Consider the following 57,671-nt stretch of genomic DNA (forward strand, 5'->3'; position numbering starts at 1 on the left):
TTGAATCGATGTATTTCATCCGCAGATTATGCACGAATGCCAAGAAATCCGGAGTGCAAATATTAACCAAAAAGAAGATCGTTTTTTGATTTATGAAAGAGATCTATTAGATAATTCTTTAAATTGAATACCGATCCAATTTTTGATAGTTCTATCACCACCACATTTTACAATTTCCTAATCATGAGCAGAAAAGAGATATTACTCAATAACTTTATTTCAAACGATATCGTTTTGGTGCAAATCTGTTCACTCTTGGCGCATAAACATTTGACCAATATTTTTAAGCACTTTTTATTTTAATAAATAACTGTTTTAGATAATTTTATTTATAAAAAATAAGTTGGCACGCTTTCTGCTTTTATTTAGATACAACATAAATAGAGGAGAGCAATACACTTGATCACTCAATCACAAACATCGGTTAACCATGCATGTATAAAAACAATAGCAAGGACATGAGCAAGAAAAATGGAATAAACCGGTGAAATAATCAACTAACTCTGCTTTCAAACAAGCCCCATCTCAATGTTATGGGGCTTTTTTTTGCCATTGAATTCAAGTTTATTCGCCAAGTCGCAATAGCTAAAAATTGGCACGCATTCTGCATTTGTTTAAGTAATACAAAACATAATTTTCGTAATACTTAAGGAGATGCACATGAATACGGTTCAAGCTAAAAAAAACCTGCATCCGTTTAAAAAATTCCTGATCGAATTATTCAGCGTACGCGCTGGCTTATACATCAAACAAGACCTGACTTTTAAAGGATAAAACCGTGCCTAAACAAAAATTGGCACGGATCAGCGTGACTGTGCCAGAAACCACGCTGCATGCGATGGATCAAAAAATTGTCGAGCAGCACTATGAAAGCCGTTCGCAGGCCATTGTCGACATGATTAACCGTCACCTGATTGATGATCTGGTGATTCGCGATGAAGTCATGGTTGGCACACTCACCTTGCTCTATGACGTCAGTCTGAAACCGCTGCGCAGTCAGCTGGTCGATCTGCAACAGCAGTATCTGGCACAAGTGATCAATTCGCTTCATATCCAGCTGGATGATGAAAAAATCCTGCAAGTCATGCTGATGCAGGGCGCGAGCAGTGATCTGAAAGAAATTAGCGAACAATTTATTGCACTGAAAGGCGTGATTAAAGGGCATCTCGAACTGATGGATGCTGTCATGCCGCCCATTCCACAAAATACCGAACACACTTAAGGAGAACAGCTGTGCACAACTTATGGACTGTACAGGACTGGCAACACGCCTACCAGAATAACAATATCCAGCTTAGTGACCTGATTGAGTATGTTGCCGAGTTTAAGAATGACGATCATGCCTGGATTTCAATTGCGACAGCAGCACAATTACAGGCACAAATTGATGCATTGACTGGTGCAGATATTGAAAGCTTGCCACTTTATGGGGTGCCATTTGCAGTCAAGGACAATATTGATGTTGCAGGGTTCTATACCACAGCCGCATGTAAAGAGGCAGCTTATCTGGCGACTTCCGATGCTACAGCAGTAGCCAAATTAAAAGCTGCCGGCGCGATTGTCGTGGGTAAAACCAATCTGGACCAGTTTGCGACGGGTCTGGTCGGTGTGCGCTCCCCATACGGCGCGGTGAAAAACAGCTTTAATCCTGAATATATCAGTGGCGGTTCAAGCTCAGGTTCCAGCGTGGTGGTAGCCAATGGATTAGTACCATTTTCACTGGGTACAGATACTGCAGGTTCAGGACGTGTACCGGCAGGGCACAATAACATTATCGGACTCAAACCGACCAAAGGCTGGTTCTCGACTACAGGCCTGATTCCGGCTTGCCGCACCATCGATGTGATTTCGATTTTTGCCTTAACGGTGGATGATACCTGGCAGGTGGCGCAAGTCATGCAGGGCTATGATGCCAGCGATGAGTATTCCAGAATGCATCCTCAAAATGTACCGAGCCAATTTTCAAAAGGAAAAATTGCCATTCCGGATACACTGGAATTTTATGGTGATGCTGAAACTGAAAAAGCATTCCAGCTGGCGATCACACGTGTAAAAAGCTTGGGTTATAGAGTTGAGCCGATTGATTTTGCTCCATTTCAACAACTGGCAGCGGCCCTGTATAACCGCTCTTGGGTAGCTGAACGTACCAGTGCCGTGGAAAAAATGGTGCAACGCGAGCAGACCCATCCGGTAATTGGCCAGATTATTGCGCAGGCAGACCGGTTCAGTGCGGTCGATGCCATGCAGGATGAATATGAACGCGCCCGCCTGAGCCGTGTTATTCAAAATACACTGGCAGATTATGATGCCTTGATGGTGCCTACTGCACCCACCATTTACCGCATTGCAGATGTAGAAGCGGATCCCCTGGTCAAAAACAGCCATATGGGCGCTTATACCAATTTTGTCAATTTTGCCGATCTGTCGGCTTTGGCGTTACCAAATGCGATTCGTGCCGATGGTTTGCCAACGGGTGTGACCTTTATTGCACCAGCCTGGATGGATGAGGCACTGGCCAAATTCGGGCAAAAATGGCAGCAGGCGAGCCCGTTAAAGTTAGGCACCTCTGAACTTAGCTATGAAAAAACAACTGAAATCTCATCGGGTCACAGCGTCAAACTGGCTGTAGTTGGAGCACATCTGACCGGAATGCCACTGAATTTTCAGCTGACCACACGTAGTGGCACCCTGATCAAGCAGACCCGGACTGCTTCGCATTACAAACTGTATGCTTTAAAAAATACCACACCGCCAAAACCTGGCCTGCAATACAGTGCGAAAGGTTGTTCAATTGAAGTCGAAGTCTGGGACATTCCACGTGCATTGTTTGGCGACATTGTCGCTGAAGTACCGGCACCACTCGGGATTGGCAATGTACAGCTCAGCGATGGCACATGGGTCAAAGGTTTTATTTGTGAAGGCTATGCCTTAGAGGATGCAACAGATATTAGCCATTTTGGTGGTTGGCGCGCCTATATCGAATCTAAAAAAGTCAGCAATACCAAGTTTAAATGCGCATGCATAGGGGAAATCGCACGATGATTAAAAAAGCCTTGTTGTCAGCATCTGTACTGACCACGATTTTATTAGCAGGCTGTGACAATACAGCCAAAGTACCGGAACCAAAAGCCAAAGCTGAAGGCAGCGTGAATACCAAGCCCATTACGATCGGTTACAGTGATTGGCCGGGGTGGGTGGCATGGCAAGTCGCGATTGAAAAAGGCTTCTTTCAAGAGGCAGGGGTCAATGTTGAGTTTAAGTGGTTCGATTATTCAGCATCGATGAGTGCTTTTTCGGCCAATCAACTTGATGCCGTTTCGGTATCCAATGGCGATAACTTGGTGATTGCATCCGGTGGTACCAAGGGCATCATGATCATGGCGACCGATTATTCAGCCGGGAATGACGTCATTATTGCTAAAAATGGCATAAATTCGATTCAAGAACTAAAGGGCAAGCAAATTGCGGTCGAAAAAGGCTTAGTTGATCATCACTTGTTAAATACGGCTTTAAGCGATGCGGGTATTGCACATACTGATGTGAACTTGGTCAACGCGGTCACCAATGAACTACCACAAGTCTTTTCAAGTCCTGATGTGGCTGCGATTGCGGTATGGCAGCCGGTGGCCAATCAAGCCTTGAAAGCCGTTGCAGGTTCCAAGATTATTTATTCCTCTCAAGATAAACCTGGTCTGATTTATGACACTTTAACGGTCAATATGACGCATTTGTCTGCACACAAAGAAGAATGGAAAAAAATCATTCAAGTGTGGGATAAAACGGTGAAATATATTAATGATCCAGCCACACGTCCTGATGCCTTAGCCATTATGGCAAAACGCGTTGGTCTTGAAGCCGATCAGTATGCACAGTTTATTGAAGGGACGCATTTATTGGATTTGGCAGCCAATAAAAAGGTATTTGAAAAATCGAACAACTTTGATTCACTCTATGGTTCAAGCTATCACGTCAATGAATTTAACTTTAAAAATGGTGTATATACCCAAAAAGTCGATGTAGATGGGGTCATTTATCCCGAACTTGTACAATCTTTACCATAATCCTTTTTATACAGGCTTTTCGTATCGAAAGGCCTTTTTTCGTTAAGGGGGCTGTATGTTAAAAAAATTATCTCTTTCTGTGTTGGTTGCTTCAAGCTTAATTCTCGTAGGCTGTAGCAAATCATCAGATACCACAACTGAAGCAAAAGCAGTCAATTCAAGTACTGCTCCGATCCGTATCGCCTATAGTGAATGGCCGGGTTCACTCGCTTGGGAAGTGGCAAAGGCAAAAGGATGGTTTGAGGAGGCAGGCTTAAATGTACAACTTGAATGGTTCTCCGACTATAACGCATCAATTCAAGCCTTTTTGGCAGGCAAAATTGATGGGGCGAGTGTCGCCAATGGCGATAACTTTATGCTGTCTTCACAAGGTGTGAACGGGAGCATTATTTTGGTCAATAGTATGTCGACCGGAAATGATATCATTATTGCGAAACCGGGCATTGAGTCTGTTAAAGAGCTTGCAGGGAAAACCGTTGCATTCGAGAAAGGCTTGGTCAGTGAATTGTTCTTTACCACCGCGATGGAGAATGAAGGTCAAGATCCGAGCAAAGTCAAAGTCGTTAATGCGGTGACCCAAGAACTATCACAAGTCTTTAATACACCAGGGATTGATGCGATCACGCTTTGGCATCCATTTGGTTTACAGGCCCTTAAAGCTGTACCGGGTTCTAAAGTCATTTATGATTCAAGCAAAACACCGGGATTAATTTACGATGTTCTTTCGGTGAACTTGCCAAACATTGAAAAACGTAAAGATGAGTGGACCAAATTGATCGTGGTGTGGGACAAGATTGTGAAATATCTTGAAGACCCTGCGACACGTGCAGATGGTATTAAAATCATGGCAGATCGTGCCGAGATTAAACCTGAACAGCTTGAAAACCTGATGGCGGGTACGACCTTGCTCGATTTAGAAGATAATAAAAAAGTCTTTGTTAAAGGTGATGGCTTGGACTCACTGTATGGTTCTTCTTATAACGTCAACAAGTTCAATATGCGTGTCGGAATTTATTCAGAAAGCCCTGTTGTCGAAAATACCATCTATCCACATTTGGTCAATGCTGCACAAGCTGAATAATCCATCTAAGCTTGATAAAAAAGGGCTTTTTAGCCCTTTTTTATGACTCACGATTTAAGCGAAGTTCATGCTTCAATCAGCCAAACTTTCTCAATATCATGTGCAGTGACCCATAACACATCACCACACTGCATTACCGCACCACTTCCAGCATTCTCTTGTGCAGTGATCTGCCTTAAAATCTTGCCAGAAATCAAATCAATTTCGATTAACAATAGATTTGTCGTTCTGACCCAAAGTCTGTTTTTAGATGCAAAAATATCCCCACCATCGCCACGTGCATGTTCAGGGAGTTGAATGGTTTGAACACACTCACAGGAGAGAGCATCAATTTTTGAAACCGTGCCATGCTTTTGATTAAGGCTAAACACATATTGATCATTGGCCGAGATAAACCAAGGGGTTTCATCAACATCAATCACATGTGTTACACGGTTTAAGAAAGGATCAATCCGTTGTACGGAGGCGTGTTGAGTGTTGGTGAGCCAAATTGCACCCGCACCATAGCAAACATTATAAGAGCTCGGTAAGACTTCAATATGTTGTTCAATTTGACCGCGACACGGTGCAATTTTGGTGAGTAATCCTTCTGCGGAGACCACCCAAATGGCATCATCGGATGCCGCCAAACTAAATTCACCCGTTAAATCCGCAAGACCCGTCGGAATGATGGCTAAAACTTCATTACTAATCTGATCTATTTTATAAATGGATTGATTTTCTAGACTCGCCACCCATACTGCTGAAAATGCACACACCGGAATTCCTGCAGCCTTAGGCACTTGAATTTCAGCCACCACCTGATTGTCTTGAGCCGAAAACTTTTGTAAGACATCCTGATTGGTGGCCCAAATATAGCGGCCATTACTCGCCATAAAGTCGACAAAACCGGAAACATGCCGAGTTTGTAGCGCAAGATGTTCAATGGGTACTTCATTTGATTCAAGCAAAACAGCATGATTCATCTATGTAACTCCTGCATATTGATGACAGCACGGTAGCGCAGTTTCCCCTGACGTAACTTCTCAATCGCATCATTGACTTTCGAGATGGGAAATTCCTCCACCCAGGGCTGTATATGGTGACGTGAGCAGAAATCGAGGAGCTGATGCATGGCAATCGGTGTACCTGTGGGTGAACCTGTTAGACTAATTTGTTGATCAATTAGCTGAAAGCTTGAGATTTTAAGAGGAGCTTCGACCAAACCGACCACATGAAACTTTCCTTCAGGAGCCAATAAGCGAATGTATGCATCCCAATCGAGTGCTTGATTGACCGTATCCACAATCAGATCAAAATTTTGTGGGGGAATATCATCAAGCTGAGTCGAGGAAAGGACTTGGTCTGCACCTAATTGTTTTAGTTCATCATATTTTGCAGGGTTTGAACTAAACGCAGTGACTTTGCAGCCCCAAGCTTTGTAAAGTTGCACTGCAATATGTCCTAAGCCACCAATACCAATCACGCCCACATGATGAATCGCTTGAATACCATGTTGCAGTAAAGGGGTAAATACCGTTAAACCACCACAGAGTAATGGTCCAACACTTTGGAGATCCATATTTTCAGGAATAGGAATCACCCAAGAGGCTTGCGCACGGACATGACTCGCAAAGCCACCATGACGTCCTACAATCGTGGATTCAGATTGTTTGCACAGATTAGGTTTGGCCGACAAACAAGGATGACACGTTTGACAATGACCCGATTGCCAACCTAAACCGACCACTTGATTGGGGACTAGATGTTTTACCGTGCTACCAAGCTTTGAAATACGTCCAATGACTTCATGACCCGGAACGAAAGGATATTGTGTTTGTTGCCAATCATTATCAAGCATAGAGAGGTCAGAGTGGCATAAGCCACAGTACATGACCTCAATTTCAACCTCATCGGGGTTTAAGTCGTTAAACTCAAACTGATAAGGTTGAAGTGCTTGCTTAGGCGCATGTGCGGCATAAGCAAATACAGGCATCACTTATGCTCCTAAGTCATCATAATTGTGTTTACCAAAATGGACATTTGGACCAGTCAGTTGAATTTCGCCACGTTTGACCATCTCACGCATATAACGAAAGCCTTGCGCACTGACTTCAAATAGATGTTGACCTGCAATCACAGGCGGATATTTCTCTAAAGCTTCTGGCGTTGCAAATTGAGGCAACGGTTTAATCTCGACATCATAGTCACAAGCAAAGAATAGCGGGAATGAATAACGTTCATCACGGACTTTACGAACACGATGAGAGGTTGCAGTAAAGCGACCGCCACTTAAGGCTTCAATCATGTCGCCAATATTGACCACAAATGCATCTTCAATGGGAGGTGCATCAATCCATTCACCTTTAGAGTTCACCACTTCGAGTCCTGCTGCAGTAGGTAACAAGATGGTGAACAGCTCCATATCGGTATGTGCACCAAAACCAAAGATATCTTCTGCTTCTAGATCATGTGGATAGTGCATTAAACGTAGTTGAGAGGTGGGTCGTGTGACTAAACGGTTAAGCGCATCGGGTTCAAGTTGAAGGGCCAATTCAAAACCGCGCAGCAGCACACGTCCTAAGGCAATCACATCTTCATAATAAGCGCTAACATCTTGCTTAAAATTCGGGAGATCGGCCCATACATTCGAGCCATGCATCGGTTTTTGAGCAATCACGTCAGGATCATCATCAGGTAAATCCCAACTCAAATCGAAAGCTTCTTTATTGTCTGTTTTGTTGGGTAATTCTGCCAAATCAGGACGATCAATCGCTTCAACACGTTCTTCACCCGGTGGCACATATCCACGATGCTTAATGCCAAATTTGCCGGCATAATACTGCATTTTTTCTTCAAAGGGTAAGGCGAAAAATGCTTTAGCTTGGGCTTGTAATGCTTCTATATGTGCTCTCGGAATGCGATGACCCTTAATATATAAAAAACCGACATGCTCAGCCGCTTTGCCGAGTTCTATCGCAACCTGTTGTTGATCTGCAGGATCTGCACTGTACAACCCTGAAATATCAATGACAGGAATTTCACTGAAATCTTTTTCAATCGTTTGAATGCTCATGTTACCCCCTAAAATGAGGCACGTATGGTGTGGAACAATGCGTGCCTTGTGAATTTACTAATGTCTGCTTAAATTTCAGTACTGTTTGAAAAGACGTTAATAATGACGATGCCAAGCACCATAAAGGACAGCCCAATCAGCGCTGCCGTGTCCAAATGCTGTTTATAGAAAATCCAACCAATGCATGAAATCAAAATAATGCCTGCACCCGACCACAGGGCATATGTAATACCCACGGGGATGGTTTTCATGGTGAGCGCTAGAAAGTAAATTGCGATCAGATAGCCAATGACAGTGATCGTGGATGGAATCCATTGGCTAAGACCATTCGATGCTTTTAAAGCAGAGGTCGCAATCACTTCTGCCACAATTGCAATCATTAAATAGAGGTAAGCCATATTGATCTCACTTACTTGCTAGTACTGACTTTGGTCATACGAGGAATCACCGGTAAATCTGCCAAAGCAGGATCAAGTTCATCTTCTTCGGCATGCACCAATTGATCGACACGTTGACGTAAGCTTTTAAACTCAGGTGTCAGCATGAGGTCAGGATGACGTGGGCGTGGCAAGTCGACTTCAATAATTTCTTTAATCTCACCTGGGTTGGCTTTCAGTGCCACGATACGGTCGGCAAGTAGAATGGCTTCGTCCATATCATGGGTAACAAAAATGATGGTAATGTCGATGTTTTTCCAAAGATCCATTAAGTGACGTTGCATTTTTTGGCGCGTATGTGGGTCAAGTGCACCAAAAGGTTCATCCATGAGCAGAATTTTCGGTTCATTGACTAAGGCGCGGGCAATGGCGACACGCTGTTTCATCCCACCTGACAGTTGGTGTGGATATTGATTTTCGTATTTTTCTAAGCCAATGATGTTAATCCACTCGCGTGCTTGGGCTTCGGCTGCTGAATGACTTTGGCCCTTCATTTTTGGACCAAACATTACATTTTCTTTGACGGTTTTCCACGGAAAGAGGGTATAGCCTTGGAACACCATGCCACGCTCAGGACTTGGGCCTGTAATCGGTGTGCCATCCACTAAAATCTCACCACTACTATATGGGTCTAAACCTGCAACCACACGGCTAAAGGTCGATTTACCACACCCAGAGGGTCCAATCACACAAATAAATTCACGTTTATGGATTTTGAGATCTAATGCATTTAAGACCGTGCGTTCTGTTTTGCCATGTTTAAACTTTTGTGTGAGTTGTTTTGCTTCTAAGATCACGGGACGTTGGTAAATCTTGTCAAAATAGTGACGTGAATCAAATGCATCAGTATGTTCAAGCTGTGTCATTAGTGTGCTCCCGCTTTCCATTTAAATAAACGTTGACCGATTTTCATCAGGACGACATCGCAGATCAGACCGATCATCCCAATAATTAAAATTGCAGCGAAGACATTGTCGAAATGTTGGTAGCGTGCTTGCTGGGTGATAAACCAAGTAATGCCAGAGGTGCTGCCAATCAGTTCAGCCACAATTAAGTAAGTCCATGCCCAACCGAGCAGTACACGCAAATTACGGTAAATTTCAGGTAATGCTGCAGGGATCACGACATGGAATAGGCTTTTGAGTTTATTCGTTCCTAAGGTAAAGCCTGCTTCAATCAAGCTACGGTCAACCAAGCGTGTGGTATTGGCAATAATCAGAATTTGTTGGAACAAAGTGCCAATCACAATAATGGCAATTTTTGGTGCATCGTTGATCCCTAAAATTGCAACGGCTAGGGCACCAAATGCAGGTGCAGGCAAATAACGGAAAAATTCAACAAAAGGCTCGGTCAGTTGGGATAGCTTGTTTGAAAAACCGCATAAAATTCCGAGTGGGACACCGGCTAAGGAAGAAATAAAGAATGCAGTAAATACCAATTTAATACTGTGCCAAAGGCTTTCGTGAAACCATGGCGCATTGGCTTGGGCAGGCGGGGTGGTAAACGCTGTTACCAAGGCTTTAGCAACCTCATGCGGTGCAGGTAGGTATATAGGATTAACTAAAATCCCTTGCGGTGGTGTTAGGCCTTGATCCACTGCATTCTGTGCCTCTGCATAAAACACATCTTTGTGCACACGACTATCGACTTGTAAAAAGCTGACACTACCCGATTGGGTAATCTGTACTTGCGGATGCCATATAAATGGTAAGTAACTTACCGCACACCAAATGAGAATTGGTATTAAAAATGACCCCAAGCCAAACAACAGTTTGTTCCTTTGACTGAGTTCGCTTGCAACGTAACTCATCTTGCTGCCCCCAATATTACGTTTTTTATAAAATGTAATACTGACTAAGCAAAATGGATGCCATGATGGGCTGAAATCATCAGGATGATGAAAGAATCTGATTTACAAAGAAGAATTGAAAAGATGGAATAGGCTACTTACCTAACTTAACATTCTGATTACGTATAAAAACATAAAACCTAGCATTTTAGCCTTTATTGATTATTTTTTAACCCAAACTATTTCATATTTTTACATCAGTTTAATTCGGCTTTGTTTTTCCTTAAGGTATTGTCCACTTCTTAACTCATTGAATTATAAAAGGGGAGCAATGCTAGAATTTAAAAATCAAATCGTACACGGCGCAATTTTCGATATGGATGGAACCATGTTTGATACCGAACGCTTGCGCTTTCAAACCTTGCAACAAGCTTCACGTGAGCTGATTGGCATTGAATTTTCTGAAAGTTATTTAATGCAGTGTTTGGGCCTTAATGCTCGTAGTGCAGAGCAATTGGCTAAAGAGCGTTATGGAGAAGATGTACCTTATGCCGAGATTCGTCAACGCGCCGATGTACTGGAACTAGAACATGTGCGTCATTACGGTGTTCCCGTTAAAAAAGGTTTATTGCAGGTCTTGGAACGCCTACGCAAAGCTGGCCTGAAAATGGCGGTAGCGACATCCAGCCGACGTGCGATCGCAGAAGAATATCTGATCAATGCCAATGTCTATAAGTTTTTTGATGTACTGGTCTGTGGCGATGAGATTAAACAGGGGAAACCTCATCCAGAAATTTTTATCAGTGCAGCCGAAAAAATCAATTTAAGTCCGGCACAATGTCTGATGTTTGAAGATTCTGAAAATGGTCTGCGCTCTGCCTATGATGCAGGCGGGATGACGGTGCTTTTCAAAGACATCAAAACACCGAACGAGTCGATGCTGGCACAAGCCCAGTATTATTATGAAACAGTCGAAGATTTCTTGACGGAACTGAACCAGTTTGTGCCTGTTCTGGACATGCCAGAACTACAGACTGCTTTTCCGCAAACGCTGAATCAGTTGACGGTCGGGATACACGGTTTTGGTGCAATTGGCGGCGGTTATCTGGCTCAGGTGTTATCGCATTGGGATGGATACACACGTCCACGCAAAATAATTGCTTCGACACGCAATCCACTGTATCAATCCAGCGTCAATGCTTTTGGTACTTACTGTATTCGCTATGGCCAGAATTCTTTTGATCAGCGTATTGAAAATATGAGCGTGATTGATGCGCATGATCTGCAACAAATGCAGAACATGTATATTGAATCCAGTCTGGTCGCCATTTGCGTACCAGAGGAAGCACTGGTTTCTGAAGCGGAGGTCATTGCACAAGGTTTATACGCACGTTATCTGGCTTATGAGCAGCAGGATCAGCCACTGACAGTGCTCATTATCCTGAATAAAATTGGTGCTAAACAACAGGTGATGCAGCAGATTCTGAATCGTCTGCGACGGATTACCGATGAACAGACCGCACAGAACATTATGGATCAGCATTACTTCTGTGACACTGTGGTCAACCGTATGGTGTCCAAGCTGTCAGACCAGAAACTGTATCGTCAGTTGCGCATTAAATACAACATGTTCAAGCAGTACCAGCTGGATGAAGATTTATCCACCGTTGATCTGGATGATTCAACCGCATTGAATAGCGAGCAGGAACATCAGGCAGGTCTATATATAGAAGACCTGCGCCGTAACTTCCAGCCGAGTCATATCCTGCAGTCTATGGATTTGATTCTGTTTAATGCTGAAACAGATATGCCAATTTATGTGGAAAATAACAGTCCCTTACTGGCGAAAATGCGACAGATGATTCTGGTGGATGATATTGCCAATATCCAGCTGATTAAAAACCGCTTATGGAATGGCATACATGCGATGATGGCCTGGTATGCCAGCCTGCGTGGACATCCGACTATTGGGATTGCCATGTCAGATCAGGCAGTCAGAAAATTTATGCACCAGTCCTTAGCTCAGGTGAAGCATAGTCTATGTTACCAGATTCCAAAACATGCCTCAGATCTGGAACGTCTGGCTCAAAGCTTTAGTGAATCTTGTGCCCATGCTTATCAGGACCCATGCGCACGTGTAGGTCGTGAACCCCTCAGAAAACTTGAGCACAATGAGCGGGTGATAGGCTCGTTGGCGACCTTGCTCAAATATAGCTTGCCTTTTGATGTGGTTTTAAAAGGAGCAGTGCTCGGTTATGTCTATGCGCTGGAGCAGGGCGAATGCGAACAGCAGGAACTGTTAATGCATTTGCAGATCCAGTTAAGACATATGGCATTAGAACCGCAGCTCTATGAGATGTTGTATGACGAAATGTCACAATTCATCAATCAGATCATTGCTGGAAAACTGTCCTTGCAGAAATTCATGCAACTGAATTTACAACAGGCATTCAGCTGAATAAAACGTTAAATCTAAAAGACCCAGAATTTTCTGGGTCTTTTTTTATGGAAATAGGCAATGTTTTAAACAGTAGTCGCTTCTTGCTGATAAATACAGGATTGCGCAATCTGTTTTTTCTCGGTTGCGGTCATTTCAATATCTTCCCATTTTTCCATTTGCTGCAAGAGCCAGCTAAAATCTTCCAGTTTGGGTTGGGCACTTTCACCATGCATATTACGGATAATTGTCTGAATCTTATGGAAGTCATAAACATGCTGATGATCAGAACATTCAAACTGGATAATCTTATAATCGACCAGCATCTCCCAGACTTCAGACAGGTCAGTTCTCTGTTGCAAATCGGCCTGGGCTTTCTGAATCGCAGTCACTAAAGCTTTTAAGGTCAGTGGATGTTGTTCTGCCCACTCCTGACAGACTGCTAATACTTTGTCTGCCACTGCAGGAATAATATTTGGGCTGGAAGCCACAATAAAACTATGACCTTCAATCTGTGCCTGAATATTCCACGGCTCGCCTACACAAAAGCCATCAAAGACATGTTGGGCAATACCTTTCACCATCGAGGGCGGTGGCGAGGTTAGCATATGAAAGTTTTTAGCCAAATCTGGATCGGTCAGTGCCAGCCATTCACGTAAACAGAAATGATGGATTGAATATTTATATACATGCGCCAGATTCACGCGTTTATTTTCTTTCAGTGCTTGCACGACTTTTTGCGAACTGGTTTTTTCATCGAAATCCGGATGTAAATCCAGCGCATAGCAAATATCCTGGCGCAGACTGATAAAGGCCTGATTAATGCTGAGTACCAAAGGCGTTTGCAGATTGGCTTTCAGTTGATCCTGACCAAGTGCTGCAGCTGGCAACATTGCAGACAGGCAGTGCGCGACATCAAGGAAGCCATAAGCCAGACGGTCACGCAGACTGGCCCATGAAGCTTCCCGGATCAAGTTCACCTTTAAACCTTGTTCCTGAAAATAACCCTGTTTTTCCGCCCATAAGATCGCGACACAATCGAGCAAAGGAATAAAGCCGATATTAATTTCATGCTGTTCCAGTTCAGACATTTTCTTCTCCTTATTCGCCCGATAACAGTTTTTGTGCATCCAGCAGACGTCTTGCCATTTCGCCCAAAGTTATGCGGTGACTCATGGCATTTTTGCGCAGCAGGGCAAAAGCCTGTTCTTCGCTCATGGAATGCAGTTGAATCAGCAAGGATTTAGCTTTGTCGATATCACGGCGGTCTGCCAGCTTATCTTGGGTTTCCTTGAGATCATTCAGCAGTTTTTTATGCTTACGGAACTGCTCAATGGAAATCTCCATGATGCTATTCAGCTTGCTCGGATCAATACCATCAACAATATACGCCGTCACACCGGCATCAATCGCGCTTTTGATGGTGTCCTTGTTGGAGTTCTGGGTAAAAAGAACCGTAGGTAATTCATACTGGCTCACGCAGCTTTCGATAATGTCTCGATGCGGGTGATCCATATTCAATAGAATGACATCTGCTTGCAGATTCTTGACATGCGTCATACTTAGATCATGGATGATCAGGCAGGCAACGACGATAAAATCATGCGCTGTTAATGAATCCTGAATAAATTCAGCACGCTCGGCATTGTCATCAATGAGTGCAATTTTAAGTTTTGGCATATTACAGCTTTATTTTTGATCCAATGATCGGTACATCTTGAACGCATTTATATGCAATTTTTGCGCCATTTTTATGCAATGTTAAGCAGGGTTTTCTGTATTTTTATGATTCCTTTTTGTGCAAAAGCTTTGAAACAGTGCAATTCCATCAATGTCGTAGGGGATTGCAATGCTTATAAATAAGTTGGACTAGCGCTTTATCCTTAGAAAATAAGTAAAAAAGCCTTTTTTATAAAATTGGCACAGATCCTGCTAAGTATTTAACAAGATAAGAGTATTGAGTCAAAGGCGACTTATACCTGAAAATTTAGACGGCCAATGACGTCCGTTCTGTTCGATTCTGACCTGCCAAAGCCACAGGCCAGGATATTTATAACGTTCAGTTCTGGAGGAAGATGGTCATGTCTTCAAATTTACAAGCTCAAAAAGCAACAAAAATAAGTCTATTCAGTTTTTCCAGCGCAGCGATGCGTGCCTTCCACATGAGCTGGCTGGCATTCTTTGTCTGTTTCTTCGCCTGGTTTGCCTGTGCGCCGCTGATGCCGGTCATTGCAGGTGAATTCAATCTGACCAAAGCACAAATCGCCAATATCAATATTGCCGCAGTTGCCATCACCATTCTGGTTCGTCTGATTGTGGGGCCTTTATGTGACAAATACGGTCCACGTAAAACCTATTCTGCATTACTGATCATCGGCAGTATTCCTGTCTTTGGTGTCGCAGCTTCTAATAGCTACGAATCCTTCCTGTTCTTCCGCTTATTGATTGGCGCCATTGGTGCCAGCTTCGTGATTACCCAATATCACACCAGCATCATGTTTGCGCCAAATGTCGTAGGTACGGCAAATGCGACAACTGCAGGCTGGGGCAATGCAGGTGGTGGTGCCACGCAGGTATTGATGCCATTAATGCTGGCTGCCCTGGTGATGTTCGGTGTTGAACAGGCAATGGGCTGGAGAATTGCACTGATTGTGCCAGGCGTGATGATGGTGATAGTAGGCTTCCTGTACTGGAAACTGACTCAAGACTGTCCTCAAGGCAACTTTAGTGAATTACGTGCCCAAGGCGTCAGTGTCGGCAGCGATAAAAAAGGTGGCATGGCGATTCTGATGCATGCAGCGAAAAACTACCGCGTCTGGATCCTGTTTGGTGCCTATGCTGCCTGTTTCGGTATCGAAATCTTCATTCATAACATTGTTGCAATGTACTACGTAGAAAACTTCGAGTTTGGTCTGAAAGAAGCGGGTATGGCTGCGGGGATCTTTGGTTTGCTGGCGTTATTTGCACGCGCCTTGGGTGGCATCGTATCTGACAGAGTCGCACTAAGCAAAGGCCTGGATGGCCGTACCAAAGTATTGTTCCTGATGATCCTGCTGGAAGGTGTGTTCCTGGTAGTGTTCTCACAAATGAACAGTGCAATGCTGGCAATCCTGACCATGACGGTATTTGCCCTGTTTACCCACATGGCCTGCGGTGCGACCTATGCGCTGGTGCCATTTATTGATCGTGATGCACTGGGTGGCGTGGCGGGCATTATCGGTGCAGGCGGTAACGTAGGCGCAGTTGCAGCGGGCTTCTTATTAAAAGGCATGCTGGATATCCAGACCACATTAATGATGCTGGGTGGGCTGGTAGTGATTGCTGCGAGCTGTGTACTAATGATCCGCTTCTCGGTTGAGCATAAGGAAAAAGAACAGCGTCTGTTTGAACAAGCGATCCAGGATCGCAACCTTGCTGAAGCGCAAAATTAAGACCAAATATTTTAAAATTAGTAGGAAGTAAACATATGAAAATTATCATGATTGGTTATGGCATGGTGGGCCACAAATTTATCGAATCTGTACTTGAACAGGCGGGCGATGATATTGAAATCACTATTCTGGCTGAAGAACCACGTCTGGCATATGACCGTGTTCATTTAACTGAATATTTCAGTGGAAAATCAGCAAAAGACTTGACCCTTTGCCGTAGCGACTTTGCGGATGCATATGGGATCGACCTGCGCTTGGGCACTAAAGCAGTTTCTATCAATCAGCACACTCGTACTGTGAATACCCAGCATGGTGAAGAGTTAACTTATGACAAGCTGATTCTGGCAACAGGTTCCTATGCTTTTGTTCCCCCAATCCCGGGGAATGATCGTGAAAACTGTTTCGTTTACCGTACGATCGAAGACCTAGATGCCATTCGTGCAGCCAGCCTGAATTCAAAAACCGGTGTGGTAATCGGTGGTGGTCTGTTGGGTCTGGAAGCAGCCAAAGCCCTGCGTGATCTAAATCTGGAAACACATGTTGTTGAGTTTGCGCCACGTCTGATGGCAGTCCAGATTGATGATCTTGGCGGAAAAGTTTTACGTTCAAAAATCGAAAATCTGGGTGTAAAAGTTCATACCCAAAAAGCAACCTCATCTATTGAAGACGGTGCCAATGCTAAACATGTGATGAAGTTTGGTGATGGTGCTGAACTGGAAACCGATATTATCCTGTTCTCTGCAGGGATTCGTCCACGTGATGAATTGGCGCGTCAAAGCGGGCTGGCTATTGGTGAACATGGCGGAATCATGATCAATGATTACTGTCAGACTTCTCATCCAGATATTTACGCGATTGGTGAATGTGCACTCTGGAATAACAAGATTTTTGGTCTGGTGGCTCCAGGCTATGACATGGCACGTATCGCTGCAAAGCATGTGCTGCAAGAAGAATGTGCAGCATTTGCTGGCGCAGACATGAGCACCAAGCTGAAACTGATGGGTGTAGATGTTGCTTCGGTGGGTGATGCACATGCCATGACACCAGGTTCACTGAGCTATTTCTACGCCGATGAAGCGGCTCAAGTCTATAAGAAAATCGTGGTCAATGCCGAAAAGACCAAACTGTTGGGTGCAGTACTGGTCGGTTGTGCCAAAGAATATAACGACCTGCTGCAAATGATGCTGAATGGACTGGCTGTACCTGAGAATCCTGAAAGCCTGATTATGCCGGGCTTTGATCAGGCGACTGCTAAAGCAGGTGGTAGCGGTGTGGATCTACTTCCAGACAGTGCAACCATCTGTTCATGTAATAACGTGTCTAAAGCAGATATCTGCTCTGCGATTGCTGATGGTTCAACTTCACTCGGCGCTCTGAAAAAATGCACCAAAGCAGCAACCGCTTGTGGTGGCTGTGCGCCACTCGTCACTCAAGTATTGAAGTCTGAGTTGCAACGCCAAGGCGTAACGGTGAATAACCATTTGTGTGAACATTTTGCTTACTCACGTCAAGAGCTGTATCACCTGGTTCGTGTTAATGAAATCAAGACGTTCGATGACCTGGTTCATCAACATGGACATGGGCTGGGCTGTGACATCTGTAAACCGACAGTAGCGAACATTCTCGCATCTTGCTGGAATGATTTCGTCTTAAAACCAAGCCATGCTGGCTTGCAAGACAGTAATGACTACTACCTGGGCAATATCCAGAAAGATGGTTCTTACTCAGTCGTGCCACGTATGGCGGGTGGTGAAGTTACGCCTGATGGCCTGATTGCGATTGGTCAGATTGCTAAAGAATATGGCCTATATACCAAACTGACAGGCGGTCAACGTGTCGATATGTTTGGTGCACAAGTGCATCAATTGCCGGAAATCTGGGAAAAACTGATCAATGCAGGTTTTGAATCAGGTCATGCTTACGGTAAATCCTTACGTACGGTGAAATCTTGTGTCGGTAGCACCTGGTGCCGTTATGGCGTAGATGATTCGGTTGGCTTGGCGATCTTCCTGGAAAACCGTTACAAAGGCCTGCGTTCTCCACATAAACTGAAAATGGCCGTGTCTGGCTGTACCCGTGAATGTGCCGAAGCACAAAGCAAAGACGTGGGCGTGATTGCCACTGAAAAAGGCTGGAACTTATATGTCTGCGGTAATGGTGGCATGAAACCACGCCATGCAGAACTGCTGGCCTCAGATCTGGATACGGCAACGCTCATCAAATACATCGACCGTTTCTTCATGTTCTATATCCAGACTGCAGATCGTTTGCAACGTACTTCGGTATGGCGTGACAACCTGGAAGGTGGCCTGGATTATTTGAAAGATGTCATCGTGAATGACTCGCTTGGTCTGGCCGCTGAACTGGAACACCGTATGCAGCATGTGGTGGGTACTTATCAGGACGAATGGCGTACTGCGATTGAAGATCCTGAAGTTCGTAAACGCTTTAAAACCTTTATTAATGCCAAAGCTGAACTGCAAAATGATCCTCATGTTCAATTTACTGAAGTACGCGGCCAGATCCGTCCGAAAACTGAAGCTGAACGTGATATCACACGTATTCCAGTAGTTGAAGCCTGATTCAAAGCATAAGGAAGAAAGAAGATGACCATTTTAAAAGATATGAATGAACTGAATTGGGTGGAAGTGTGTGCACTGGATGACATTACCCCGAATACCGGTGTAGGTGCATTAATTGAAAATCAGCAAATTGCTTTGTTCCGTGTAGGTCATGAAAAGCGTGTTTATGCCTTAAGTAACCAAGATCCATTTAGTAAAGCATTTGTAATGTCACGCGGGATTCTGGGTGATCTGCAAGGGGAACGCGTCGTCGCTTCACCGATTTACAAGCAGCATTTCAGTCTGGCAACCGGACGCTGTCTGGAAGATAAAGACCAAAAGCTGCTGGTATTTCCGAGCAAGATTGAAAATGGCAAAGTCTGGATCAGTCCGACCCCTCAAAAAACCTATATCACCAATAATGGTACTTCTCAGGAAAAGATGAAGCTGGTTTTGGTGGGCAATGGCCTGGCTGGTATGCGTTGTCTGGAAGACCTGCTGGATATGGCACCTGACCGTTATGAAATTACCGTGATTGGTGAAGAACCTTGGGGCAATTACAACCGTATCATGTTGTCACCAGTATTGTCTGGTGAGAAAGCCATTGATGACATCATGCTGCATTCGCATGCCTGGTATGCTGACAAAGGCATCCGTCTGATTGCCGGTGATCCGGCGGTTCGCATCGACCGTCCTCGTAAACACGTATATACCGAAAAGGGCGAAGTGATTAGTTATGACCGCCTGATTCTGGCGACTGGTTCTAAACCATTTGTTCCACCGATTCCAGGGAGTGACTTAAAAGGTGTACTGAGCTTCCGTGATATTTATGATGTCAACAGCATGCTAGATTACTGCAAGACCCGAAAAAATGCCGTAGTCATTGGCGGAGGACTTTTAGGTCTGGAAGCAGCGTATGGACTAAAACAGCAAGGCATGAATGTCACAGTATTGCACCTGATGGACCGCATCATGGATCGCCAGCTAGACAGTAAAGCCAGCCAGATGCTGAAAACAGCGATTGAGCAGAAAGGTATCACGATTCTGACTGCAGCGAATACCGAATGCCTGTTTGGTGAAGAAGGTCATGTGACTCAAGTTAAACTCAAAGACGGGACTGTGCTGGATGTTGATCTGGTGGTGTTTGCCGTGGGGATCCGTCCAAACATGGCTTTAGCACAAAGCGCAGGCTTACGTTGTAACCGTGGTGTATTAGTGAATGACACCATGCAGACTTTTGACCCAAGTATTTATGCGGTGGGTGAATGTATTGAACATCGAGGTCAAACTTTTGGTCTGGTTGAACCACTTTGGGGCCAGGCGTTTATTTGTGCATCACATCTGGCCGAGCATGGCAGTCTGACGTTCAAAGCGCCAACTGTTCCGACTCAGCTGAAAGTAAGTGGCTGTGATGTATTCTCGGCAGGTGACTTCGAGCCAAAAGAGGATTTTGAAGATATCGTGCTAAATGATGAGAAACGTCAGATCTATAAACGCATTATTATTCAAAAAGACAGAGTAATTGGTGCCGTGCTGTTTGGTGATACTGAGGATGGTGCTTGGTATGCTGAGCTAATTGCAGATCAAACCCCAATTGCTACGATTCGTAACAAGCTGCTTTTTGGTCGGGATTTTGCATTAAAGAAAGCAGGGTAATTAGATCTCTGTAATTAGTACTTCATAAGAAGGATGTCATAGCCTCAAATGGAGTGCTAAAGCAACCGTTTACGTGTAGGCATTCCCTTACTTTTGAAAGATCAAAAGTAACAAAAATCTTGGATTCCCATACATTACGTCCTGTAATGATGGGTATCGGTGGCATCCATGCCACCTCACGATAGTGAATGCTTACATGAATTTCATATTTCAAATAAAGCCAAGATAAAAATCGGAATTACGTGAATTTAGATAATTTAGGAGCACAGCAGCAATGAATAGTATCCCAGTGGTGGAACTGCATAGCTCCACAGAATTAAAAACTAAAACCACACAGACCACATGCCCATATTGCGGCGTGGGTTGTGGTGTGACTGCACATGTAACGCCGACCACATCAGGTCCGAAAGTGACTGTTGAAGGTGATGTCAAACATCCTTCGAATTACGGAAAATTGTGCATCAAAGGCAGTAATCTGGCAGATACTTTAGGACTGGAAACCCGTTTACTGCAGCCAATGCTGGGTCGTAAAGATCAGCGTGAAGTTACTGATTGGGATACTGCAACTTCAACGATTGCCCATAAATTCCAGCAATACATTGAGCAGTATGGCCGTGACAGCATTGCCTTTTATGTCTCGGGTCAGCTGCTGACTGAAGACTATTATGTGGTGAATAAGTTCGTCAAAGGCTATCTCGGCACGGCAAATATTGATACCAATTCACGCCTGTGTATGTCTTCGGCTGTAGCTGCACATAAGCGTGCCTTTGGTGAAGATCTGGTTCCAGCCAGTTATGAAGATTTTGAACATACTGACATGGTGGTGCTGGTGGGTTCCAATACTGCTTGGTGTCATCCGGTGCTCTACCAGCGCATCATGAAAGCCAAGGAACAGCGTGACCTGTTCGTGGTTGTGGTTGATCCACGTTTTACCAGTACCTGTGAAGCAGCAGATTTGCATCTGCCTATTCTGCCAGGGCAAGACGTTGCACTATTTAATGGCCTATTACAGTACTTATATCAGCATGGTGATGTAGATCAGGAATTTGTTGCTGCACATACCCAAGGGCTGGAACAGGCCTTGACCAGCAGTACTGCGGAAGCTTCGATTGAAAATGTTGCGGCACGCACCGGTATTTCAGCTGCTAAGCTGACTCAATTCTTTGAAAAATTTGCCCAGACTGACAAAGTCATGACATTGTTCTCCATGGGCGTAAATCAGTCATCCCGTGGCGTCGATAAAGCCAACAGTATTATTAACTGCCATTTGCTCACCGGAAAAATTGGCAGACTCGGTGCAGCCCCATTCTCTATGACCGGTCAGCCAAATGCGATGGGCGGACGTGAAGTCGGTGGTCTGGCCAATATGCTGGCAGCCCATATGGATTTAGAAAATCCGGAGCATCAACAGCTGGTGCAAAAATTCTGGCAAAGTCCATATATTGCCAAGCAAGCGGGTTTTAAGGCAGTTGATCTATTCCAGGCAGTCGAAAGCGGCAAGATCAAAGCCATCTGGATCATGGCAACCAATCCGGTCGTCAGCTTGCCCGATGCCGATCAAGTGAAGCGTGCTCTGGATAAATGTGAATTCGTAGTGGTCTCTGATATCTGTCAGGATACGGATACTACTCAATATGCTGATGTATTACTTCCAGCTTTAGGCTGGGGCGAAAAAGATGGAACCGTCACCAATTCGGAACGCCGTATTTCAAGGCAACATGCCTTTTTAGATGCGCCGGGTGAAGCCAAAGCTGACTGGTGGGCGATTGCACAGGTGGCGAAGCAAATGGGCTTCAGAGGGTTTGATTTTCACAATAGCCATGAAATTTTTAAAGAACATGCCGGACTCTCTACCTATCAGAATGTAGAAATTTCCCAACGTCTAGAAACTCCATATTTCCGTTATTTTAATCTGCAAGGCTTGAGTAATTTAACCGCAGAAGAATATGACAAACTGGAACCAGTGCAATGGCCGGTTTGGGATAAACAGCAACCTGCTCAATCTATAGGTCGATTATTTGCCCAAGGCCAGTTCAGTCATGCGGATGGTAAAGCGAGATTTATTACGACTACTGCGATTGATCCGGTCAATCAGGTTTCCAGTGAATATCCTTTAATTCTGAATACTGGTCGGATTCGTGACCAATGGCATACCATGAGCCGCACTGGATTATCTGCCAACCTCAGTACACATCGTGCCGAACCTTACTGTGAAATTCACCCGAATGATGCACTGAAATACGGGATTCAGGATGGTGAACTGGTCGAAGTTCGTTCTGAATGGGGACAATGTATTTTACGTGCTCAGGTTAGTAACAATATCCGTCGTGGTCAGGTCTTTGCACCAATCCACTGGAGTGATCAGGTGGCATCCGATGCACGTATCGGCAAGCTGGTGAATCCGGTGGTCGATGCCATTTCTGGCGAGCCCGAGTTTAAGCATACGCCAGTGTTGATCCAGCCATTCCATACCCAGTGGCAGGGCGTGCTGTATGTACGTGAAGGTTATGAAAGTTATGTGCAACCCTTAATTGATAAAACCATCTGGTGGACCAAGGTAAAGGCTATTCGTGCGACACGTTATGAAATTGCGGATCGTCAGAAATTCAATACCACAACCCAACAGTTAAAGAACTTATTGCCTTTTACTGAAGAGGACTTTGAATGGCTAAATCTGGAGGACCAGACCGCGCATATCAGCCATAGCATAGTGTTGCAGGATGGCAAGCTGATCGCCAGTCTGTATATCGCTCCGAAAGTACTGTTACCAGATCGCGACTGGTTATCGGGGCTGTTTCAGCGTGAACGACTCAGTGCCATGCACCGTAAAGCGTTGCTGGCCGGTCAGGCGATCTCAATGAGCAAGAGTGAAGGTGCGCTAGTGTGCAGCTGTTTTAAAGTCGGTAAAAATCGCATCATCCAAACTATAAAAGAAAAAAATATCACCAATGAAAAACAGGTGACCGCATGTCTAAAAGCCGGCGGCAACTGCGGTTCCTGCTTACCTGAAATTCGTGGCCTGATTAAAGCTTGCCAGACGGAGTCCGTATAATGAAAAGAATCCATAAGAGTATAAATTATCCACCCACCGATTTAGTCATCCTGGCCGGTGGCCAGGCGCGTCGGATGAATGGCATTAACAAGCTGCTGCAAAAGTTTGATGATGAAATTCAACTGATCAAGATTCACCAGCAGCTTAGATCGCGTGTTGGTCAGGTCTGGATCAACAGCCACCGTGATCACTCCATTTATGAACGCCTTATTCCATCAATCCGTTATTTTCAGGATGATGAACCGGGCTTTCAAGGACCTTTGATGGGCATGAAAAGTGCCTGGTCTCATGTGCAGTCTGACTATGTGCTATTTGTACCGTGCGATGTGACTTACATTCCAAAAAAGGTTATTTCTGGATTACATCGGGCCATGCAGCGAGATCTTCTTTGTGAAGTGGCTGTAGTGGAAATAAATGATATAGCATTGTATCCATTCTGCTTACTTAAACGAAGCAGTTTGCCGACACTGGTTCAGCATCTCGAACAAAATCAGCGCAGTTTAAGACATTGTTTTGCGAAAATGCACATGCAAATGGCGCGATTTAAAAATCATGCACTGTTTTTTCACAGCATTAACTCCTTTGATGAATTGCAGCAGCATCAGCAACTGCATTTTCTCTAAGTGCTGAGTGAGTAGTGCTTAAAAGTAGGGCAATACACCTGTTTAAAACTCTTATTTTTCTTAAATTCCAATAAATCGCACTCAAATATTAAAAAGCCGCAATTTCTGCGCAAAGTTGGAACACTTATTGCACTTTAACCCTAGAGCAATAGCAATTTAATAGGGCATCGGTCAGCAAAAATTTGGCTAGAAAAAAAGTTGATGATCGACCCTGATGGAATAAGCAATGAACCACATCAATCCTTTACAGCATGCTGAACCAGTCCCGGTATTTCAGGATCAGTTTGGACGCAATAAGCGTAAGCTCCGTATCTCTGTGACGGATCGCTGTAATTTTAAATGTGTTTATTGCATGCCAGAACATCCGGAATGGATGAAAAAACACGATTTACTCAGCTTTGAAGAACTCTATCATTTTTGTGAATTCATGGTTCGCCGTGGTATTGAACAGATTCGGATTACCGGTGGCGAACCTTTAATGCGCCAAGGTGTGGTGCATTTTATTGCTGAAGTACAACAACTGAAAAAAATCGGCCTGAAACGTATTTCAATGACTACGAATGGTCATTATCTCAAACAATATGCAGCAGAATTAAAGCAGGCCGGGCTAGATGACCTGAATATCAGTCTGGACAGTCTGGATGCAGAGCAATTTGAACAGTTAACTGCAAAAAAACTGCAACCCGTATTAGAAGGCATTCAAGCAGCCCAGCAGGCTGGCTTTCAAATCAAAATTAATACAGTACTCATCAAAGGCATCAATGATGACCAGATTCTGTCTTTGGCACACTGGGCCAAACGCGAACAAGTTGAATTGCGTTTTATCGAGTTTATGCCACTCGATGGCGACCAGAACTGGTCACGTGATCATGTGGTTAGCGAGCAGGACATTCTGGATCAACTGGCACAAGTATTTGAAGTAAAGATCAGACAAGGTCAGGGGGCTAATCCAGCACGAAGCTATTACATTGACGGTATGTCGATCGGCATTATTTCAACGATTACCAATTCATTCTGTGGTAACTGTGACCGTTTACGACTGAATGCTCAAGGTGAATTATTTAACTGCTTATTCTCAACTCAAGGTCTAAAACTCAAAAACAGTATTCAACAGTTAAGACAGCACCTAGCATCAGCTGAACAAACCCTGCAACAACAGCTGCAACCCTATATCTGGAATAAAGCTGCTGGCTTTCAGGCCATTCAGGCTCAGCAAAGACTGTTCAATCCCTCCCATAAAACCCATTCAAATTTCCGAAAAATCAGCATGCATATGATAGGAGGCTAAGATGACTACAAAACTTCAATCATCGATTACCGTCAAAATCGAATCTTTCGGTGCGATCGAACGTCAGTTACCTCAAGATTTAACTGTGCAATGTCAGATAGACAGTCTGGTCGCCGATGTACTCAATAAAGTCATTCAGTCCTTTCCAGAAGCTTTCAACCTGTTAGAGCGTTGTGCCTGTGCCATCGGTGAAGACATTATTTCTCGTCAGACTCGATTAAATCAGGACAGTACTCTAGTGTTGCTGTCACCGGTCGCAGGAGGTTGAGATGGAACTGAAACAATTTGCCCGTATTCAGGACACACCGCTGCAACAGGACGTATTTGATGGGATTCAATATTTTCCTGAATGTGGGGGAATCGGTATTTTTATTGGAACAGTACGAAATCATCATGAAGGTAAAGCGGTTAAAGCACTGAAATATACCGCTTATGCACCTGTTGCTGAAAAGATGATTCGCCAGATCGAGCAGGAAATTCAGGCTGAATATGACGTGTCCTATGTCCGAGTTGTACATCGTATCGGTTCACTGGATATTGGTGATATCGCCATTATTGCCATGGCCTATGCATCACATCGTCGGGAAGCTTTTCAAGCCTGCGAAGAAGCCGTGGAACGGGTCAAGCATGAAGTACCGGTCTGGAAAGAAGAATTCTATATGGATGGCAGTAGCCAATATGTCGAAGGTTGCTGCATTCGTCGTGACCAGGGTTCAGATCATCACCCTCATAGAAAGCATGCGCATACTCATAACTGTACTGATGCACATACATCGGAAAAATTGCCTTTGAATCTGATCCAGCCAGATGTTCCTGTTTATCAATGGCCGCTATAAATTCAAGTTTGAGTAAAAAATGAAAAGATTCAAGAAGGATAAGCCATGAAAGATGTCGGAATGAAACCGGAGAGTTACCGCACTGCTTTTGCCACCGGGATTCTGCATGCGCCGCCACACTGCATTGAATTACTGCGTAATGGTAATACCGACAAAGGTGATGCGCTAAAAACCGCTCGGATCGCAGGGATTTTAGGCGCAAAACGTACTGATGAACTCATTCCTCTATGTCATCCACTGCCAATTTATCGGGCCGATGTGGAATATGAGCTTGAAGAAGCTCATGTAGTGATTACTGCGGTAGTGGAAACGATTGGTCCAACGGGTGTGGAAATGGAAGCACTGACAGCAGTCAGTCTGGCAGGTTTGACCCTTTACGATATGCTGAAACCACATTGTGAGCCGGAAGAATTATGTCTGGATCAGGTTAAACTGGGGCAAAAAAGGGTGGAAAATCACATTTCACCCGTGTTCTGAAAGAACCTTTACCAGCCTCTGTCATTGTACTTTCTGATACCGTGGCATCTGGCAAGAAAGCCGACACAGCCGGGCAGAATGTGATGGAAATTCTGGAAGAAGCTAATTTTGGCTTTATCCACTATCAGGTGATTCCGGATAGTCCTGAACAGCTAAAAGCTTTAATTGAACAGCAAAAAAATGATTATCCATTAATTCTGACAGTGGGTGGTACGGGACTCGGCCCTAAAGATCTGACAGTGGAAACTATTCAACCCTTACTAACCCGTGAAATTCCGGGACTGATGGAAGCTGCACGCAGTTTTGGTCAACGTCGCACACCTTACGCAGCACTGAGCCGTGGTGTCGCAGGTTATATTGAAAACAGCCTGATCCTTACCTTACCGGGTAGCCGCCAAGGGGCTAAAGAATCCTTAGTGGCGATTTTACCTGCACTCGTACATCTGTTTGATGTACAGAAAAATATTCCCCATGCAGGAGGCTATGAATGAACTCTGCTGTAACGACAGAACATTCCGTCTGTGGCAGTGAACCCGGCCTAATTTCTGTCGATCAGGCTCTGCAGATGATTCTAGATCATACTGATCATTTAGCCATTGAAACACTGCCCTTAAGTCAGGCACTGAACCGTTTCGTAGCCGAAGATATTTATTCAAAAACTCAGCTGCCGATATTTTCGCAAAGTGCTGTAGACGGTTATGCCATCTGTATGGATATCGACATGCCAGCAGAAAGCAGTTTTGAACTGATCGGTGAAATTCGTGCTGGACAGGGAGCTGATCTGATACTTGAACCAGGTCAGGCAGTACGCATCTTTACTGGTGCGAAAATTCCGTTGCAGACCACGACGGTGGCACGACAGGAAATTGTACAGCTCAGGGACTCGACCATTATCTTGACTGAAGCCTTGCGACTGGATGCTGATATCCGTCAAGCGGGTGAAGAAATTTGCATGAGCCAATGCCTGGCTGTTCAGGGGCAGCAACTCAGTATTGGAACAATTGCAGCCTTAAGTATGGCAGGGATTCGGGAAGTTTCAGTTTATCGCTATCCTAAAATTGCAGTGGTGATTACTGGGGATGAAGTGGCTGACACTGTGGAAGACCTGAATTCCGGCAAAATTTTCGATGCCAATGCTCCTTTAATTCAAGCTTGGTTCCAGTCCAGAAACCAGCAGGTTGAGATCATGCATGTTGCCGATACCGAACAGGCGGTCAGCGCGCTATTTAAAAGGCTGAGAACCCAGTACGATCTGATTCTGACCACCGGTGGTGTATCGGTAGGAGATTATGACTTTGTCCGCCCGGTAGCACTGAAAATTGGTTTTGAACAGTTATTCTGGAAAGTCGAACAGAAACCTGGCAAGCCAATGTTCTTCGCCAAATCTGAGCGACCCGATCAAAATCCATGTTATTTACTCGGTCTGCCGGGTAATCCGGCTGCAGTCTATATAGGCATGCAGGTGTATGTATCAACCTTAATCAGTACGTTACAAGGTCAAAAGCAATTACCGCAATGGTTTAGTGCAGTAATGAGTCATGACTTGAAAGCTGATAGCCGGGAACGTTTTTTGCGTATGGCAGTAAGTTTTGAATCGGGAATGCTAAAGCTTTCCAGCTTGCCGAAGCAACAGTCGCATATGCTGAGTAACCTGATGCAGGCCAATTGTATTGTCCGTATTCCGGCAGCGCAAAGCATCCAGGCCGGTCAAATCCTGCAAGGTCTGTTTATTTAAGGAATATGTCACCAATGAAAAAGGGATTGATCTTATTCAGTGCAGTTTTCCTGTCCTGTTCAGTCCAGGCTGGCAGTACCGTCCGAGTCTATGCGGCCGCCAGTCTGAGCAATGCGGTGACGGAGATTGCCAGACGTTATGAAAAACAGTATCCCTCAATCAAAGTAGTGCTGGTCTTTGCAGCGTCTTCATCGCTCGCCCGACAAATTGAAACTGGCGCACCGGCTGATATTTTTTTCTCTGCCGATCAGGACTGGATGAATTATCTGGTAAAAAAACAAAAAATAGCTAGATCTCAAGTAAAGCCCTTATTAAGCAATGAACTGGTATTAATCAGTCCTTTACAGCGTCAGCAAAGCTTTCAGGCCAGTTCTCAATTTAATTTTGCCCAGTCCTTTCAGGGGTATGTATGTACCGGACAAATGGAATCTGTGCCTGTTGGCAAATATGCCAAACAGAGTATAACCAATCTGAAATGGTTAAAGGGTCTGCAAGGCCGCATTGTCGAAACAGATAGTGTTCGTTCGGCGTTGGCTTTTGTGGAACGTGGTGAATGTCAGGCCGGGATTGTGTATAAGACCGATGCGTTACAGAGTAAAAAAGTGAAAATTGCTGGAGTCTTTCCAGCTCATACGCATAGCCCGATTGTCTATCCAATTGCCTTGACTCAGCAGGGCAGTAAAAATGCCGATGCAGTCAAATTCATGCGTTTTATGAGTCAGCATACTGAGGCGAAAAAGATTTATCAGCACTATGGTTTTAAACTCTAGGATGGTTCCAGTATGCTGACACCAGAGGAACTCAGTGCATTGTATCTGTCAGCAAAAGTTGCAGGTTTTGCCACAGCGATCAGTTTGCCGTTTGCCATTTTATTGGCTTGGATTCTGGCACGTTATGAGTTTCGTCTGAAATATGTGGTGGAAACACTGTTGCACCTGCCGATGGTTTTACCACCTGTGGTATTGGGCTATTTATTATTGATCGTCTTTGGTGGCAATGGCTGGATTGGACAATGGTTGCAGCAGTGGGGCATTCAGCTGGCTTTTAACTGGAAAGGTGCAGTGCTGGCCGCCATGATTGTAGCTTTCCCCTTAATGGTGCAACCGATCCGGTTGTCCTTTCAAATGATTAATCCGCAACTGGAACAGGTAGCAAATTCTTTGGGTGTTCATCCCTATAAAGTTTTTTGCAGTATCAGCTTACCGCTGGCGTTGCCCGGTATTCTGATTGGCAGTATTCTCTGTTTTAGCCGCAGTCTGGGCGAGTTTGGTGCCACTATCACCTTTGTTGGCAACATTCCTGACGAAACCCGCACCATTCCGATTGCGATCTATTCCCTATTACAGCAACCTGATGGCGAACAGATGGCTTTACGACTGGTGCTTTTATCTCTAGGTCTGGCTTTTGCAGCATTATTGGCGAATTACTGGATTATGCAAAAATATCAGCAGAAAATTCAGGAGCGCTAATGCTACAGTGTGAGTTTCATTATCAAAAGGATGCCTTTAGTTTAGATGCAGCAGTCCAGATGCAGAATTCTGTCATGGGAATTGTTGGACCTTCGGGAGCAGGAAAAACTACTTTTCTTAAATTACTCCTTGGGCTCTATCAACCACAATCTGGCTATATTCATTTAAATAAACAGATCCTGACTGATACAAATCAGAAAATTCATATTCCCATCCATCAGCGTAAAATCGCCTTGGTATTTCAGCAGGCGATGCTGTTTCCACATATGAATGTTGAACAGAACCTGCTTTACGCCAAAAAATGGGGCAAATTGGAACAGGAAAAATTCCAATTAAAGGAGATTGCCGAGTTACTAGAAATTGATCATCTATTGCAGCGTCGGGTTCAGCAATTATCGGGTGGAGAAGCACAACGTATTTCGATCGGGCGGGCGTTGTTGTCCAGTCCTGAATTACTGCTCTTGGATGAGCCATTGACTGGCCTGGATACCAAACTGAAACAGCAGATCCTGCCATTTTTTACTCGCATCCGCGATGAAATACAGGTGCCGATGATTTATGTGACCCATCATCATGAAGAGCTGGAACAGCTGGATGCAGAAATTATTGAATTACAGGATCATCAGCTAAGCAATTCGCCGAAATACCTTTTTTAAGAATACTTATAAATAAAAAATAAAATAAATTTCAAGTAATTTGGCTTGGCGTATAATCTTCAGCCATTACCGGATGCTACATGGATGAATATGACGGATATTGCACAGACCGAAGTAACGCGGTCTGCCTCAAAAATGGTTTTACCCATTGTCTTTGCTGTTGCCCTTGCACATTTCTTAAATGACCTGATTCAAGCCTGTTTACCAGCCATCTATCCCTTATTGAAAACTAATTATGACCTGAGTTTTGGTCAGATCGGCTTAATCTCTCTCGTGTATCAATTGACGGCGTCTTTATTACAACCTTGGGTGGGCTTCTATACTGACAAATATCCAAAGCCTTATCTTTTGCCGATCGGTATGGGCTTTACCCTGTTTGGGATTCTGCTGTTAGCTTTATCGAAGAGCTTTGTAATGCTGCTGGTTTCCGCTGCAATTATTGGGATCGGTTCTTCGACTTTTCATCCGGAAGCATCGCGTGTAGCGCGTATGGCTTCTGGTGGTAAGCTCGGTACTGCACAATCAGCCTTTCAGGTCGGTGGTAATAGTGGCTCTGCAGTAGGACCGTTACTGGCTGCACTGATTATTATTCCGAATGGACAAGCATCATCGGCATGGCTGATGCTGTTTGCTGCTTTTGGCATATTTGTATTGTTTAAGGTTAGCCGCTGGACCATCACGAATAGCCAGACACAACTGAAAAAGATGGGTGCTACAGCAGCGTCCAAACTGCATGGAATCACTTTAATCCGTGCGCTTGGTGTCATTGGTATCCTGATGATCGCCAAATTTACTTATACCGTGAGCATCAGTAATTATTTTACTTTTTACCTGATTGATAAATTTGGTATCTCAATCCGAGATGCGCAGCTCTATCTATTTGCCTTTTTTGGGCGCCGTCGCTTTGGGCACTTTCTTTGGTGGACCCATTGGAGACCGGATTGGCCGTAATGCAGTGATCTGGTTTTCCTTTTTAGGTATGGCACCATTTGCCTTACTCATGCCGTATGCCAATTTATTCTGGACTTGTATCTTTTCAATTTTCGCTGGCCTGATTTTATCGTCAGCATTTTCAGCGATGGTGGTGTATGCTCAGGAAGCAGTACCAGGCCGTGTGGGTACGATTGCCGGTTTGATGTTTGGCGTCATGTTTGGCATCAGTGGGATCGCAGCAGCAGGATTAGGTTATGTGGCAGATCATACCAGCATTGCCTGGGTATTCCAGTTATGTTCATACCTGCCATTATTGGGCATACTGAGTTTCTTCCTGCCTAAAACTCAAAAATAAAAACAGGATCAAGACCTACGTTCAAAACAGAATATTGCCTATCTTAAAACCTCAAAGATGAAGCATTTTTGAGGTTTTCTTTATATTTCATCTGAACTTTATAAAGGGAAGATTAGGTAAAAATATGTGATTGATATTACATTGCTTTATTTGGTAAATATTATGTTAGATTATAATGAATAAAATATATCCAATTTAAGAATTGGAATAATAATTGCTTAATCTAAAACAAAGAAAAATCAATTCAGTAATTACAAATTTGGAGGGGAAGCGATGAAAGTAAGAATAATATTTACTCTCGCATTATTAGGCGGCATTTGTATGTTTACGACCGTCACTATGGCAGGTGAGGGTGGTTTGCATTTTGCAGAAAAAAATATTGCTAAGGCAGCAGAATATCTTGAGAAAAAGAAAGTAACGGTAGCAGATAGCGAAGTCTTACATGCCAAAACAGTCGAAGCTAAAACTCAAAAATAAATACTCAAGTTATCCAGAATAAAGCTCACTCCATCATGAGATAGGTGAGCTGTTCTGCAAGTTATCAAGTTATATAGATCCACTAACTGAAATATAATTTGCATAGATTCATAAACAGCATTTCTGTAGAGATAAATTTTTACTTTTACAAAAGATGCCTAAATTGCTGCTACTCCAGTTTCGCTGGTTCTGATTCGCACGACCTGCTCTAAAGGAGTGACAAAAATTTTGCCATCACCAATTTTATCGGTACATGCCGCTTTAATGATACCTTCAATCACCTGATCTACCTTTTCATCCGGGACGGCAACTTCTACTTTTACTTTCGGAAGGAATTCAGCACTATACTCAGCACCATGATACATTTCAGAGTGACCTTTCTGGCGTCCGGCACCTTTTACCTCAGTGACTGTCAAACCATGAACACCCTGATGAGAAAGTTCAGCACGTACATCATCGAGTCTGAATGGTTTAATAATTGCTGTTATTAATTTCATCTCGATCTCCTTGGCTTATCTTAATTCTTTAAAAATAGAAGCCATTGAAGAGAGATACAATTTAAATATGTATTTACTGTTTCAAATTCACTTCATAGACACGAAATCCGCATGAATGATTTTTCAGATTGCTTTTATATGAATAAAAGGGAGGATTAAGTTAGAAATGAGTACTGCTACTTTTTTTAATCTTATTTCTTTGCTTTAATTCTGCTTATCCTGATTTAACCTTAACCAATTCTCATTTTTAATATAAAAATAATTAATTCAGAAGCTTAGTTGAAAAAATTATTTTCTAATTGATTAGCAATAGAATAGTGACCAAACATTTATTAAATACAGCTTCACAATTCAAAAGAATTCCGCTAAAACTACAATCAAATGTTAATAAAATGTAATTTTTTGTATGAAAAATTTATTTTCAGCACTCATTGCTGTTGGGGCTCTAACGGGTTGTATCAATACCACTCATATGGGACACGGAGCTGACCGTAAACAACTCATGTTGTTATCTCAAGATCAGGTCGTTGAACAGGCGAAGCGTAAATTTACCCAAAAAACGGGACTTATCGAAAAAGAATATTTAAGTGAAGCTGAAATACGTTGCGCTAAAATTATGAACAGGATAATTCCTTATACGGATCATTACATTTCAGCAGATCGAACAATTAAATGGGGCGTTCATCTTTATCATTCAGACAAATCCAATGCAGGTGCCTTGGCTAATGGTATGATTTTCATGAGCTACAAGATGGTAAATCGTGCGATGCTGGATGATGAAGCGCTGGCTTACATTCTGGCACATGAAATGGCACATGTTATTCGTGAGCACCAGCGTGAAACACAGAGCTGGAAATATATTGTAAGTCCACTTTTAGTGGGAACTGCCTGGGCAACAGCAGGAACTTCAGCACTGATTACGGGCATATTACATGATGGGTATGGTAGTACCTATCAGCGCCGCATGGAGAAAGAAGCAGATTTGTTGGGACTCGAACTCATGGCAAGAGCAGGATATAACCCTAAACAGGGAATTGCAGTATTCGCTCAGTTCTATCCGACTTTTCTGAAAGAATACCCGATACAAAGCAAATTACCTGCATTTATGCAACGGCATCCATCTTTAAAGCAGCGTTTAAAATATGCCGAAGAAAATCTGGATAGCCCGATGGCGCTTTATGATAAAAGCACTACGGAACAGTTGAGCTCTAAAAATCTGATTGAAATCAAACAAGATCCGAATACGAGGTTACTGATTAATGGTCAACTGGTACGTAATATTGATATTGAGTCGATCACCAAGGATGCAGAAGGTAAGCTCCATTATGTACTCAAATCGAATGTGCAAACCAGCGTCACCAGTCAAAGTCCAGTGAGTCAGCCAAAAGACGCCTTGAGCACAGTGAAAAGGGTGCTATAACTTGATAAACATGGATTTACCAGACTTCAACAGCATATGATTTATAGTGTTTTAAACTGAAATCAATTGTTTGATGATGCGTTGAAATGAATGAGAGTAAATACCAAGAAATTAACCGCTAAATTGCTCACGGCCCATTGGACACGTGAGCAGGACATTATACTGATTGAAAATAATAATTTACCTATTGAACAACTCAGTGAAATGCTGAAATGCAGTCAAGAAGATATTATGGCACGCCGAAAAGTCTTAGGGCTGGTGACGCGCAACAAGCAGTTAAGACGGCTTTTATAATGATTGAATTAACCCTGCATGATGCCACTGACGCCCGTGACAATCATATCAATCGCAATTGTCCCAATCAGCAGCGCAGCAACACGACCGACAATATCGACATATAAATCGATATAGTTGGAGTATTTATGCTGTAAATGATCATGTAAATATTTCATTAGAATTAACAGGCTACATGTCAGAAAAAGGGTAGAGAAAATCACCAGAACGGTTTGCCATAAACTGAGCTGAATGCCGGTAATCACGGATGCCGAAATGGTTCCCGGACCAATCATAAAGGGCATGGCAATGGTGCCCGCCAGATGACTGGGTGCACCACGCATGACCCCAATCGTATCGGCACCTTCAAACACATAACGATAGCCAATCACCAGAAAGATAATACCGCCAAAAATCTGGAAGGATTCAAAGCGGACGTGCAGCACTTCCTGAAAGAAAGCTTCGCCAGTCTTGGCAAAAATGATAAAAACAATAAAGCTGATCAGGCTGCCCTGAATCAATGCCATGTTGAATACTTTGGCCTCGGAATTACGGATAATTCCGAGCATGTAAATACTCATCAAAAAAGGATTGAGCAGGGAGAAGAACAGGGCAAAGGCATTTAAAGTTTCTGACATTATTCAATCCTTTTTAATGGGTCTTATCCTAAGATTCGCGATCCGGAAATAGTGGGCGTTTACCCGGGCTAATCCGGTTGATATGCAGATACATCATATGACGTTCATATTTATCCAGAATGTCATTGATCACCTGTTCTTTGCTATAACCCACCAGATCATTACCCTGAGAGCCTTCAAACAGGTAACTTTCCAGGCGGTAGTAATAACGCTTGGTGCGTTTCCCGCGGGCACTGAAGTTTGGCGTGTCATAACGTACTGGCCAAATGGCATAGACAAAGTTTTCTTCTTCATCCAGCTGAATGACTAAATCCAGATGATAAAGTTCAGGTTCATGATCAACCGGTTTTTCCTGTACATCAACGTGTATCCCTTTGCTGATCAGCTCGCTGGCTACAGCCTGAATTGCCGGTTTACACACGTCATCCAGCATGTTTCGGGTTTGGTTCAAGCTGGGATGCAGCATGACCCGACTCAGGCGTTTCTTCCAGTTAAAAATATCGACATTGCCGACCACAGGCGCTGCATTCAGACTGGTACTGGCTTGACGGAAATCTTCAAGTCGCAAAGATTTATATAAACCTGCCATCACAAAGAAGATCACGAAACTAAAGGGCAGGCCCATAATAATCGTGGTGTTCTGTAATGCTGTCACGCCATTGGCCATCAGCATCGCCAAGGTCAGCAAGCCAATCGCAATCGCCCAGAAAATACTGAGCCAGCGTGGAGAATCATGCTCGATATTGCTAAATTTAGTGGTGAAATTGCCTAATACCAATGCTCCAGAATCTGCCGAGGTCACATAGAATAATAAACCGGTAATCGTGGCCACGCCTGCGGTAAACATAAAGCCGGGATATTGGGCTAACAGGTCATAAAAACCGTGGGCCGGGTTATCGAGAACGGTCGCTGCTAACTGAGTATTACCATCAAAAATAACGCTATATAAGGCGCTGTTACCAAAAATAGATAACCAGGTCAGGGTAAATAACAATGGAATAACCAAAGTCCCAGTGACAAATTCACGAATGGTACGACCACGTGAAATCCGTGCCAGGAATAGCCCCACAAAAGGTGACCAGGCGATCCACCAGGCCCAGAAGAACAAGGTCCAGCTATTCATCCATTCTTTCGGCTGCTCAAAAGGAAAACTGGTCAAAGACAGTTGAGGAAACTGGCTGATGTAGTCGCCAAAGTTCTGGATCAAGGCACCCAGTAAAAACTCGGTATTGCCGACAAATAGAATGAACAGCAGTAATCCGATCGATACGTAAATATTGATCTCTGAAAGAATGCGAATACCTTTGTTGACCCCCGCAGCAACAGAAAAAATAGTAATAATCACGGCCACCAGAATTAAAGCGGTCTGGACCCAGAGATTTTCCGGTAAACCAAACAGCACATGCAGACCATAATTTAATTGTACGACGCCAATACCGCAGGTGGTGGCAATACCAAAAATCGTCCCGAGTACCGCAGCAGTATCTACTGTATGTCCAATTGGACCATTAATTTTTTTACCGAAGATGGGATAGAGTGCCGAACGGATGGTCAGTGGCAAGTTATAACGATAACTGAAATAGCCCAGTGCGACCCCAATGAGCGCGTACATACTCCAGCCGGTTAAACCATAGTGAAACAGCGTCCAGACCATGGACTGACGTGCAGCCTCAAAGGTTTCGCCTTCACCCACCGGTGGATGCATATAATGGGAAAGCGGTTCTGCCACCGAGAAAAACATCAGGTCAATCCCGATTCCGGCAGAAAATAGCATCGCCGACCAACTCAGTAGACTAAATTCTGGCTTGGAATGTTTAGGACCCAATTTAATCTCGCCATAACGTGAGCAGGCGATAAAAAGGATAAAGACCAGATACAGTGTTGCCGCCAACAGGTAGTACCAGCTAAAGGTCGCACTGACCCAGTTTAAAATATTGGTAATAACCTGATTGGCCTGTTCATTAAATAAAATGGTGATGATAGAAAACAGCAGAATAAGCGTTGCCGAAAAATAAAAGACCACTTTATTCAGACTATCTTGCACCTCTTCGTTTTTCTTTTGCATAAATCCATGACCATCGTTTTGTTGCCGGATGATCTACAGTGCAGTGTGATTTGAAAGCAAGAGCCTGCGGTAAAGCTGCCTTGTTTTTGTGAATTACAAACTTTTGCAAATCCAAAACAAACTGCGCTGTACATCAAGGGTGAGCCGGCACTATAATTTTTATTAATTGAACGTTCAATTAAAAAAGCGTTTATGAATTGTTACATCACTCCGCTATTGATCTAGCAGAATGGTTTTCTATTGTTATATTCGTTATTCAGGTTAGTCCTATGCCAAAAGTTGGTATGCAGCCGATCCGTCGCCAGCAATTAATCGATGCCACCTTAGCTGCCGTGAATGAATTGGGTTTTGCCGAAAGCTCAATCAGTCAGATTGCCCAGCGCGCCGGAGTATCAACCGGCATCATAAGTCATTATTTTGGCGGTAAAAATGGACTCATTGAAGCAACGATGCGTTATTTATTGCAGCAGTTAGGTAAGTCTGTTGCAGAAATGCAGTCCCAAGTGGATAGCACACCTGAACAACGTTTACTGGCCATTGTGCGGGGCAACTTTGCTGCCCCACAAACAGATAAAGCGGCCATGAAAGTCTGGCTGGCATTCTGGGCTAGCAGTTTGCATCAACCTGATTTACACCGTTTACAGCAGGTCAACCATTACCGCCTGCATTCCAATATCAAGTACGAATTCATGAAAGCGCTGCCTAAGGCACAAGCTGAAAAAGCCGCTCAAGGTCTGGCTGCGCTGATTGATGGCTTCTGGTTAAGGGGTGCACTGATCAATGAAGAACTTGACCCTGAAATGCCGATAGAACTTTGTAGTGACTATATCCGACAGCAACTCAAGAATGACTCAACTGCGAGGGAATCCCATTGACACACTTTAATCTGCAACGTCCTTATATCCACGGACAATTTGTCGATGCTACATCCAACAGCACATTTGAAACAATTAATCCGGCGACCGGCGAAGTTCTGGCGGAAGTCCAGATTTGTAGCAAAGACGATATCGACCGTGCGGTAAAATCAGCTCAGCAAGGCCAGAAAGTCTGGGCAGAAATGACGGCGATTCAACGTTCCCGTATCCTAAACAAGGCTGTCGCTATTCTTCGTGAACGCAATGACGAGCTGGCACGTTTAGAAACTCTCGACAGTGGTAAGGCTTTTAGTGAAACCTCAACTGTCGATATTGCAACGGGCGCTGATGTGCTTGAATATTATGCGGGTATTTTGCCAGCACTCGAAGGCCAGCAAATTCCACTACGAGAAACATCATTTATTTATACCCGTCGTGAACCTCTGGGTGTGGTGGCCGGAATTGGTGCATGGAATTACCCGATTCAAATTGCCTTATGGAAATCTGCTCCTGCACTGGCAGCAGGCAATGCCATGATCTTTAAAGCCAGTGAAGTAACACCTTTAACTGCGTTAAAACTGGCAGAAATTTATACCGAAGCCGGTGTTCCGCATGGTGTATTTAATGTGGTAACAGGTGGCAGTGAAATTGGTGCTTATCTGACCTCGCATCCTGATATAGCCAAAGTTTCATTTACTGGTGGTGTTGCCACCGGCAAGAAGGTCATGGCCCAAGCTGCGAATTCTAGCCTGAAAGAAGTGACTATGGAACTTGGTGGTAAATCGCCCCTGATAATTTGTGAAGATGCTGATCTGGATCTGGCGGCGGATATTGCCATGATGGCTAACTACTATAGTTCCGGTCAGGTTTGCACCAATGGAACCCGGGTATTTATCCCTTTGGCCTTGAAAGCAGAATTTGAAGACAAGATTTTGCAGCGTATTCCTTATATCCGTATGGGGGATCCACTTGATCCTGAGACCAATTTCGGTCCAGTTTCCAGCTTCTCTCATATGGAAAAAGTGCTAGATTATATCGAACAGGGCAAAAAAGAGGGTGCTCGTTTACTTTGCGGTGGTGGCCGTGCCGAAGATGAGCAATTTGCTCAAGGCGCTTATGTGCTACCCACGGTATTTACCGATTGCCGTGACGACATGACGATTGTCCGTGAAGAAATTTTTGGACCGGTCATGAGTATCCTCAGTTATGACTCGGAAGAAGAAGTGATTCAACGTGCCAATGCCACAGAATATGGTCTGGCCGCTGGTGTAGTCACGCCTAATTTGTCTCGCGCCCATCGGATCATTCATCAGATCGAAGCCGGTATTTGCTGGATCAATACTTGGGGTGAATCACCGGCAGAAATGCCTGTCGGTGGCTATAAACATTCGGGTGTTGGTCGCGAAAACGGTATTATCACGCTACAACAATATACCCAGACCAAATCAGTTCAGGTGGAATTGAATCCTTTCCAATCCGTGTTTAACGCATAAGGGGAGGATGAATGAATTACGACTATATTATTATTGGTGCAGGTTCTGCGGGTAATGTACTGGCAGCGCGTTTAACGGAAGATCCAGAGATCAAAGTCTTGTTGCTGGAAGCGGGTGGTCCGGATCATCGGCTGGATTTTAGAACCCAGATGCCAGCCGCTTTAGCTTATCCCTTGCAGGGACGCCGTTATAACTGGGCCTACCTGACCGACCCCGAACCATATATGAATAACCGTCGGATGGAATGCGGGCGCGGGAAAGGCCTAGGCGGTTCTTCGTTAATTAACGGCATGTGCTACATTCGCGGTAATGCCATGGATCTGGAACAGTGGGCCAGCCTGAAGGGGCTTGAGCACTGGAGCTATGCCCAATGTCTGCCATATTATAAAAAAGCGGAAAGCCGTGATATTGGTGGCAATGATTATCATGGCGATTCTGGACCGGTTTCGGTGGCAACGCCTAAACAGGGCAATAATGAACTGTTTCATGCCATGATCGAAGCGGGTGTACAGGCCGGTTATCCACGTACCGATGATCTGAACGGTTACCAACAGGAAGGCTTCGGTCCTATGGATCGAACTGTGACACCGCAAGGCCGTCGTTCCAGTACAGCACGTGGTTATCTCGATATGGCCAAAGGTCGCGACAACCTGACGATTATTACCCACGCCATGACCAATAGAATTCTGTTTAACCAGAAACAGGCGATAGGTGTAGAGTATTTCGAGGGGCAAAATACCTTGCAGCCGATTCAGGTGTTTGCCGATCGTGAAGTGCTACTTTGTGCTGGTGCAATTGCATCACCGCAAATCCTGCAACGTTCTGGTGTGGGTTCGGCTGAACTGTTAAAAAGTCTGGATATTCCGGTGGTTCAGGATTTGCCAGGCGTGGGTGAAAACCTGCAAGACCATCTGGAAATGTACCTGCAATATAAGTGCAAAAAACCGGTTAGCTTATATCCGGCCTTGAAATGGTATAACCAGCCGATGATTGGGGCAGAATGGTTATTTTTGGGTAAGGGCATTGGTGCTAGTAACCAGTTTGAAGCAGGTGGTTTTATCCGCTCTTCAGATGAATTTGAATGGCCGAATATTCAGTATCACTTTTTACCGATTGCGATTAACTACAATGGCACCAATGCCATTCACGAGCATGGTTTTCAAGCTCATGTTGGCTCAATGCGCTCACCGTCGCGTGGCCGTATTCAGCTTAAATCCAAAGATCCATTCGAGCATCCGAGTATCCTGTTTAATTACATGAGTACGGAACAGGACTGGCGCGAGTTCCGTGATGCGATCCGGATCACCCGGGAAATTATGCAGCAGCCGGCACTTGATCCTTATCGCGGTGAAGAAATCAGTCCAGGTAAAGAGGTACAGACCGATGCCGAGATTGATGAATTTGTGCGTCAGCATGCAGAAACGGCTTATCATCCCTCTTGCAGCTGTAAAATGGGTGAAGATGACATGGCGGTAGTCGATGGTTATGGACGCGTGCATGAAATGCAGAGTCTGCGTGTGATTGATGCCTCGATTATGCCTTTGATTATTACCGGTAACCTCAATGCAACCACCATTATGATGGCTGAAAAACTGGCAGACCATATTCGTGGCAAGCCTGCTCTTGCGCCTTCATCTGCACCTTTCTACAAGGCATCTCCCGCTTAACTCATAGCTTAATTTTCTGTTGCCGAATGCAAACAGGAATAAAGCAAAATTTACTTTACCTCAAGCTTTATAAGGCCGTCACCGGTTTAGGTCTTATTTAGCCTGTGCTTAATACAATTTATATTTTATGAAAATGTTATATAAAGCAGTGCTGTTTGGCTGTGCTGCTGTTTCAAGTCTTTACTGTTATGCCGATGATGCGAAAGTAAAGCAAATAGAAGCAAGCGGAAACTTGAGTGTGGTATCCAAATACGTCTCCCGTGGTTTGACCAATGCACCTGAAAATGACGACATTGCTGTACAGGCTGCATTGAATCTGGCTTATGGCAATTTTTATGTCGGATATTGGGGATCTATGCTTGGATATTCTTATGCAGAAGTGCAGGGACGTCAGGGACATCGTTCAGATAAATTCGAGCATGATTTTCTGGTGGGTTATACCCATAGCAGCAAAAATTATGACTTGGATCTGTGGAATGCAACCTATTATTATCCGGGCGGCAAGCATACTACCGGAAATGAGCTAGGTTTAAATATAAGTCGTGCATTGAATGATCAGACCAGTATTGGCGCCAGTTTATCGACCTATCTGTATGATGTGGCTTATGTCAATCAGGGCGATACTTTTTATACACTTAACCTGAGCCACCAGTTGAATGATCGCCTCAATGCCAGCGTTACGGCAGCAGGGAGCTATTTTAACGATGAAGGCAAATATGAGGGTGGTGAACTGGGCGATACCGAAAAGCAGTTTGCCTTTCGTTATGCTTCTGCCGGACTTAGTTATACGCTTTTACCGCAGTTGAGTGTGTCTGGTGAATATATCTTTGGCGGTTATGACCGTTATGATGACAAGCAGCGTAATCTTGCAGTAGTTGCACTGAGTTATGATTTTTAAAATTATGAAATCATTCAGACTAGGCGGGTGAAAATCTGCCTTATCTGCAACTATTGATTAATAGCATAAGCCATGACTTGAAGTTGATTCATGCTCCGGCAGCTCAGGAAAGGTTGAGGGTTTGGTTTAATCTGCCAGAATTTCAGACAAATATTATCAATTTCATAAAATAATTCTATAATAGCGCCCATTCTCGGCAGCGTTATCCAGACACTTAGTCAAATGGCATAACCTGACCATTTTCTATTTTTCATTCAAGTTCTCCTCCGTGAACCGGCTTGTATATTCAGATTCAGCATCTTATCTGTCCGTGACGGCACATAAGAACATTTAGGTATCCACATGGAAATTAAGGTCAATTATCTCGATAATCTTCGCCAGGAAGCCAAGTTCGATGACTTCACGGTAATCGCCGATCAGCCGATCCGCTATAAAGGCGATGGTTCGGCACCCGGCCCATTCGATTATTTTCTGGCGTCATCGGCACTTTGTGCAGCTTATTTTGTCAAAGTCTATTGCGCAGCACGTGACATTCCGACTGATAATATCCGCCTTTCGCAAAACAATATTGTTGATCCTGAAAACCGCTATAAACAGATTTTTAAAATTCAGGTGGAACTGCCGGCTGATATTTCTGAAAAAGATCGCCAAGGAATTTTACGTTCGATAGACCGTTGTACCGTCAAGAAAGTCATTCAAACCGGTCCTGAATTTGTCATTGAAGAAGTAGAAAGCATTGATGCCGATGCTCAAGCCTTGTTAATGCCGAGTCTGGCTTCTGAAAACAGTACGTTTATTCCAGGTAAAGACCTTCCGCTGGAAGAAACCATTGCCAATATGTCTGCCATTCTGGCAGGCCTTGGCATGAAGATTGAAATTGCGTCTTGGCGTAATATCGTGCCGAATGTGTGGTCGCTACATATCCGTGATGCGCAGTCGCCAATGTGTTTTACCAATGGTAAGGGCTCAACCAAAGAAAGTGCGCTGGCATCTGCTTTGGGTGAATTTATTGAGCGTCTGAACTGTAACTTCTTCTATAATGACCAGTTCTGGGGTGAAGATATTGCCAATGCAGAATTTGTGCATTATCCGGATGAAAAATGGTTCCAGCCAGGTCCGAATGGTGAGCTGCCTGTAGAAGTTTTAGATGAACATACCCGTGAAATTTATGATCCTGAAGATGAGTTATTGGGTACCCATCTTTATGATACCAACTCGGGCAATAAGGCTCGTGGCATCTGTTCATTGCCATTTGTACGTCAGTCTGATGGTGAAACCGTGTATTTCCCATCAAATCTGATTGAAAACTTATACCTGAGCAATGGTATGAGTGCCGGCAATACCTTGGCTGAAGCGCAAGTACAATGTCTTTCTGAAATTTTCGAACGTGCGGTAAAACGCGAAATTCTGGAAGGTGAACTGGCACTACCGGATGTGCCTGAACATGTTCTGGCAAAATATCCAAAAATTGTTGAAGGCATTAAAGGTCTGGAAGAACAGGGCTTTCCGGTTCTGGTCAAAGATGCTTCTTTAGGTGGTCAGTTTCCGGTCATGTGTGTCACCCTGATGAACCCGCGTACCGGCGGTGTATTTGCCTCATTTGGTGCCCATCCTAACTTTGAAGTAGCATTAGAACGCAGTCTGACTGAGTTGTTACAAGGCCGTAGTTTTGAAGGTCTGAATGATCTGCCAAAACCAACCTTTAGCAGCAATGCAGTAACTGAACCGAATAACTTTGTTGAGCATTTTATTGACTCAAGCGGTGTGGTGTCTTGGCGTTTCTTCAGCGCGAAATCAGATTATGATTTTGTCGAGTGGGATTTCACCAATAATGGTCAAAACTCGAATGCGGATGAAGCTCAGGAATTATTCACGATTCTTGAAGACATGGGCCATGAAGTTTATATGGCGGTGTATCAGCATTTAGGGGCAACAGCTTGCCGTATTCTGGTACCGGGCTATTCGGAAATTTATCTTGTAGAAGATCTGGTTTGGGACAATACCAACAAGGCTTTGTTATATCGTGAAGATATCCTGAATCTGCATCGACTGGATGATGAAAAACTGGAAGCACTGGTTGAGCGTCTGGAAGAAGCAGATGAGGATGACTATACCGAGATCAAAACCTTGATCGGTATCGAGTTCGATGAAAATACCGAATGGGGGCAACTAACGATTCTTGAACTGAAACTGCTGATTTATGTAGCTTTGCAGCAATTTGAAGAAGCCAAAGATCTGGTTGAGCAGTTCCTGCAGTTCAATACCAATACTGTTGAACGTGGCCTGTTCTACCAGTGTATGAATGTCGTTCTGGAAGTCATGCTGGATGATGACATGGAACTGGAAGATTATGAACACAACTTCCGTCGTATGTTTGGTGATGAACGTATGGATGCAGTCATGGGTTCAGTTGAAGGCACAGTCCGTTTCTATGGTTTGGCTGAAACCAGTATGAAGCTTGAAGGTCTGGATCGTCATTTACGCCTGATTGACAGCTATAAAAAACTGCATGCAGCGCGTGCCAAGTTTGTGGCTCAGCAATAATCCATAGATAGCTGCATCAAAAAACCGCCTCCAGATAGGCGGTTTTTTTTATTGCTTTAAATATTTAAGATTTACAAATCAGACAAATTCCTGACAAAAAGCTACAGTATTTTGCGCCAATACTGGGCATAAATTAATTCATAAACAGTAATTTACATAATGAATAGTTAAATTACTCACTTTGCTATTCATATTTAAGAAACCGATAAAAGAATCTTAATGATATTTAATGAGGAAGATGAATGTACCTCAAACAGCTGATCGAACAATTAAAAGTAGAATTTAATTCTTCTTCGACTGATCCCGAGCAGCGGATTGATCACGCTTTACATCAGCTGATTCCACACAGTCTGGAGGTGCCATACCCGGGTGAAGGACAGACCTTAAAACGCTGGCAGATCCTGAGTCAGGTTGCTGCCATAGACTTGAGTCTGGCCAAACTATATGAATCGCATCTGGATGTACTGGCGATACTGCATGAACTGCGTGCTGGTCCTGAGCAGATTGTCGGATTGACTGCTATCTGGGCGGCAGAAGGTGGTCCTAAACCTTTACAGCTGGAAGATGATCTGCTTTCCGGAATTAAACCATGGTGTTCAGCCGCGGGTCAGGTACAGCAGGCTTTATTGACCTATCGGGATGAAGAAGAACACTCGCAACTGTTACTGGTAGATATGACCCAGCATGGGATTCAGATCAATACCAGTGCCTGGCATGCTGTAGGGATGCAATATACACGCACGGCTGAGGTCAGCTTCAATCAGGTCAAAATCAAAACCATCAGCAAGCCAAACTATTATCTGGATCGTCATGGATTCTGGCATGGTGCGGCTGGTGTCGCTGCCTGCTGGTTTGGTGCAACGCTCAAACTGGCCGGTTATTTAAAACATGCCATGCATCATAAAACTAATCCATTTAGAGAAATGTATCTGGGTGAGGTCAGTAGCAAGCTGTATGCAACTCGGGCACTATTTTATGAGACTGCAAAATTGATTGATGCTGACCCTAGGCATAATCATGAGCTAATGATCCGAGCTTTACGTGCCCAGGTCGAAGACACTGCACTGGCAGTACTGGAACTTTGTGGTAAAGCCTTAGGTGCAGCACCATATTGTCAGGAGGCGGATTTTGCCCGCTGTGTAGCAGATTTGCCCGTATTTATCCGGCAAAGCCATGCTGCATTTGATTTGCAGTGTATTGGTCAACTGACGATGGAGGATGAACAGACATGGGCACTTTAAAACATCCAATCGTTGAAGACCGTATTATTCAGGGTAAAGGAACAGCGCTAGAAGAATGGCAGCAGAGTCAGCAGCTCCATCATTTAAAAGCGCTTGAACTGAGTAAAATATTTCCCCTAAATAGTCGCATTTGTATTGTTGCTCCACATCCGGATGATGAAGTTCTTGGCTGTGGTGGACTGATTCAGCAGCTGGATGCAGCGGGTTATGAGATTGTTCTGTTTGCAGTCACCAATGGCACAGCCAGTCATCCCGACTCCAGACTATATACACCAGAGCAGCTGGATCATATCCGACCCCAGGAAACAATAAATGCTTTAGGCGTTCTCGATCTGAAACAATCGATACAGCGTATTGCGCTGAATATCCAGGATGGTGAAGTAGCGCAACAACGTGACCAGTTGGTTGCTGCTTTAAAACCGTATTTGCAAGCAAATGATATTCTGGTAACCACTTTTGAACATGATGGCCATCCTGATCATGAGATTACAGGTCAGGTAAGCAAACAGCTTGCAGCAACGCATTCTTTAAAATGTTTACAGGTGCTGATCTGGACCTGGCATTGGGCCAGTCCTGGAGATAGTCGTATTCCTTGGCATAAAGCCCTTAGACTTGAACTCAACGCAAAGCAGTTAGCGCGTAAAATAGAAGCCATGCAATGTTTTAAAAGCCAGCTTGAACCGGACTCCAGTACAGGTAAAGCTGCTATCGTATCGGGCAGCGCATTAGCACGTCTTTTACAGCCATGGGAGGTCTATATTGATGACGAAGGCCATCTATAATCATGACTACTTCGCCGAGCTGTATTGCATAAATAATGGCGATCCCTGGCAGTATGAACAGCGCTGGTATGAGAAGCGAAAACGCGATATGACCTTAGCTGTACTACCTTATCCGAAATTTAAAAATGGTATTGAAATTGGCTGTAGTAATGGGGTACTGAGCGCCGAACTGGCTGAACGATGCGAAGCTTTACTATGTATGGATGCCAATTCGACCGCCATACAGCTAGCGAATCAGCGCCTGATCCATAATCATGTCAAAGTGGTGCAGGGGATTGTGCCACTGGATTTGCCAACACAGCAGTTTGATCTGATTGTTGCCAGCGAAATGCTATATTACCTTGAAGAAAATATTCTGCTGCAACTGATTGAATGGATGAATACGTATCTTAGTCCACAAGGCTGTATTGTGGCTTGCCACTGGCGACATGCGATTGAAGGCTTTAGTCTGAATGGAGAACAGGTTCATCAGATTTTAAAACAGCGATTGCATTATTATTACTACACACAGTTACAGGATGCCGATTTTTTTCTGGATGTCTGGACACATGACATAAATTCGATAGCCGCACAAGAAGGATTGTTATGAAAAAAATTGGTGTTGTCATTCCGGCCTGTAACGAAGAAGAAGAAATCGAACATTGTCTGCAGGCATTGGAACAGGCACGCCAAAAATTTTATCAGGACATGCCTCAAAATCATGGCATACAAATTCAAATTCTTGTCGTGATGGATAGCTGTACTGATGCTACAGCAGAAAAGTTAAACACTTATAATGTTTTAGCTATAAGTTGTAATTATCGTTGTGTAGGAAAAACCCGTGATCTCGGTATACAGCATTTGATCCAACAAGGCTATGACTGGATTTGCTGTACGGATGCAGATTCCAGAGTACATCCAGACTGGTTTAAGACCATGCTGCTGCATCAGCCTACACATGTGATTTGCGGAGTCGTTGAAATTGCGCAATGGGAGCACTTAAGTTTAGCTACCCAAAAAAAATATCTGCACCATTATCAGGATTATATGGGGCATCGGCATATTCATGGTGCTAACCTTTGTTTTAAAGCATCGAGTTATAAGCTTCTTGGTGGCTTCAAACCTATGCCATGTCATGAAGATGTAGATCTGGTTAAACGCGCGGAAAAAATGGGAATGCATATTACCTGGTCTAACCAGTTGAGAGTGGTAACCAGCAGTCGCCTGATTTCACGTGTCCGTGAAGGATTTTCACAATTTTTATGGAGCATTGAACGACAAAATCAGGATAACAAATCCAATACAAAATGCCTGAGAAAAATTATTTGAAAATTTTTGAAACTATATTTTTCAATGAATCATAGGCTTAACAATTTGGCCGATTTTTTTGATTAAAACCTATTCCATTTAAAATAAAACCGCTTATAATTCATCCAAATTAAGCCCTGTGAACTAATACATTTCAAGTATAAGTTCATGGGGTTTTTCTATGGATCAACGGTTTGGGATACCGCACCGAAATTTTTACTGGTTCTTACTATGTACGCTCCGTTATTACCTGCTTCTCTTCGTGCGCTTCCACGTAGTCATTGGCAACGTATTGCCACTGCACTATGTTTTTTCGCTCTGGGTTTTAGTACCGCTGCCTGGGCACCGTTGATTCCACTGGTGCAGCAGCGTCTGAATTTGAGCCATTCGGATTTCGGTGTGCTATTGCTTGCCGCTGGCGTAGGTTCAATGATTGCCATGCCATTGGCAGGTCGTATGGCACATCGTTACGGCTGTCGTTCCGTTATTGCTACGGTACTGGCTGCATTTATTTTGATTCTGCCTGCATTGGCATTTAGCCCGACTAAATTGCTATTGGCAGCCGCTTTATTCTGCTTCGGTGCTAGCGCTGGCGCACTCGGCGTATCGGTTAACCTTCAGGCAATTAAACTGGAAAGTCAACAACGTAAAAGCATGATGTCACTGTTCCATGGCGTATGTAGCCTGGGTGGTTTGGCAGGTGTGTTGGGTATGACCAGTATGCTGGCATTTGGTCTTGCACTGCCTTTGAGTGTACTGGTGATCAGTATGAGCATTTTACTGATCATGGTATTTGCTGTGCCATTCTGTCTAAAAGCAGAAGCTGCATCTGAAGCAACAGAATCTGAAGATACCACCCAGAAAGTTGCCCATAAACCACGTCCAACATTTGCAATTCTTTGCATGGGATTGATCTGTTTTATCGCTTTTCTGTCTGAAGGCGCAGCGATGGACTGGAGTGGAATTTACCTGAATACTCAATTTAAAGTTCAAGCATCTCAAGCTGGTCTAGCTTACAGTTGCTTTGCTGCTTTAATGGTTACAGGACGTTTAAGTGGCCATTTGATTATTCGCTTCTTTGGTGAAAAGAACACGATTCTGTACAGTGCCACTTTGGCAGGTTTGGGTCTTCTGACTGTGGTATTTGCACCAGTGTGGTATGTGGCTTTGATTGGCTATGCGATCCTGGGTCTGGGTAGCGCCAATATAGTTCCGTTGATGTTCTCACGTGCAGGACGTCAAACTGAATTACCAAAACATATTGCTTTATCTTATGTTTCTGTATTTGCTTATACCGGTTCTTTGCTTGGGCCAGCATTGGTGGGATTCGGAAGCGAGATCATAGGTCTAAGCCAGGTATTCTTTATCATTGCAGTTGGCCTGATCAGTATTACTGTACTGAACCAGCTGACTTCTGCTCCAGCAACTGCGGCAGAAGCAGAAAAAACACAAACACCAGCATAAAGCTGGTGTTTTTGTTTAAATCAAAGCAATTTAATGCTGTAAATAAAGATCGTGAGAGGGTGACTTGCTAAGTGGCTGGTAAATATACTGGCTACTTACATGTTTAAGATCTTTTAAGAAACAATCACGCCAATGCACTATGTCATAGTCTATCAGGCCTTGAAATAGCGCCTGATAACGTGCAATACGTTCAGACTTCGGCATTTTCACTGCCAGCTTTAAGGCTTTGATCATGCTGTTGTTATCATGAGGATCGACCAGTAAAGCTTCACGCATCTGTTCAGCAGCACCCGCATATTTGGACAGAATCAAAATGCCCGGATTTTCTGGATCCTGAGCAGCAATATATTCCTTCGCTACCAGATTCATGCCATCACGTACTGAATTGACCCAGCAGATTTCCGACTTGCGATATAAACGCATCAAGGCATGATGGCCTAAAGCATCATAATGACAGTCAAAGACCGGTTGATCTGTATGAGAGAAATCCTGATTCAGCTGATCGACACCTCGTTTTAAATCCCGATACAGATTGGCATAGGTCGGAACTTCCAGTCTGCAAGGACAGGCAATCTGAAACTGGCGTATTTTCGACAACATTTCAGGAGTTTCCTGGAAACATTGACGCAGCGCATCCACCTTCTGTAATAAGCCCTTGCTATAGTCAATTCGGTCTACTGAAATGATATGTTTAACATCAGGTGATGAACTGAAATCAAATGGCAGTTCAGTATCAGTGAGTTGTCCCGCACGACGCTGGATTGCAGTAGGATGTACACTGATCGGATAAGCTTTTACTTCTACCTGACGCTGTCCATTACGCAGAATATTGTTGGTATGTGCAGTTAGAGACAATGTAGTTTTCAGGAAATCATAACAGTTTCTCTGATCCTGCTGCGTTTGCATGCCAAGCAGGTCGTACTGTGCCAGATGCGCTGCAAGATGCTGGCTGCAGGCTAGATCTTTCCACTTTTGTGTCTCTGGAAATGGAATATGCAGGAAGAAACCGATACGATTGCGCATGCCCAACTGACGGCAGTAATGTGCAACACTTAAGAAATGATAGTCATGCACCCAGATCATGTCACCCGGTTCGATAATTTTCTGCAACTGGCGGGCAAACTTAAAATTGACATCCTGATAGATCCGGTAATCCTGATCTGAGTAATCAATATATTGATTCTGGTCATGCATTAGCGGCCATAGTGCACCATTCGCAAAACCGCAGTAAAAACCCTGATATTCAGCTTCAGAGAAACTACAGGTATGATATTCAATCTGCTGATCTTTCAGGACGTCAAAGGAATTCTGCCTATACGCCGTCTTTTTGCCATTCCATCCCATCCAGATGCCGCCTATACCATTTAGGGCATCTTCCAGAGCAACCGCAAGACCACCTGCCTGAGTGGCATTCGGGTTCGGTAATGTTACACGGTTGGATAATACAATGAGTCGGGACACGTTTTTTCTCCTTTCATTTCTTGTTTTAACGCTTTTAGTGATGTTAAAAATTCATGTAAGAAAAAACCGACATCTGCCACGTCGTCTAAACGAGCTTTGGCTGCGCTTTCTCCTGGGCCAACTTTGATTGACATACCTCCATAGTCATTAATGATGTGAAAACCAGCTTCATCCGTTAAATCGTCCCCAATGAAAATGGGGTAAAACTGCTCAGCTTCAAGATCCTCTAAAATATGCTGGATTGCCGCACCTTTATTGCAGCCGTGGGGAACCAGTTCATAGACACATTTGCCGCTTTTTAATTCAAAACTTGATAATTGTTTAAGATAATTATCAATAATGGCTTTTGCCTGATCTGCATATTCAGGATGTTCACGGAAATGCAGGGCAACTGAATGGGTTTTAGTTTCTACCCGGATCGGCTGCCATTTATGCTGCTGCTCAAGTACACTAGATTTGAGTTGTTCAAGTTCTTTGTGATTGATATAAAAAAGTTTTCGACCTATACCGTCTTGCTGTAGCAGCTCTACGCCATGTGATCCGATAATATTCCAGCGATAAGGCTGAATCAGTCGTTGTGCTTGCTCGATAGAACGTCCAGTAACCAGATATAAAGGTAAAAATTGCTGGATTTGTGCAATATTATTTAGGGTAGAAGAGGGGATAAAACTCTGTTCAGGATCTGGATGAAATTCTGAAAGTGTACCGTCAATGTCTAAAAATAAAATACAGGGTAAGGAATTATATTTAGCTCTCCGATCCAGCTTTTTCGCTATCTCGGGATAAATAGAATTTAGAACAGCATTTGTAGTTTTCATTGTTAGGGTGTAATAAATTACAGTCTCTTGATGCATTGATTATTTTTATAACATGTCAAGATCTGTGATCTGCTTATTCCTATAATGAATAATACATTTCACCTATCTACTGTAACGTTGCAATATCTTGTAAAAATGTCTTGAAAATCACATTTCTATAAAATTTTTTCTCAATCAGAAATTTCTAAAATCTATCAAGATATGAATAAGCATAGTTTTGTATAAGAATTTTTATAACAGACAAGGAGCATTGTCAGTTTATAAATGCAGTGTTAAGAAGTGATCTAAAAGGAAAAACAGAGAGAAGGAAATCATTTCGTCAAATCAAACTTAATAAAAACTATGAACATAGATAAAAATGCATGGTTCATTGATCGAGGAATGCATCATCATAATAATTCGGATATAAGCAATGAAGCTCTCAATAAATTTTATGCTTCCATGGCAGCGACGGTCACTGTGGTTGCAGTGACCGTGACCGCGGGTGTGGTCAATAAAACTTTCACCCCCCCTCAGCAAGTCACTTCAGATTTAAGTTACCTAGAACCACAATCTTTTACTGACTCTACAGGCATGACACAACCTGCCATTACATTAAAAAATACTAAATTAGGAACACGACAGTTCGAAAGTCAAGTTCAACGACCATTACTCACAAATTCAGATGCACAATGGAGTAATTACACTCGCGATTATGATTATCCCAATATGGTCACTTTGCCTGTACAGTAGATTAAAATGCGTGATGGTACCAAAATCGCAATTCGTGTTACCTTGCCAGCTGATCAGAATAAACAACCCGATTTTACTAAACCACATCCAGTGATTTTAATCCAGACACTCTACAATACAGGCCTTGCAGGCCAGATTGCGGATATGGCAGGCGGCCCGAATCCTGAGTTTGTAGGCCGTGGTTATGCCACAGTAGCTGCAGATGTACATGGTACCGGTTCTTCAGAAGGGGTATGGCAGGCATTTGATGGCATTAAACAGCAGGACAGTTTTGAAATTATTGACTGGGCTGGCAAACAGTTATGGTCAAATGGCAATATTGGTCTCTATGGTGTTTCTTATCTAGGTATTACCAGTCTGCTGGGGGCATCTACCCAGCATCCGGCATTAAAAGCCGCATTTCCAATGGTATCAATTGGTGATGGTGAGCGTGATATTTTATACAATGGCGGGCAGTTTAATACCAACTTTATCCTATTGTGGATGAGTCGGGTTGGCTTGCTTGGCGCATTACCAGTTGATGCGATTCAAACTGATCCAGTGAATGGTATTACTCTAGGGCTGGATAAAATTCAGAATTTGCTGAAGGCAAAGCCTCACCATCAAACCATTCTTGTTTTCAAAATTAGCTTTTAAAATATAAGTCGGGTTAACTGCTGGGAATGTTAGTAGATATAAATACAAATTGAATAAATATCATCATTGTTATTTAAAGCTGAAAAAAACTAACAGATAAAAATTTTATGCTTTATGATCAGCATATTGAAATTGCTTTATGAAAATTCTGCAGGAAGACATGTTAGAACTTCGTCATTTAAAAACTTTAGTTGCTTTACGAGAACATGGTTCATTGGTCGCCGCTGCAGGAGATTTGTGTCTTACACCTTCAGCCTTATCTCATCAATTGCGTGAAATTGATCAATGGGTTGGCGTAGAAGTCGTAAATCGCCGTAGTCGGCCTGTGAGCTTTTCCAATGTTGGACAGCGATTACTTAAACTGGCAGATGAAATATTGCCTCAGGTACAGATTGCCCAAAGTGATATTACTCGTATTGTCCATGGACAGACGGGACGTATATTTTCTCCTCTGAATGTCATAGCTGCTTTGACTGGCTGATGCCTTTACTCAATCAGTATCGCATCCAATATCCAGATGTAGATTTAGACTTTGCTTCAGGCTTTGAAGCCAATCCGCATGAGCTTTTACAAACTGGTGAGTTTGACTTGCTGATTACCGCCGATCCGATCGCATTAAAAGGGATAGAGTATTTTCCGATTTTTGAATATGAATCACGTTTGGTACTTTCCAATACTCATCCACTGGTACGTGCCAAAGAGATTAGCGTACAGCAACTGGCAGAAGAAACACTGGTGACTTACCCAGTGGATAAACATCGCCTAGACATCATGTCACGCCTGTTTATTCCAGCCAATATCTTGCCAAAACAGATCCGGACGACTGATTTAACCCAGATGTTGATTCAGCTGGTGGCAAGTGGACGCGGAATTGCAGCATTACCGGACTGGGTGGTGAATGAATATGAACAGAAAGGCTGGGTAAGCTCCCGCCGTCTGGATTGCGTCGCACCTGAAGGATTACGCCGTACTTTATTTGCAGGCTATCGCACTGAAGAAAAACAGAAAGATTATTTTGAAGGGTTCCTGAAGCAGTTAGAACGGTTCTCCAAGAAAAGAGAGGCATATTATGATTAACGCTTGTTATTATTTTTTAAACATAGGTAATGCAAGAAAGACTCTGATCCACTGTTCAAACTGAAAGCTGGAAAATAATCCAGCCAAAACCAGAGCCTTTCATTTCAACTCAAGCCGCAAATAAAGGACTGAATCCATGCTTACGCAGCAATTTCCGGTACATGCTGGAACTGCGATCTGCCGGGAAATGTGCTTCTAAAGACAAGTCCAAAGGCAGATATTCAGGTTTCTGGTTTTCGACGATTAACCGGTCTTCTTACAAAAATTTTCAGGTTAAAGTCATAAGCATCTTCAACTGGCAGGTCTTTGTCATAATTCCGGCAGATGGGTGCAAACAGCCGCGTAGTACGTGCTGTCATAGGCGAAGCTGCATTCATAATGACCTGTTTGGCATCATGGGGAAAATGAATGGTCAAGGTCGCGGTAAAGGGTACACTGATTTCAAAATGGCGTAGCCATTTAAAGTCTTTTGCACCGCGCTGATCCAGCCCGATCGGATAGCGTCCAACGGTACTGATATAGTCAGCAGCAAAACCATCATCGGTTTCATAGGTTTGATAATCGGGTACTTCTGAATTATCCGGATCGCCAAAAGTATCTGGATGTACCCAGGCAAAATGTGCGACATCAATAAAACCTTCTAGCTGCCGACCGGCAAAACACTGAATATCAACTTTCGGGCAAACCAGTTGCTGGTAATCTGCTTCGTCCCAATAAGGCATTTGCGGAATATTTGCCTCAGCCTGTTTATCTGCCAGCAGTGAGCACCAGATCAGACCATATTTTTCTACGGCGGCATAGGTTTTTAGATTGAAACGCTCAGAGATTTTTTGCTGCGGATGGGCCGGGATACGATTACATTTTCCACCTGATCCAAAGCGTAGACCGTGATAAGGACAAACCACACCTTGTCCATCATTTTTTCCCAGACTTAAAGCAACCCCTCGATGTGGACAGGTATCTCGCGCCACAATAATTTCATCCCCCATTTTATAAATTACCAAGGGCATATCCAGCAACATGGTCCCGATTGGCTGTTCAGAGACTTCGCGTGCCAAGGCTACCGGATACCAGTATTGCGCTAACAGATGCCAGTCATGTTCTGAAAATGTCATATGAACAGGTAAGTCAGGCTGATGCGTGAGGATGGTTTTACTATTCATGATTGCCTCAAATCGGTGATATTCGATTGAATATAGATCAACAGCCCATTCACCGAAATTAGAGAAATCCGTATGAGGTATTGAGAAAATTAGAACACTCTTTACCATTTGAAGATCATTCTCTTTTATATGTGAGCATATTTTGAGAATTAACGCGTCTTTACGGAAAAGATAGACATCACAAATCATTTATTAGGCTGCTTGCTGAGAAATCTGACTTTTTAATTGTTCCATCTGTTCAATAATATGCTTGATCATTAGCTGGGAGGCTCGTGAAATCTGACGTTTTGGCGCCACACAAAGGGCAATGGTCAAAGGCCGTACACCTTTTTCCGTAATCAGTTTAAAGATCAGTTCATCGCGTTGCAGTTCCGGGAAGACATCCAGATAACTCAAGATGCCAATACCGGTATTGGCCTTGATCATGCTGTTCATCAGGCGGATATCATTAGATTCCGTTTTGCGTGCCGGAATGAATTTGTGATGTTTGTACATGGCCTGTACATAGTCATGAATGATTAGCGGCTCTGCTGCAATAAAATGATTGTCATCCAAGGTATCTGAAAAATAGATTCGTTCAGCCTCAGCTAGGGGATGCTGTTTGGACATGACAAAGCCCAAAGGCAATTCCAGAAAATGCAGTACTTCCAGCTGATGATGGGCTTTGGGATTAAGAATCAGCCCGAAATCCAGTTCGGTATCGATAATTTTTCGGGCAATCACTTCACTGTCTGCCACCCGTATATTGAAATTGATCCAAGGATACTGCGCATACATATGCTGTAGTGACTGCATTACAAAGCCTTCGCTCAAGGCAGAAATTAATCCAAATTCGATACTGCCACGTTTGAGTCCCTGAATTTCATCAAAGCGGATACAGGTCTGCTGAAACTCCTTTTGCCATTTTAGAATATCGGCATATAGCATTTCACCCGCTAAAGTTAACTTCAGTCCGTTTGGCAAACGTTCAAACAGGTCAATACCTAGCTCTTCTTCAGCCAGGGCAATCTGCCGGTGAACTGCAGATACCGAAATAAACAACTGATCCGCAGCCTTGCGTAAACTGCCACTTTTCGCCACTGCAATAAAGTAATCAGAAAAGCGTGAAAACGGGGTATTTATCAATTTACTCAAGCCTGTTTCACCTGTACTTAAAATTCAGTAAAAGCTTTATGCGAGTTTTATGCCAAAGCAGGTAGCTAAGGCCCAAGCCAAGCAAGTATTACAAGGTACTGTTCTAATTTTTAGAATGATTTATACGAAACATTCTAATAGACGAAAAAGTAAAAAAACGAGTAATTTCAATTGTAAATAACTGGAACGCTAGCCAGCACAAGCCACGTTTCAGGGGATTAAAAATATTCAGGATTTTGCAGAAAAAAGGTTTGATATGAACGCTATTCCAATGATCAATGTATTTAGCAAGCCATGCTACAGCCAGTTTGATGATCAGGATTGGGAAATTCTGGCGCATCATTGGTATCCGGTTGCACGTATTCAGGACGTGAACGAAAAGCCACAGCAAGTCACTTTGCTGGATGTCAAACTGGCAATTTATAAAACTGAAAGCGGCGTCATTCATCTGGTACGCGATATCTGTCCGCATCGTGGTGTACCACTGAGCAAGGGCTGGGTTTCTGGGGGAAATATTGTCTGTCCCTATCATGGTCTGCAATACAACGAACAGGGAAAATGTATCAAAATCCCAGCGCAACCCGAGTTGACTAAAATCTCAGACCGTTTCTCGCTCACAAAATTTCCAGTCGTAGAAAAATACGGTCTGATCTGGACCAGCCTGTTTAGCCGGAATGAAAGTGCTGCCAATTTCCCGGTACTAGATACCTGGGATACTGCAGAACATCAATCTATTTTACCGCCATTTGTGGATATTGCCGGTTCGAGTGGTCGTCAGTTAGAAGGCTTTATTGACGTCGCGCATTTTGCCTGGGTGCATCACAATGCTTTTGCCGATCGCGATAATCCGGTGGTGCCGAAATACAATACCGAACGTACGTCTTATGGTCTGCATACTGAATATGTCAGTAATGTCAGCAATTATCCTCATGGCATGCAGCATCTGGCACCTGAAGGCTTTTTATGGAAACGCGTGTTTGATGTCTATCCACCATTTTCCGCCATATTAACTGTACATTTTCCAAATGAAGGCATTCTTAAAATCCTGAATGCCTGCTGTCCAGTGTCACACAACCAAACCAGACTCTTTGTACCATTAACCCGAAATTTTGATACCA

The 57,671-nt window shown here is 43.7% G+C and carries 48 protein-coding genes and 4 pseudogenes (1 of these 52 running past the window's edge); 37 read left to right on the top strand and 15 right to left on the bottom strand.

Features of this window, described 5'->3' with window-relative positions; translation table 11 throughout:
* Window positions 1-660 precede the first annotated feature (660 nt).
* The 5 genes from HADU_RS16080 to HADU_RS03080 are packed head-to-tail and all read left to right on the top strand — an operon-like array spanning window position 661 to window position 5,142.
* On the top strand, window positions 661-774 hold the full coding sequence (locus tag HADU_RS16080; protein ID WP_005222148.1) for a hypothetical protein: 114 nt from the start codon (window positions 661-663) through the stop codon (window positions 772-774).
* Between the two features lie 4 nt (window positions 775-778).
* Window positions 779-1,222: a CopG family ribbon-helix-helix protein gene (locus HADU_RS03065; protein WP_005222146.1), complete on the top strand. Its 444-nt coding sequence runs from the start codon at window positions 779-781 to the stop codon at window positions 1,220-1,222.
* A gap of 11 nt (window positions 1,223-1,233) precedes the next feature.
* Window positions 1,234-3,042 (top strand): allophanate hydrolase, encoded by a 1,809-nt coding sequence (gene atzF, locus HADU_RS03070; RefSeq protein WP_005222143.1) that lies wholly within the window; start codon window positions 1,234-1,236, stop codon window positions 3,040-3,042.
* Window positions 3,039-4,061, top strand: a complete 1,023-nt coding sequence (locus HADU_RS03075) for an ABC transporter substrate-binding protein (RefSeq protein ID WP_005222141.1) — start codon at window positions 3,039-3,041, stop codon at window positions 4,059-4,061. The genes atzF and HADU_RS03075 overlap by 4 nt, the downstream gene beginning before the upstream one ends.
* 55 nt (window positions 4,062-4,116) lie before the next feature.
* The gene (locus HADU_RS03080) at window positions 4,117-5,142 is read left to right on the top strand and encodes an ABC transporter substrate-binding protein (protein WP_005222139.1); all 1,026 of its coding nucleotides are present in this window, start codon (window positions 4,117-4,119) and stop codon (window positions 5,140-5,142) included.
* Between the two features lie 65 nt (window positions 5,143-5,207).
* Here the strand turns inward: HADU_RS03080 and HADU_RS03085 are convergent, their stop codons facing one another.
* The 6 genes from HADU_RS03085 to HADU_RS03110 form a co-directional block, all read right to left on the bottom strand.
* Window positions 5,208-6,107, bottom strand: a complete 900-nt coding sequence (locus HADU_RS03085; RefSeq protein WP_004894896.1) for a hypothetical protein — start codon at window positions 6,105-6,107, stop codon at window positions 5,208-5,210.
* The gene (gene ahr / locus HADU_RS03090) at window positions 6,104-7,117 is read right to left on the bottom strand and encodes an NADPH-dependent aldehyde reductase Ahr (protein WP_005222137.1); all 1,014 of its coding nucleotides are present in this window, start codon (window positions 7,115-7,117) and stop codon (window positions 6,104-6,106) included. The genes HADU_RS03085 and ahr overlap by 4 nt, the downstream gene beginning before the upstream one ends.
* A 3-nt stretch (window positions 7,118-7,120) precedes the next feature.
* Window positions 7,121-8,197: an isopenicillin N synthase family dioxygenase gene (locus HADU_RS03095; RefSeq protein WP_004894890.1), complete on the bottom strand. Its 1,077-nt coding sequence runs from the start codon at window positions 8,195-8,197 to the stop codon at window positions 7,121-7,123.
* Window positions 8,198-8,265: 68 nt separating this feature from the next.
* A complete protein-coding gene (locus HADU_RS03100; protein ID WP_005222135.1) occupies window positions 8,266-8,595 on the bottom strand; it encodes a DMT family transporter in 330 nt (109 codons plus the stop codon).
* A gap of 11 nt (window positions 8,596-8,606) precedes the next feature.
* Window positions 8,607-9,500, bottom strand: a complete 894-nt coding sequence (locus HADU_RS03105; RefSeq protein WP_005222134.1) for an ABC transporter ATP-binding protein — start codon at window positions 9,498-9,500, stop codon at window positions 8,607-8,609.
* On the bottom strand, window positions 9,500-10,444 hold the full coding sequence (locus tag HADU_RS03110; RefSeq protein ID WP_005222132.1) for an ABC transporter permease: 945 nt from the start codon (window positions 10,442-10,444) through the stop codon (window positions 9,500-9,502). The genes HADU_RS03105 and HADU_RS03110 overlap by 1 nt, the downstream gene beginning before the upstream one ends.
* A 310-nt stretch (window positions 10,445-10,754) precedes the next feature.
* Between HADU_RS03110 and mtlD the strand changes: the two genes are divergently transcribed.
* Window positions 10,755-12,881 (top strand): bifunctional mannitol-1-phosphate dehydrogenase/phosphatase, encoded by a 2,127-nt coding sequence (gene mtlD, locus HADU_RS03115; RefSeq protein WP_008303495.1) that lies wholly within the window; start codon window positions 10,755-10,757, stop codon window positions 12,879-12,881.
* Window positions 12,882-12,946: 65 nt separating this feature from the next.
* Here mtlD and HADU_RS03120 read toward each other — a convergent pair whose 3' ends face one another.
* Both HADU_RS03120 and HADU_RS03125 read right to left on the bottom strand, forming a co-directional pair.
* Entirely contained in the window at window positions 12,947-13,951 is a 1,005-nt protein-coding gene (locus tag HADU_RS03120) for an ABC transporter substrate-binding protein (RefSeq protein WP_004809403.1), read from the bottom strand.
* A 10-nt stretch (window positions 13,952-13,961) separates the two neighbouring features.
* Complete coding sequence (locus HADU_RS03125; protein WP_004809402.1) at window positions 13,962-14,540, bottom strand: ANTAR domain-containing response regulator; 579 nt, start codon at window positions 14,538-14,540, stop codon at window positions 13,962-13,964.
* Window positions 14,541-14,941: 401 nt separating this feature from the next.
* On the opposite strand from HADU_RS03125, the gene HADU_RS03130 reads away from it, so the two are divergent.
* The 15 genes and pseudogenes from HADU_RS03130 (at window position 14,942) to HADU_RS03200 (ending at window position 32,409) form a co-directional block, all read left to right on the top strand.
* Entirely contained in the window at window positions 14,942-16,291 is a 1,350-nt protein-coding gene (locus HADU_RS03130) for an MFS transporter (RefSeq protein ID WP_004809401.1), read from the top strand.
* Window positions 16,292-16,326: 35 nt separating this feature from the next.
* Window positions 16,327-18,873, top strand: coding sequence for a nitrite reductase large subunit NirB (gene nirB, locus HADU_RS03135; protein ID WP_004809400.1), 2,547 nt, complete (start codon window positions 16,327-16,329; stop codon window positions 18,871-18,873).
* A 24-nt stretch (window positions 18,874-18,897) separates the two neighbouring features.
* Window positions 18,898-20,508: a nitrite reductase small subunit NirD gene (gene nirD, locus HADU_RS03140; protein ID WP_004809399.1), complete on the top strand. Its 1,611-nt coding sequence runs from the start codon at window positions 18,898-18,900 to the stop codon at window positions 20,506-20,508.
* 274 nt (window positions 20,509-20,782) lie between these two features.
* The gene (locus HADU_RS03145; protein WP_008303502.1) at window positions 20,783-23,560 is read left to right on the top strand and encodes a nitrate reductase; all 2,778 of its coding nucleotides are present in this window, start codon (window positions 20,783-20,785) and stop codon (window positions 23,558-23,560) included.
* On the top strand, window positions 23,560-24,183 hold the full coding sequence (locus HADU_RS03150) for a molybdenum cofactor guanylyltransferase (RefSeq protein ID WP_005222121.1): 624 nt from the start codon (window positions 23,560-23,562) through the stop codon (window positions 24,181-24,183). Before HADU_RS03145 ends, HADU_RS03150 begins: the two co-directional genes overlap by 1 nt.
* Before the next feature lie 226 nt (window positions 24,184-24,409).
* Window positions 24,410-25,471, top strand: coding sequence for a GTP 3',8-cyclase MoaA (gene moaA / locus HADU_RS03155; RefSeq protein WP_005222119.1), 1,062 nt, complete (start codon window positions 24,410-24,412; stop codon window positions 25,469-25,471).
* A gap of 1 nt (window position 25,472) precedes the next feature.
* Window positions 25,473-25,739 carry a MoaD/ThiS family protein gene (locus HADU_RS03160; RefSeq protein ID WP_004809395.1) on the top strand — a complete coding sequence of 89 codons (267 nt, stop codon included), beginning with the start codon at window positions 25,473-25,475 and terminating at the stop codon, window positions 25,737-25,739.
* 1 nt (window position 25,740) lies between these two features.
* The gene (locus HADU_RS03165) at window positions 25,741-26,307 is read left to right on the top strand and encodes a molybdenum cofactor biosynthesis protein MoaE (protein ID WP_008303506.1); all 567 of its coding nucleotides are present in this window, start codon (window positions 25,741-25,743) and stop codon (window positions 26,305-26,307) included.
* A gap of 45 nt (window positions 26,308-26,352) precedes the next feature.
* A pseudogene (moaCB, locus tag HADU_RS03170) lies at window positions 26,353-27,275 on the top strand (bifunctional molybdenum cofactor biosynthesis protein MoaC/MoaB).
* Window positions 27,272-28,519 (top strand): molybdopterin molybdotransferase MoeA, encoded by a 1,248-nt coding sequence (locus HADU_RS03175; RefSeq protein ID WP_008303508.1) that lies wholly within the window; start codon window positions 27,272-27,274, stop codon window positions 28,517-28,519. The pseudogene moaCB and the gene HADU_RS03175 overlap by 4 nt, the downstream one beginning before the upstream one ends.
* A gap of 14 nt (window positions 28,520-28,533) precedes the next feature.
* The gene (gene modA / locus HADU_RS03180; RefSeq protein ID WP_008303511.1) at window positions 28,534-29,289 is read left to right on the top strand and encodes a molybdate ABC transporter substrate-binding protein; all 756 of its coding nucleotides are present in this window, start codon (window positions 28,534-28,536) and stop codon (window positions 29,287-29,289) included.
* 12 nt (window positions 29,290-29,301) lie between these two features.
* Window positions 29,302-29,988 carry a molybdate ABC transporter permease subunit gene (modB, locus tag HADU_RS03185; RefSeq protein WP_008303512.1) on the top strand — a complete coding sequence of 229 codons (687 nt, stop codon included), beginning with the start codon at window positions 29,302-29,304 and terminating at the stop codon, window positions 29,986-29,988.
* Complete coding sequence (locus HADU_RS03190; protein WP_008303514.1) at window positions 29,988-30,644, top strand: ATP-binding cassette domain-containing protein; 657 nt, start codon at window positions 29,988-29,990, stop codon at window positions 30,642-30,644. Before modB ends, HADU_RS03190 begins: the two co-directional genes overlap by 1 nt.
* Window positions 30,645-30,728: 84 nt before the next feature.
* Window positions 30,729-31,932 (top strand): annotated as a pseudogene (locus HADU_RS03195) (MFS transporter).
* Between the two features lie 273 nt (window positions 31,933-32,205).
* Window positions 32,206-32,409 (top strand): hypothetical protein, encoded by a 204-nt coding sequence (locus HADU_RS03200; RefSeq protein ID WP_008303516.1) that lies wholly within the window; start codon window positions 32,206-32,208, stop codon window positions 32,407-32,409.
* Between the two features lie 158 nt (window positions 32,410-32,567).
* On the opposite strand, the gene HADU_RS03205 is transcribed toward HADU_RS03200, so the two are convergent.
* The gene (locus tag HADU_RS03205; protein ID WP_008303518.1) at window positions 32,568-32,906 is read right to left on the bottom strand and encodes a P-II family nitrogen regulator; all 339 of its coding nucleotides are present in this window, start codon (window positions 32,904-32,906) and stop codon (window positions 32,568-32,570) included.
* Between the two features lie 406 nt (window positions 32,907-33,312).
* Between HADU_RS03205 and HADU_RS03210 the strand changes: the two genes are divergently transcribed.
* Entirely contained in the window at window positions 33,313-34,326 is a 1,014-nt protein-coding gene (locus HADU_RS03210) for a M48 family metallopeptidase (protein ID WP_004809385.1), read from the top strand.
* A gap of 90 nt (window positions 34,327-34,416) precedes the next feature.
* Window positions 34,417-34,620 carry a hypothetical protein gene (locus HADU_RS03215; protein ID WP_004809384.1) on the top strand — a complete coding sequence of 68 codons (204 nt, stop codon included), beginning with the start codon at window positions 34,417-34,419 and terminating at the stop codon, window positions 34,618-34,620.
* Between the two features lie 8 nt (window positions 34,621-34,628).
* Here HADU_RS03215 and HADU_RS03220 read toward each other — a convergent pair whose 3' ends face one another.
* A complete protein-coding gene (locus HADU_RS03220) occupies window positions 34,629-35,237 on the bottom strand; it encodes a MarC family protein (RefSeq protein ID WP_004809382.1) in 609 nt (202 codons plus the stop codon).
* Window positions 35,238-35,265: 28 nt separating this feature from the next.
* Complete coding sequence (locus HADU_RS03225; RefSeq protein ID WP_004809379.1) at window positions 35,266-37,302, bottom strand: choline transporter; 2,037 nt, start codon at window positions 37,300-37,302, stop codon at window positions 35,266-35,268.
* 269 nt (window positions 37,303-37,571) lie between these two features.
* Between HADU_RS03225 and betI the strand changes: the two genes are divergently transcribed.
* From betI to HADU_RS03275, 10 genes are all read left to right on the top strand, one after another.
* Complete coding sequence (gene betI, locus HADU_RS03230; protein ID WP_004809378.1) at window positions 37,572-38,177, top strand: transcriptional regulator BetI; 606 nt, start codon at window positions 37,572-37,574, stop codon at window positions 38,175-38,177.
* Entirely contained in the window at window positions 38,174-39,649 is a 1,476-nt protein-coding gene (gene betB, locus HADU_RS03235; RefSeq protein ID WP_008303523.1) for a betaine-aldehyde dehydrogenase, read from the top strand. The genes betI and betB overlap by 4 nt, the downstream gene beginning before the upstream one ends.
* 11 nt (window positions 39,650-39,660) lie before the next feature.
* Complete coding sequence (gene betA / locus HADU_RS03240; protein ID WP_008303525.1) at window positions 39,661-41,316, top strand: choline dehydrogenase; 1,656 nt, start codon at window positions 39,661-39,663, stop codon at window positions 41,314-41,316.
* Between the two features lie 127 nt (window positions 41,317-41,443).
* Entirely contained in the window at window positions 41,444-42,214 is a 771-nt protein-coding gene (locus HADU_RS03245) for a hypothetical protein (RefSeq protein ID WP_008303526.1), read from the top strand.
* Window positions 42,215-42,556: 342 nt separating this feature from the next.
* Complete coding sequence (locus HADU_RS03250) at window positions 42,557-44,758, top strand: OsmC domain/YcaO domain-containing protein (protein WP_004809371.1); 2,202 nt, start codon at window positions 42,557-42,559, stop codon at window positions 44,756-44,758.
* 242 nt (window positions 44,759-45,000) lie between these two features.
* Window positions 45,001-45,999, top strand: coding sequence for an acyl-CoA dehydrogenase (locus HADU_RS03255; protein ID WP_008303528.1), 999 nt, complete (start codon window positions 45,001-45,003; stop codon window positions 45,997-45,999).
* Window positions 45,987-46,781, top strand: coding sequence for a PIG-L deacetylase family protein (locus HADU_RS03260; protein ID WP_008303530.1), 795 nt, complete (start codon window positions 45,987-45,989; stop codon window positions 46,779-46,781). Before HADU_RS03255 ends, HADU_RS03260 begins: the two co-directional genes overlap by 13 nt.
* Window positions 46,762-47,370 (top strand): class I SAM-dependent DNA methyltransferase, encoded by a 609-nt coding sequence (locus HADU_RS03265; RefSeq protein WP_008303532.1) that lies wholly within the window; start codon window positions 46,762-46,764, stop codon window positions 47,368-47,370. The genes HADU_RS03260 and HADU_RS03265 overlap by 20 nt, the downstream gene beginning before the upstream one ends.
* Window positions 47,367-48,089, top strand: coding sequence for a glycosyltransferase (locus HADU_RS03270; RefSeq protein WP_008303533.1), 723 nt, complete (start codon window positions 47,367-47,369; stop codon window positions 48,087-48,089). The genes HADU_RS03265 and HADU_RS03270 overlap by 4 nt, the downstream gene beginning before the upstream one ends.
* Window positions 48,090-48,299: 210 nt before the next feature.
* Window positions 48,300-49,532 (top strand): MFS transporter, encoded by a 1,233-nt coding sequence (locus HADU_RS03275; protein WP_008303537.1) that lies wholly within the window; start codon window positions 48,300-48,302, stop codon window positions 49,530-49,532.
* 30 nt (window positions 49,533-49,562) lie between these two features.
* Here HADU_RS03275 and HADU_RS03280 read toward each other — a convergent pair whose 3' ends face one another.
* Both HADU_RS03280 and otsB read right to left on the bottom strand, forming a co-directional pair.
* The gene (locus HADU_RS03280; RefSeq protein WP_008303539.1) at window positions 49,563-50,993 is read right to left on the bottom strand and encodes a trehalose-6-phosphate synthase; all 1,431 of its coding nucleotides are present in this window, start codon (window positions 50,991-50,993) and stop codon (window positions 49,563-49,565) included.
* On the bottom strand, window positions 50,960-51,811 hold the full coding sequence (gene otsB, locus HADU_RS03285) for a trehalose-phosphatase (protein ID WP_227499324.1): 852 nt from the start codon (window positions 51,809-51,811) through the stop codon (window positions 50,960-50,962). The genes HADU_RS03280 and otsB overlap by 34 nt, the downstream gene beginning before the upstream one ends.
* A 381-nt stretch (window positions 51,812-52,192) precedes the next feature.
* Between otsB and HADU_RS15790 the strand changes: the two genes are divergently transcribed.
* The 3 genes and pseudogenes from HADU_RS15790 to HADU_RS03300 all read left to right on the top strand — a co-directional run bounded on the left by HADU_RS15790 (window position 52,193) and on the right by HADU_RS03300 (window position 54,256).
* Entirely contained in the window at window positions 52,193-52,543 is a 351-nt protein-coding gene (locus tag HADU_RS15790) for a hypothetical protein (protein ID WP_227499325.1), read from the top strand.
* 6 nt (window positions 52,544-52,549) lie between these two features.
* Complete coding sequence (locus HADU_RS03295; protein ID WP_008303545.1) at window positions 52,550-53,179, top strand: CocE/NonD family hydrolase; 630 nt, start codon at window positions 52,550-52,552, stop codon at window positions 53,177-53,179.
* Window positions 53,180-53,339: 160 nt separating this feature from the next.
* Window positions 53,340-54,256: pseudogene (locus tag HADU_RS03300) on the top strand (LysR family transcriptional regulator).
* A gap of 109 nt (window positions 54,257-54,365) precedes the next feature.
* On the opposite strand, the pseudogene HADU_RS03305 reads toward HADU_RS03300, so the two are convergent.
* Window positions 54,366-55,419 (bottom strand): annotated as a pseudogene (locus tag HADU_RS03305) (Rieske 2Fe-2S domain-containing protein).
* Window positions 55,420-55,611: 192 nt separating this feature from the next.
* The gene (locus tag HADU_RS03310; RefSeq protein WP_034434237.1) at window positions 55,612-56,541 is read right to left on the bottom strand and encodes a LysR family transcriptional regulator; all 930 of its coding nucleotides are present in this window, start codon (window positions 56,539-56,541) and stop codon (window positions 55,612-55,614) included.
* Window positions 56,542-56,809: 268 nt separating this feature from the next.
* On the opposite strand from HADU_RS03310, the gene HADU_RS03315 reads away from it, so the two are divergent.
* A protein-coding gene (locus HADU_RS03315; RefSeq protein ID WP_008303550.1) for an aromatic ring-hydroxylating oxygenase subunit alpha crosses the window boundary here: on the top strand, window positions 56,810-57,671 show its 5' portion. The gene runs 194 nt beyond the window's last position; only the first 862 of its 1,056 coding nucleotides appear in the window; the start codon lies at window positions 56,810-56,812; its stop codon lies beyond the right edge, outside the window.

Source organism: Acinetobacter sp. HA (assembly GCF_000264725.1).
Lineage (GTDB): Bacteria > Pseudomonadota > Gammaproteobacteria > Pseudomonadales > Moraxellaceae > Acinetobacter > Acinetobacter schindleri.

Coding starts and splice junctions, on each gene's coding strand:
- HADU_RS16080 (WP_005222148.1), top strand. CDS start 661: ATGAATACGGTTCAAGCTAAAAAAAACCTGCATCCGTTTAAAAAATTC.
- HADU_RS03075 (WP_005222141.1), top strand. CDS start 3,039: ATGATTAAAAAAGCCTTGTTGTCAGCATCTGTACTGACCACGATTTTA.
- HADU_RS03080 (WP_005222139.1), top strand. CDS start 4,117: ATGTTAAAAAAATTATCTCTTTCTGTGTTGGTTGCTTCAAGCTTAATT.
- HADU_RS03085 (WP_004894896.1), bottom strand. CDS start 6,107: ATGAATCATGCTGTTTTGCTTGAATCAAATGAAGTACCCATTGAACAT.
- ahr (WP_005222137.1), bottom strand. CDS start 7,117: ATGCCTGTATTTGCTTATGCCGCACATGCGCCTAAGCAAGCACTTCAA.
- HADU_RS03095 (WP_004894890.1), bottom strand. CDS start 8,197: ATGAGCATTCAAACGATTGAAAAAGATTTCAGTGAAATTCCTGTCATT.
- HADU_RS03100 (WP_005222135.1), bottom strand. CDS start 8,595: ATGGCTTACCTCTATTTAATGATTGCAATTGTGGCAGAAGTGATTGCG.
- HADU_RS03105 (WP_005222134.1), bottom strand. CDS start 9,500: ATGACACAGCTTGAACATACTGATGCATTTGATTCACGTCACTATTTT.
- HADU_RS03110 (WP_005222132.1), bottom strand. CDS start 10,444: ATGAGTTACGTTGCAAGCGAACTCAGTCAAAGGAACAAACTGTTGTTT.
- mtlD (WP_008303495.1), top strand. CDS start 10,755: ATGCTAGAATTTAAAAATCAAATCGTACACGGCGCAATTTTCGATATG.
- HADU_RS03120 (WP_004809403.1), bottom strand. CDS start 13,951: ATGTCTGAACTGGAACAGCATGAAATTAATATCGGCTTTATTCCTTTG.
- HADU_RS03125 (WP_004809402.1), bottom strand. CDS start 14,540: ATGCCAAAACTTAAAATTGCACTCATTGATGACAATGCCGAGCGTGCT.
- HADU_RS03130 (WP_004809401.1), top strand. CDS start 14,942: ATGTCTTCAAATTTACAAGCTCAAAAAGCAACAAAAATAAGTCTATTC.
- nirB (WP_004809400.1), top strand. CDS start 16,327: ATGAAAATTATCATGATTGGTTATGGCATGGTGGGCCACAAATTTATC.
- nirD (WP_004809399.1), top strand. CDS start 18,898: ATGACCATTTTAAAAGATATGAATGAACTGAATTGGGTGGAAGTGTGT.
- HADU_RS03145 (WP_008303502.1), top strand. CDS start 20,783: ATGAATAGTATCCCAGTGGTGGAACTGCATAGCTCCACAGAATTAAAA.
- HADU_RS03150 (WP_005222121.1), top strand. CDS start 23,560: ATGAAAAGAATCCATAAGAGTATAAATTATCCACCCACCGATTTAGTC.
- moaA (WP_005222119.1), top strand. CDS start 24,410: ATGAACCACATCAATCCTTTACAGCATGCTGAACCAGTCCCGGTATTT.
- HADU_RS03160 (WP_004809395.1), top strand. CDS start 25,473: ATGACTACAAAACTTCAATCATCGATTACCGTCAAAATCGAATCTTTC.
- HADU_RS03165 (WP_008303506.1), top strand. CDS start 25,741: ATGGAACTGAAACAATTTGCCCGTATTCAGGACACACCGCTGCAACAG.
- HADU_RS03175 (WP_008303508.1), top strand. CDS start 27,272: ATGAACTCTGCTGTAACGACAGAACATTCCGTCTGTGGCAGTGAACCC.
- modA (WP_008303511.1), top strand. CDS start 28,534: ATGAAAAAGGGATTGATCTTATTCAGTGCAGTTTTCCTGTCCTGTTCA.
- modB (WP_008303512.1), top strand. CDS start 29,302: ATGCTGACACCAGAGGAACTCAGTGCATTGTATCTGTCAGCAAAAGTT.
- HADU_RS03190 (WP_008303514.1), top strand. CDS start 29,988: ATGCTACAGTGTGAGTTTCATTATCAAAAGGATGCCTTTAGTTTAGAT.
- HADU_RS03200 (WP_008303516.1), top strand. CDS start 32,206: ATGAAAGTAAGAATAATATTTACTCTCGCATTATTAGGCGGCATTTGT.
- HADU_RS03205 (WP_008303518.1), bottom strand. CDS start 32,906: ATGAAATTAATAACAGCAATTATTAAACCATTCAGACTCGATGATGTA.
- HADU_RS03210 (WP_004809385.1), top strand. CDS start 33,313: ATGAAAAATTTATTTTCAGCACTCATTGCTGTTGGGGCTCTAACGGGT.
- HADU_RS03215 (WP_004809384.1), top strand. CDS start 34,417: ATGAGAGTAAATACCAAGAAATTAACCGCTAAATTGCTCACGGCCCAT.
- HADU_RS03220 (WP_004809382.1), bottom strand. CDS start 35,237: ATGTCAGAAACTTTAAATGCCTTTGCCCTGTTCTTCTCCCTGCTCAAT.
- HADU_RS03225 (WP_004809379.1), bottom strand. CDS start 37,302: ATGCAAAAGAAAAACGAAGAGGTGCAAGATAGTCTGAATAAAGTGGTC.
- betI (WP_004809378.1), top strand. CDS start 37,572: ATGCCAAAAGTTGGTATGCAGCCGATCCGTCGCCAGCAATTAATCGAT.
- betA (WP_008303525.1), top strand. CDS start 39,661: ATGAATTACGACTATATTATTATTGGTGCAGGTTCTGCGGGTAATGTA.
- HADU_RS03245 (WP_008303526.1), top strand. CDS start 41,444: ATGAAAATGTTATATAAAGCAGTGCTGTTTGGCTGTGCTGCTGTTTCA.
- HADU_RS03250 (WP_004809371.1), top strand. CDS start 42,557: ATGGAAATTAAGGTCAATTATCTCGATAATCTTCGCCAGGAAGCCAAG.
- HADU_RS03255 (WP_008303528.1), top strand. CDS start 45,001: ATGTACCTCAAACAGCTGATCGAACAATTAAAAGTAGAATTTAATTCT.
- HADU_RS03260 (WP_008303530.1), top strand. CDS start 45,987: ATGGGCACTTTAAAACATCCAATCGTTGAAGACCGTATTATTCAGGGT.
- HADU_RS03265 (WP_008303532.1), top strand. CDS start 46,762: ATGACGAAGGCCATCTATAATCATGACTACTTCGCCGAGCTGTATTGC.
- HADU_RS03270 (WP_008303533.1), top strand. CDS start 47,367: ATGAAAAAAATTGGTGTTGTCATTCCGGCCTGTAACGAAGAAGAAGAA.
- HADU_RS03275 (WP_008303537.1), top strand. CDS start 48,300: ATGTACGCTCCGTTATTACCTGCTTCTCTTCGTGCGCTTCCACGTAGT.
- otsB (WP_227499324.1), bottom strand. CDS start 51,811: ATGAAAACTACAAATGCTGTTCTAAATTCTATTTATCCCGAGATAGCG.
- HADU_RS15790 (WP_227499325.1), top strand. CDS start 52,193: ATGCATCATCATAATAATTCGGATATAAGCAATGAAGCTCTCAATAAA.
- HADU_RS03295 (WP_008303545.1), top strand. CDS start 52,550: ATGCGTGATGGTACCAAAATCGCAATTCGTGTTACCTTGCCAGCTGAT.